This is a genomic window from Stenotrophomonas sp. STEN029, from assembly GCF_056760015.1.
The window spans coordinates 1-41,580 of record NZ_JBRREC010000037.1 but is presented as its reverse complement, the minus strand read 5'-3'; the positions used below and the strand labels follow the sequence as shown (position 1 = coordinate 41,580).

General features: G+C 64.2%; 30 protein-coding genes and 1 pseudogene. 14 read left to right on the top strand and 17 right to left on the bottom strand.

Annotated elements, in window-relative coordinates:
* Positions 1 to 72: 72 nt before the first annotated feature.
* Positions 73 to 452, bottom strand: a pseudogene (locus ACVOLI_RS10140) (GtrA family protein).
* 83 nt (positions 453 to 535) lie between these two features.
* Between ACVOLI_RS10140 and glmU the strand changes: the two are divergent.
* Positions 536 to 1,903, top strand: a complete 1,368-nt coding sequence (gene glmU, locus ACVOLI_RS10135; protein ID WP_481534509.1) for a bifunctional UDP-N-acetylglucosamine diphosphorylase/glucosamine-1-phosphate N-acetyltransferase GlmU — start codon at positions 536 to 538, stop codon at positions 1,901 to 1,903.
* Positions 1,904 to 1,994: 91 nt separating this feature from the next.
* Complete coding sequence (locus ACVOLI_RS10130; protein ID WP_481534511.1) at positions 1,995 to 2,405, top strand: GNAT family N-acetyltransferase; 411 nt, start codon at positions 1,995 to 1,997, stop codon at positions 2,403 to 2,405.
* 278 nt (positions 2,406 to 2,683) lie between these two features.
* Here the strand turns inward: ACVOLI_RS10130 and ACVOLI_RS10125 are convergent, their stop codons facing one another.
* The 11 genes from ACVOLI_RS10125 to ACVOLI_RS10075 all read right to left on the bottom strand — a co-directional run bounded on the left by ACVOLI_RS10125 (position 2,684) and on the right by ACVOLI_RS10075 (position 16,121).
* Positions 2,684 to 4,036: a sensor histidine kinase gene (locus tag ACVOLI_RS10125; protein ID WP_481534508.1), complete on the bottom strand. Its 1,353-nt coding sequence runs from the start codon at positions 4,034 to 4,036 to the stop codon at positions 2,684 to 2,686.
* A 10-nt stretch (positions 4,037 to 4,046) separates the two neighbouring features.
* Positions 4,047 to 5,384 (bottom strand): sigma-54-dependent transcriptional regulator, encoded by a 1,338-nt coding sequence (locus ACVOLI_RS10120; RefSeq protein WP_296247612.1) that lies wholly within the window; start codon positions 5,382 to 5,384, stop codon positions 4,047 to 4,049.
* A gap of 183 nt (positions 5,385 to 5,567) precedes the next feature.
* Positions 5,568 to 6,050: a nuclear transport factor 2 family protein gene (locus ACVOLI_RS10115; protein WP_481534507.1), complete on the bottom strand. Its 483-nt coding sequence runs from the start codon at positions 6,048 to 6,050 to the stop codon at positions 5,568 to 5,570.
* Between the two features lie 30 nt (positions 6,051 to 6,080).
* Entirely contained in the window at positions 6,081 to 7,298 is a 1,218-nt protein-coding gene (locus tag ACVOLI_RS10110) for an ABC transporter permease (RefSeq protein WP_481534506.1), read from the bottom strand.
* A 61-nt stretch (positions 7,299 to 7,359) separates the two neighbouring features.
* On the bottom strand, positions 7,360 to 8,670 hold the full coding sequence (locus ACVOLI_RS10105; RefSeq protein WP_481534505.1) for an ABC transporter permease: 1,311 nt from the start codon (positions 8,668 to 8,670) through the stop codon (positions 7,360 to 7,362).
* A gap of 22 nt (positions 8,671 to 8,692) precedes the next feature.
* Positions 8,693 to 9,916 carry an ABC transporter permease gene (locus ACVOLI_RS10100; RefSeq protein WP_296247626.1) on the bottom strand — a complete coding sequence of 408 codons (1,224 nt, stop codon included), beginning with the start codon at positions 9,914 to 9,916 and terminating at the stop codon, positions 8,693 to 8,695.
* Between the two features lie 122 nt (positions 9,917 to 10,038).
* On the bottom strand, positions 10,039 to 11,343 hold the full coding sequence (locus ACVOLI_RS10095) for an ABC transporter permease (protein ID WP_296247629.1): 1,305 nt from the start codon (positions 11,341 to 11,343) through the stop codon (positions 10,039 to 10,041).
* A gap of 17 nt (positions 11,344 to 11,360) precedes the next feature.
* Complete coding sequence (locus ACVOLI_RS10090) at positions 11,361 to 12,584, bottom strand: ABC transporter permease (protein ID WP_481534504.1); 1,224 nt, start codon at positions 12,582 to 12,584, stop codon at positions 11,361 to 11,363.
* Positions 12,585 to 12,587: 3 nt separating this feature from the next.
* Positions 12,588 to 13,913: an ABC transporter permease gene (locus ACVOLI_RS10085; RefSeq protein ID WP_481534510.1), complete on the bottom strand. Its 1,326-nt coding sequence runs from the start codon at positions 13,911 to 13,913 to the stop codon at positions 12,588 to 12,590.
* Between the two features lie 14 nt (positions 13,914 to 13,927).
* Positions 13,928 to 14,653, bottom strand: a complete 726-nt coding sequence (locus tag ACVOLI_RS10080; RefSeq protein ID WP_313173319.1) for an ABC transporter ATP-binding protein — start codon at positions 14,651 to 14,653, stop codon at positions 13,928 to 13,930.
* Positions 14,654 to 14,852: 199 nt separating this feature from the next.
* A complete protein-coding gene (locus ACVOLI_RS10075) occupies positions 14,853 to 16,121 on the bottom strand; it encodes an efflux RND transporter periplasmic adaptor subunit (RefSeq protein ID WP_481534503.1) in 1,269 nt (422 codons plus the stop codon).
* A gap of 215 nt (positions 16,122 to 16,336) precedes the next feature.
* Here ACVOLI_RS10075 and glmS point away from each other — a divergent pair, with 215 nt between their 5' ends.
* The 8 genes from glmS to ACVOLI_RS10035 all read left to right on the top strand — a co-directional run bounded on the left by glmS (position 16,337) and on the right by ACVOLI_RS10035 (position 29,759).
* Positions 16,337 to 18,169, top strand: a complete 1,833-nt coding sequence (glmS, locus tag ACVOLI_RS10070) for a glutamine--fructose-6-phosphate transaminase (isomerizing) (protein ID WP_481534502.1) — start codon at positions 16,337 to 16,339, stop codon at positions 18,167 to 18,169.
* 384 nt (positions 18,170 to 18,553) lie between these two features.
* Positions 18,554 to 19,072, top strand: coding sequence for an RNA polymerase sigma factor (locus ACVOLI_RS10065; RefSeq protein WP_296247644.1), 519 nt, complete (start codon positions 18,554 to 18,556; stop codon positions 19,070 to 19,072).
* Between the two features lie 40 nt (positions 19,073 to 19,112).
* Positions 19,113 to 20,249 carry a FecR family protein gene (locus tag ACVOLI_RS10060; protein ID WP_481534501.1) on the top strand — a complete coding sequence of 379 codons (1,137 nt, stop codon included), beginning with the start codon at positions 19,113 to 19,115 and terminating at the stop codon, positions 20,247 to 20,249.
* Between the two features lie 149 nt (positions 20,250 to 20,398).
* On the top strand, positions 20,399 to 23,563 hold the full coding sequence (locus tag ACVOLI_RS10055; RefSeq protein ID WP_481534500.1) for a TonB-dependent receptor: 3,165 nt from the start codon (positions 20,399 to 20,401) through the stop codon (positions 23,561 to 23,563).
* 78 nt (positions 23,564 to 23,641) lie between these two features.
* Complete coding sequence (locus ACVOLI_RS10050) at positions 23,642 to 24,901, top strand: redoxin domain-containing protein (protein ID WP_481534499.1); 1,260 nt, start codon at positions 23,642 to 23,644, stop codon at positions 24,899 to 24,901.
* The gene (locus ACVOLI_RS10045; protein ID WP_481534498.1) at positions 24,885 to 27,005 is read left to right on the top strand and encodes a protein-disulfide reductase DsbD family protein; all 2,121 of its coding nucleotides are present in this window, start codon (positions 24,885 to 24,887) and stop codon (positions 27,003 to 27,005) included. Before ACVOLI_RS10050 ends, ACVOLI_RS10045 begins: the two co-directional genes overlap by 17 nt.
* A gap of 55 nt (positions 27,006 to 27,060) precedes the next feature.
* Complete coding sequence (locus ACVOLI_RS10040) at positions 27,061 to 28,419, top strand: M16 family metallopeptidase (protein WP_481534497.1); 1,359 nt, start codon at positions 27,061 to 27,063, stop codon at positions 28,417 to 28,419.
* On the top strand, positions 28,416 to 29,759 hold the full coding sequence (locus ACVOLI_RS10035) for a M16 family metallopeptidase (RefSeq protein ID WP_481534496.1): 1,344 nt from the start codon (positions 28,416 to 28,418) through the stop codon (positions 29,757 to 29,759). Before ACVOLI_RS10040 ends, ACVOLI_RS10035 begins: the two co-directional genes overlap by 4 nt.
* Positions 29,760 to 29,994: 235 nt before the next feature.
* Here the strand turns inward: ACVOLI_RS10035 and gloA are convergent, their stop codons facing one another.
* Positions 29,995 to 30,522: a lactoylglutathione lyase gene (gene gloA / locus ACVOLI_RS10030; RefSeq protein ID WP_481534495.1), complete on the bottom strand. Its 528-nt coding sequence runs from the start codon at positions 30,520 to 30,522 to the stop codon at positions 29,995 to 29,997.
* A gap of 392 nt (positions 30,523 to 30,914) precedes the next feature.
* Between gloA and ACVOLI_RS10025 the strand changes: the two genes are divergently transcribed.
* The 4 genes from ACVOLI_RS10025 to ACVOLI_RS10010 all read left to right on the top strand — a co-directional run bounded on the left by ACVOLI_RS10025 (position 30,915) and on the right by ACVOLI_RS10010 (position 36,730).
* The gene (locus tag ACVOLI_RS10025) at positions 30,915 to 31,358 is read left to right on the top strand and encodes a CopL family metal-binding regulatory protein (RefSeq protein WP_481534494.1); all 444 of its coding nucleotides are present in this window, start codon (positions 30,915 to 30,917) and stop codon (positions 31,356 to 31,358) included.
* A 96-nt stretch (positions 31,359 to 31,454) separates the two neighbouring features.
* Positions 31,455 to 34,169: a TonB-dependent receptor gene (locus ACVOLI_RS10020; RefSeq protein ID WP_481534493.1), complete on the top strand. Its 2,715-nt coding sequence runs from the start codon at positions 31,455 to 31,457 to the stop codon at positions 34,167 to 34,169.
* 57 nt (positions 34,170 to 34,226) lie between these two features.
* On the top strand, positions 34,227 to 34,919 hold the full coding sequence (locus tag ACVOLI_RS10015) for a PepSY domain-containing protein (protein ID WP_481534492.1): 693 nt from the start codon (positions 34,227 to 34,229) through the stop codon (positions 34,917 to 34,919).
* Positions 34,916 to 36,730 carry a 2Fe-2S iron-sulfur cluster-binding protein gene (locus ACVOLI_RS10010; RefSeq protein ID WP_481534491.1) on the top strand — a complete coding sequence of 605 codons (1,815 nt, stop codon included), beginning with the start codon at positions 34,916 to 34,918 and terminating at the stop codon, positions 36,728 to 36,730. The genes ACVOLI_RS10015 and ACVOLI_RS10010 overlap by 4 nt, the downstream gene beginning before the upstream one ends.
* A gap of 247 nt (positions 36,731 to 36,977) precedes the next feature.
* On the opposite strand, the gene ACVOLI_RS10005 is transcribed toward ACVOLI_RS10010, so the two are convergent.
* The 4 genes from ACVOLI_RS10005 to ACVOLI_RS09990 all read right to left on the bottom strand — a co-directional run bounded on the left by ACVOLI_RS10005 (position 36,978) and on the right by ACVOLI_RS09990 (position 40,888).
* Positions 36,978 to 37,508: a DUF411 domain-containing protein gene (locus tag ACVOLI_RS10005; RefSeq protein WP_481534490.1), complete on the bottom strand. Its 531-nt coding sequence runs from the start codon at positions 37,506 to 37,508 to the stop codon at positions 36,978 to 36,980.
* Between the two features lie 59 nt (positions 37,509 to 37,567).
* Positions 37,568 to 37,867: an EF-hand domain-containing protein gene (locus ACVOLI_RS10000; RefSeq protein ID WP_481534489.1), complete on the bottom strand. Its 300-nt coding sequence runs from the start codon at positions 37,865 to 37,867 to the stop codon at positions 37,568 to 37,570.
* A gap of 61 nt (positions 37,868 to 37,928) precedes the next feature.
* Positions 37,929 to 39,086 carry a copper resistance protein B gene (locus tag ACVOLI_RS09995; protein WP_481534488.1) on the bottom strand — a complete coding sequence of 386 codons (1,158 nt, stop codon included), beginning with the start codon at positions 39,084 to 39,086 and terminating at the stop codon, positions 37,929 to 37,931.
* Complete coding sequence (locus ACVOLI_RS09990) at positions 39,083 to 40,888, bottom strand: copper resistance system multicopper oxidase (protein ID WP_481534487.1); 1,806 nt, start codon at positions 40,886 to 40,888, stop codon at positions 39,083 to 39,085. The genes ACVOLI_RS09995 and ACVOLI_RS09990 overlap by 4 nt, the downstream gene beginning before the upstream one ends.
* Between the last annotated feature and the right edge of the window lie 692 nt (positions 40,889 to 41,580).

The following is a 41,580-nucleotide window of genomic DNA, read 5'->3' as shown; positions in this document are numbered from 1 at the left end:
GCCGAGCCATGCTCGCAAGGGCATTACCACTAAAGCCCCTGCCGAGCATGGCTCGGCACTACAGCAGCCTGTTCAGCGATAGACCACATGGCGTAGCGCGAAGAAGGTCACCACCGCCAGCCCCAGCTCGACCACCGGCTTGGCCAGCCACGCATACTGCAGGCCAAGCGATTGCGCGACCCAGTCGATCAGTCCGGTACTGATCACGGTCATCAGCAGCCAAAACACCCAGAAGCGCGCAAAGCGTTTCCAGCCATGACGCTGTTCGCCTTGGATTGCAAACGTGTAACGGCCGTTGAGCCAGAAGCCAAACAACGCGCCACTGATCCGCCCCACCAGGTTGCTGGGCGCGACGGGTATGCCAAGCGCCGTCACGGCAACAAATACCCCCAGTCCAACGCCAACTGCGCCAGGCCGATGATGAACTGGGTGCCTTGGCGGAATAGGCTCATGGCTGTGGTGGGCTCTGGCGAATAGCCTGCAATGCTCGCCCCTTGCGCTTAGAATCCAGAGACTCTCGAAGGAAGTTCCACGCATGTCCCAGCCGCTGCACGTCATCATCCTCGCCGCCGGCGCCGGCAAACGCATGAAATCGCTGTTGCCCAAGGTGCTACAACCCATCGCCGGGCAGCCGATGTTGGCCCACGTGATTGCTGCTGCCCGCGAACTGCAGCCAGCCGGTATTCACGTGGTCTACGGCCATGGTGGCGAAGCCGTGCGTGCGGCCTTCGCCGATCAGCAGGACCTGCTGTGGGCCGAACAGCGTCAGCAACTGGGCACCGGCCATGCGGTGCAACAGGCCATGCCCAATGTGCCCGATACCGCGCAGGTGCTGGTGCTGTACGGCGATGTGCCACTGATGCGCGCGCAGACCTTGAGCGCACTGTTGAACAACGGCCCGCGCTTGGCAGTGCTGGTGGCCGAGCTGGATGACCCCAATGGTTACGGGCGTATCGTCCGTGATGCCGAGGGCAAGGTCGCAGCCATCGTCGAGCAGAAGGATGCCAGCGACGAACAGAAGCGTATCCGCACGGTAAACACCGGCATCATCACTGCCGAGTCCACCGCGCTGCGTCGCTGGCTCTCTAGCCTGTCCAACAGCAACGCGCAGGGCGAGTACTACCTGACCGACGTGTTCGCCTCGGCAGCCAACGAATATGCGCCGGCCGAGCTGGTGCTGGTAGCCGATGCCCAGGAGGCCGAAGGTGCGAACGATCCCTGGCAGCTCTCGCAGCTGGAACGGGCATGGCAGCTGCGTGCAGCCAAGGCGTTGTGCGAGCAGGGTGCGCGTCTGCTGGACCCGTCGCGCTTTGACCAGCGTGGCACGGTCAAGGTCGGGCGCGATGTGCAGATCGATGCCAACGTCATTCTGGAAGGCGAGGTCGAGCTGGGCGATGGCGTCAGCATCGGTGCCTTCGTGCGGCTCAAGGACGTCAAGCTCGGTGCTGGCACGGAGGTGCGCCCGCACTGTGACCTGGAAGGCGTGATCAGTGAAGGCGCGGCCCAGATTGGACCGTTCGCACGCCTGCGCCCGGGCACGGTGCTGGCCGATGGCGTGCACGTGGGCAACTTCGTGGAGACCAAGAAGGTCACGCTGGGCAAAGGCAGCAAGGCCAATCACCTCACCTATCTGGGTGATGCGGTTATTGGCAGCGGCACCAACATCGGCGCTGGCACCATCACCTGCAACTACGATGGCGTGAACAAGTTCCAGACCACGATTGGCGACAAGGTCTTCGTGGGCTCCAACAGCTCGCTGGTCGCGCCGGTGACGATCGAGGACGGTGCCACGATTGGTGCCGGCTCGGTGATTACCCGCAATGCACCGGAAGGCAAACTGACGCTGGCACGCACACGCCAGCAGACGCTTGAAGGCTGGACACGCCCTGTCAAAAAGTCCTGAGCCCAGGTTGGCGCAGCGCGATGAGCTCGCGCTGCTGCCGCGGATAGAAGCGCAGGCGGGTGAACGCCTGCGAGGGCATCCTGCTGCGAAGGTGTTTGCAGCGAGCCCAACCGAGCCAGCGTTGTTCGAACAGGCTTGGCAGCGTGGAATGTTGTGGGTCATCGTCAGTGAACAGCAACTGGCCGGCTATCTGATGGCAGGTGTGCTTGGTGCTGACTTCCATATCCAGCAGATGGACGTTGCACCGACGCATGGCCGCAAAGGCCTGGGCCGGGCCTTGCTGCGGCATGCATTGCAGCAGGCGAGGGCGTCCGGATATCACCGGATGGTGCTTACCACCTTGAGCGATGTGGCCTGGAATGCACCCTTTTATGCCAGCGAGGGTTTTCGCGAATGGCCGTCGCAGGACTGGAGTGCAGATATGCGCGAAGTAATGGCGGCCGAGGCAGCAGCTGGCTTTCCAATGGAGTTGCGGTTGGCGATGCAGCAAATCTTGTCGTAGCCGCAAAACGCTTCTTGTGGGAGCGGCGTAAGCCGCGAAGCCGGTGCAACATCAAAGGCGGTAACGCCAACCCCTCCCCAACCCTCCCCTTTGCTGCGCAAAAGGGAGGGGGCGTAGTGCCGAGGCATGCTCGGCAAGGCTTTCCCCGTGGCCCCACCGATTTGCAGGAGCGGCGTGAGCCGCGAAGCCAGGACAGTTTCAGATAACCGGTGGTGCGGGTGCTGATGCGGTATCAGCTTCGCGGCTGACGCCGCTCCCACAACCATGGCTACGCCCGCTTAGTCGTGTGGCAACAGGATCGCCACGCACAGGCCGCCGTCCTTGCGGTTCTGCAGGGAGATGCGACCGCCATGTGCCTCGATGATCTCGCGGGTCAAGGCCAGGCCAAGCCCGGTGCCATTGCGCTTGGTTGAATAGAACGGCATCAATGCGTTCTGCAGTACCGCTTCGTTCATGCCGGTGCCGCGATCCAATACCTCGATGCGCAGCCAGTTGGGCAGGCGCGCGATACGCACTTCCACCGAATCATCGGGTGCGCCATTGTCAGCACCGGCTTCGTGCGCATTCTTCAGCAGGTTCAGCAGGGCCTGCGAAAACTGCGATTGATCCAGGCGGCTGTACTGCTCGTCGACCATCGGCGCCATGCGGAAGCTGATCTGCTGCTGCAGGCCGTGCAGGAACTGGCTCCAGGCAACGGTCTGCAGCTGCGGCTGCGGCAGCTTGGCGAAGCGAGCATAGCCGCGGATGAAACCCTCCAGATGACGGGCGCGTTCTTCCACCGTGCCGAAGATATCTTCAAGGCGATCATGGCGGCCGCGTCGTACCAGTTCGGCGCCGGAATGCGCCAGCGAAGCAATCGGTGCCAGGGAGTTGTTGAGCTCGTGGCTGATCACGCGGATCACCTTCTTCCAGGTCTGTACTTCCTGACGGCGCAACTCGGCGGTGAGCAGGCGCAGCAGCAGCAACTCATGCGGGCGGCCATTCAAATGGAAGGCACGACGCGACAGGTGGTAGATCTGCTCGTCGTCATCATCGTCTTCGGCCGCATCCGGGTCACGCACGGCGAACAGGCTGTCGCCGCCGCGGGCGATGGCGTTGCGCAGTTCGATCGGCATGTTCTCCAGCAACTCGTGCATGCGCTGACCTTCAAGCTTCCAGCCACCATGCAACAGCTTGCGCGCAGCGGTGTTGGAGAAGGTCACACGCTGTACGCCATCGCCACCATCGGTAAGCAGCAACATCGCCACCGGGGTGTTCTGCACCATGGTGTCGAGCAGCAGCTCACGCTGCACCAGCGATTGCCGTTGTTCGCGCAGTACATCGCCCAGTTCGGCATGCGCCTGCACCAGCTGTGCGAACTCATCGTGACCGCGCCAATGCACGCCGAAGTTGAACTCGCCGTCGCGGTAGCTGCTGGTGGTGCCGGCCAGTGCCCGCAGCAGCGAACGGATCGGCGAGGTGGCGCGGCTCAACGCCCACCACATCGCAGCCAGCAGGAACACGGTGGAAACGCATACCACCACCCAGCCGCGGTCCATCCAGTAGGCCAGGAACCATGGCAAGGCCGCAGCAAGTGCCAGCACCGGCAGCAGGCGCAGGAACAGGGTGAAGGTGAAGGAGCGCGTTTTCACTGATGGCTGCTCATTCGCGCGGAATGCCGTGGCGGTCCATGCGGCGGTACAGTGCCTGCCGGCTCAAACCCAGCTCGGCGGCGGCCTGGGCGATGACGCCACCAGCGCGTTCCAGGGCGCTGACAATGTGCTCGCGGTCGGGTTCGTCTGCCGGTGCGGTGGGGCGTGCGGGCGCGCGTGGCAGGTTCAGGTCGGCGACTTCGATACGCGGGCCCTGCGCGAGCAGGGCGGCGCGCTGGATCACATTGCGCAGCTCGCGCACGTTGCCGGGCCAGTTGTGGCGTTGCAGCGCCTGCAAGGCCGGTGCCGACAGCGGTTTGCCATCGGCAAGGAAGTACTGCGCCAGCGGCAGGATGTCCTCGCGCCGTTCGGCCAGCGGCGGCAGGCTGAGCTCGACGGTATTGAGCCGGTAATACAGATCTTCGCGGAAGCTGCCCGCACGGATCATTGCCGGCAGGTCGGCATTGGTGGCGCTGACCACGCGCACCTTCACCTGCCGCTCGCGGTTGGAGCCCAGCCGCTCGAAGCGCCCGGTTTCCAGTACGCGCAGCAGTTTCATCTGCCCGGTCAGCGACAGGTTGCCGATTTCGTCCAGGAACAAGGTGCCGCCATCGGCCGCCTCGAACTTGCCTTCGCGGGCCTTGTTGGCACCGGTGTAAGCGCCGGCCTCGGTACCGAACAGTTCGGCTTCGATCAGTTCGGAGGGAATGGCGCCGCAGTTCAGCGCGACGAAAGGACCTTTCTTGTGCGCCGAGTTGGCCTGGATGATTTCGGCGATCTTTTCCTTGCCGGCGCCGTTGGGGCCGGTGATCAGCACCGGCAGTTCCGAGCGCGCGACCTGGCAGGCGAGGGCGATGATGCGCTCGCTGGACGGGTCGGCGAATACCAGCCCGCGCAGATCGTAGCGGTCATGCAGGGCCTGTTGCTGGCGCTGCTCGCGGGCACGGCGGCGGGCCAGCTCACGGCGCGCCTCGGCCAGTTCCAGCAGGTTGTTGACCGTGGTCAGCAGGCGGCCGTCATCCCAGGGCTTGGCCAGGTAGTCGGAGGCACCGGCCTTGACCAGTTCCACCGCGCTGTCCAGGTGCGTCCAGGCGGTCAGCAGGATCACCGGCAGGTCCGGATGCGCCTGGCGGATGCGCCGGAAAAGATCCTGGCCTTCCTCGCCGGAGGTGGTGTCGGCGGTGAAGTTCATGTCCTGCAGGACCAGATCGAATTCATGTTCGGCCAGCATCGCCAAGCCCTGCTCGGGCGAGGTGGCGTGACGGGTGTCGATGTCGTGCAGGGAGAACAGCACGTCCAGCGCGGTGGCCACGGCGGTGTTGTCGTCGATGATCAGGATCTGTGGCATCGGTTGTCGCAGAAGAAGATAAGGGGACGCGGTGCTGGCGCTGAAGTCAGCACATTACACGTTGCCGAATGTGTTGGCTGGGACGTGTGACAGTGCCATATCGAAGCCCGGCCACGCCACACGGTGAGCCGCTTGTAGTGCCGCCCTTTTGGGGGCGGTGCTGCCCTGCATCCAGTCTCTGGATCATGGAGTCGCGGCGCGGTGCCCGTAGCTCAGCACCCGCGTTGCCTGCCACTGACCATCACGCAGGCGCCAGATGATGACGAAGTCGGCCACGCCATCACAGTGTTCGCCCTTCAGATCGCAGAATTGGTGCTGGCCTTGTTCGATGGCGCCGAAGTCCTTGATCGGGAATACCTCCAGCGTGCCGGGTAGCAACTGCCGGGTGTAGTTGCCGCAGGCATGCTTGCGGGTGTTCGCCAGCATGGCATCGCGGCTCCAGGTGACACCGCCATTGTCGTGGTAGAACTCCACCGCGGCATCGAAATAGCCCGCATGCTTCTCGAACTGGGCTGGATCGCTGCAGTGGTTGAAGCTGTCGAACATGCCGTGGTCGAGTGCGGCGATGGTGTCGTGCAGGCTGGCATTGTCGGCGTCAGCGGCGTGCGCGGGGACCATCGGCAGCGAGCACAGCATCAGCAGCAGGTAGGTCAGCGTGGTTTTCATCGGGCGACTCCGGGAAACAGTGGAAGAGGATCAGGCGGCGCGTGTGGCGACCGCCGGTGGCACGGACGCTGCACGACGCGCGGGCCCAAGCACGGCGATCTGCCCCAGCAGCAGCAACAGCACCGCTGCCACCGGCAGATACATCAGCGGCAGGCGTGGCAGTTCGTACCGGCTCATCAGGAACATGTTCAGCGCATAGGCCAGGATCAGCCCAACGATGATGCCGGCACTGCTCAGCAGCAGGTTCTCGAGCTGGAAATTGCGCAGGATGTGCTTGCGGGTTGCACCCAGGGCGCGGCGGATGCCGATCTGGCGCGTGCGTTGCTGCACCCAGAAGCTGGCAAGGCCGACGATGCCGAAGGCGGTTACCGCCAGCAGCGCGATGCAGACCGCAAGCAACAGCCAGATCACCGAGCGATCACGGTGCTGGAAGGCGTCACGCATGCGTGACACGGTGCCCTGTTCCTCGATGATGCGGTTGGGGTCGGCCTTGTTCAACGCGGCGATGGCGGCCTTCAGCACGGCCTCGCGCTGCTCGGGGCTGGTACGCAGCGCATAGGCACCGTTGGAGACCCGAACCGGGAACACCATGCTGTCGAAGCGGCTGCTGAACTCGCCAGCTTCGCCGGGTGCCAGCAGGTCATCGATCACGCCCACGACCTGGGTCGGCTTGCTGCCCCAGACATAGATGTTGCTGCCCACCGCGTTGCCATCCGGGAACAGGGACCTGGCCAGCGAGTGGCTCAACAGCACGCTGGGTATGACAGGGTCGGCATCGCCACCTGCAAAAGCGCTGTTCTCCAGGTACTCGTCGGGCTTGAAGCTGCGGCCCTCGCGCAGTTGCAGGCCAAAGGTCGGCAGCAACTGGCCGTCGTCCATGTAATTGGTGGCATGTACCGTCGGGCGTGTCTGGTTCGGCTGCAGGCGTATGCCCGAGCCCCAGACGTTGCTGCCATACGGAATCTGGTTGATGCTGCTGACTGCCTTTACGCCGGGGACGGCGGCAAGCGCGGCCAGGTCCTGCTTGCGCAGCGCATCGTAGTTGACGTCCGGCAGCAGGCTGCTGGTGGCCAGGTAGACCAGCTCGTCCTCGGCCACGCCGCTTTTCAGCTGTATCTGTGCAACGCGGTTGCTGATGATGAAGACCGCGTTGCAGATGATGGCGCAGCTGATCGCGATCTCGAACACGACCAGCAGTGCGGCAATCTTCTGGCGGGCCAGCATCGACAGGGTGGGGCGGATGTCCAAGGGGGTTCTCCGTGGCGGCGGAAGCTGCCGTTGTTGACGGGGTGGATTCAATGCCACCGCGTCATTGGCTCTTGAGCTGTAGTGCGGGAGGAATCTGCATGGCCCGCCAAGCCGGCAGGAGGCCGGCGACCAGGCTCACGCCAACTGCCAGCACGAAGGTCATCCACAGGGTGGTGACATCCATCTGCGCCAGCTTTGCGTACTCGTCCGGTTGCTGGCGGATCAGCCACAGACCGATCGCCGCAAAACCCAGCCCCAGTACGCCGCCGGCCAGGCCGATGAAACCGGCTTCGGTCAGGCATTGTTTGAAGATGTCCGCGCGTGAAGCGCCCAGCGATCGGCGTACGCCGATCTCGCCGCTGCGGCGCAGGAACTTGGCCAGCAGCAGGCTGACCGTGTTGATCAGGCAGACCAGCAGGAAGCCGAAGGCCAGCCACATCTGCAGGCGCACGTCGTTGGGCACGATGCGGTTGAAGTCCAGCCATCCCATCACATCATGCAGGCGCACATTGGTAGGGCGTTCGAAGCGGCCGCTGGCACGCTGGGTATCGGAATAGTCGGCCAGGTACTTCAGGTAATCGCGTGCCTTCTCCGGTGTGTCCAGTTCCACCCAGTACTGCAGCCAGGCACAGGGCGCGGTGAGGCCGCGGTTGCCTTCGCCGTCATCGCTGCTGCCCCAGCAGTTCATGTTGCCCTGGGTATCGAGCCTCAGGGTGCGCGAGGTGGAGAACGGCAGCAGCACCTGTTCGTTGCCGCCATAACGCTGGCTGGTCAGGTCGCAGAAGCGCGGCGTGGGCTTCCAGTTGCCAAGCAACCCAACCACGCGGAACACGCCCTGTGGCAGGCGCAGCTCCTTGCCGATCACGTCCTCGCTGCCGTACAGCCGCTGCGCCAGCTTGCGGTCAATGACCGCCACCAGCGCACGGCTGTCATCCTCGGCCGCACTCCATGCGTTGCCTGCTGCCAGTGGCACCTCGAACATCTGGAAAAAATCCGCCGAGGTGTAGCGCGCCATCGCCCGGAACGGCTGTGCGGTGTTGCCTGCGGGCATCACCGTCACCGAGCCGGCCGTCATCACCGCCTGGCGGTCAGCGCGCTTCTGCCGCAACAACTCCTCGGCGTCATAGCGGGTCATCTGCTCCAGCGGGTCCGATTCCAGCGTGGCGTCCTTGCCCAGGCTGCGCGGTTCCAGCTGCGGGTAGAACAGCTGCTGGCTCTTGCGTGGAATCGGATCCCCTGACAAGACGAAGTACAGGCCAAGGGTGGTCATGGTCGCGCCGATGCCGACCGCGATGGTCAGCACCATCAAGGTGGTCAGCACCTTGTTGCGGCCGAAGCCGCGCCACGCCAATTGCAGGTAATAACCGAACATGTTCCGTCCTTGAACTGACGTATCAGGTGCTGCGTGTGGCTACTGCCGGTGGAATCGATGCTGCCTTGCGGGCCGGGCCGAACACTGCGATCTGGCCCAACAGCCACAGCAGTACCGCGCCCACCGGCAGGTACAGCAGCGGCAGGCGCGGCAGCTCGTAGCGACCCATCAGCCACTGGTTGAGCAGGTAGGCCAGCAACATGCCGACCACGATGCCGATACCGGCCAGCAGGAAGTTCTCGGTCTGGAAGTAGCGCAGGATCTGCGCGCGGGTGGCACCCAGCGCACGACGGATACCGATCTGCTTGGTGCGCTGCTGCACCCAGAAGCTGGCCAGGCCGATGATGCCCAGCGCGGTCACCAGCAACAGCAGGCCACTGACGATCAGCAGCAGGCCAATCATGTCGCGGTCATTGGCGAAGTTCTTGGCACGCTTCTCCTCAACGGTCTGCTTGGTCCAGACCAGGCGGTTGGGATCGTTCTTGTCCAGCGTCGCCAATGCCTGCTTCAACACCTCATCACGGCGTCCCTGCTCGGTGACGCGCAGGATGTAGCGGCCGCCATTGGAGAAGTTCATGCGGATCGGGAAGATGATCGAATACGTGCGGTTGTTGTTCTGCATGTTCGGCCGCAGCAGGGTCTGCGCCACGCCCACCACGGTCACCGGGATGTTCGCCATGTACAGGGTCTTGCCCACCGCATTGCCGTCCGGGAAGAACTGCTTGGCCATGGCTTCGGTGAGGATGGCCGGTGCTTTCAGCTTGCCCAGGTCTTCCACCTTCTCCAGTACATCGCTGCTCTGGTATTCATCGGCATTGAAATCGCGGCCGGCGACCAGCTTGACTCCCAGGGTCTTGAGCGCGTTCTCGCCGACCATGTACTGGGCGCCATTGATCGACTGCGCTTCGGGCTCCGCGGTGGCTGCCAGCGAGGTGTTCCAGGAGCCGCCCTGGAACGGCAGCTGGTTGACGATGGCCACGCTCTCGACGCCGGGGATGCCGCGCAGCGAGGCGATGTCCTCGGCAGTGCGGGCGTCGGCATCAACCTGCTCACCAATGCCGCTCAGGCCGATTTCGATCAGGTGGTTGTCATCGATGCCACTTGCCAGCTGCATGGCGTCGATGCGCTGCGACACGATGAACAATGCGTTGCAGATGATGGCGCAGCTCAGCGCGATCTCCAGCACGATCAGTGCGGCGGCTGTCTTGTGCCGCGACAGCGTGGAGAGGATGGGGCGGATTTCCATGAGGTTTCTCCGGGGAAGCGTGGAGCTGGGAATGGGGTTTGGTTGGGAGAGGCGAGGGCAACTGCCAAAGCACCCCTCCCCGGCGCTCCCCTGCGCGTTGCGCAAGGGAGGGGGTAATGGCGTTACTGGCTCTTGAGCTGCAATGCCGGGGTTACCTGCATGGCGCGCCAGGCAGGCAGGATGCCGGCGAGCATGCTGGCCAGCACCGCCAGGGCGAAGGTGACCAGCAGCATCGAGCCATCCAGGTGGGCGAGCGAGGCGTACTCGGCCGGCCGCTGGCGTACCGCCCACAGGCCAAACAAGGCGAATACCAGTCCGAGCAGGCCGCCGGCCAGGCCAATCGTGCCGGCCTCGATCAGGCACTGCTTGAAGATTTCGGCGCGGCTGGCGCCCAGTGCACGGCGCACGCCGATCTCACCGCTGCGACGCAGGAACTTGGCCAGCAGCAGGCCAACGGTATTGACCAGGCAGACCAGCAGGAAGCCGAAGGCCAGCCACATCTGCAGGCGCACGTCGCCCGGCACCGCATTGCGGTATTCCATCAGGTCCATGACATCACGCAGGCGGGTGTTGGCCGGGCGCTCGAAGCGGCCGGCAGCGCGCTGCTGCTCGGAGTAGTTGTCCAGGTAGGCCTTGAAGTCCTTGGCATCGCCGGGCGAGTTCAGCTCGACCCAGTACTGGATCCACGAGCACGGCACGTTCAGTGCGGTGGCGTCATTGACCAGCTCGCGGCCGAAGCAGTTCATGCTGCCATTGCGGCCCAGCTTGAGTTCCAGTGCGGTGCTGAAGGGCAGGTAGACATCCTCCTCGGAGTCGAACTTGCCCGAGTACAGGTCGTAGAACTTGGGAGCAGGCTTCCACTCCTTGAGCACGCCTACGATGCGCATGGCATTGCCTTCGACCAGTACTTCCTTGCCGACGCTGTTTTCGCCCTTGAACAACTTGTCATTGAGGGTGTCGCTGATCACCGCGACGCGGCTGCGGCCCTGGTCCTCGTCGCTGCTCCAGCCCTGGCCGAACGCGAACGGCGTATCGAACATCGGGAAGAAGTCGGCCGAGGTGTAACGCATGCTGATGCTGAAGGGCTTGAGTGCGTCGATGCGCGGATCGACGATGCCGCCGCCGCCGGTCATCATTGCCTGGCGCGGCGCCTTCTTCTGCCGCAGCAGTTCTTCGGAGTCGAAGCGCGTCATCTGCATCTCGGGCTCTTCGCCGGGCTTGTAGCCTTCCTTGGTGTAGGGATCCAGCTGCACATAGAACAGGCGATCGCTCTTGTGCGGGATCGGGTCGCCGGAGAGCACCTTGAACACCGTCAAGGTGGTCATCGCCGCACCGATGCCGAGCGCGATGGCCAACACCATCAGTGCGGTCAGGATCTTGTTGCGGCCGAAGCTGCGCAGCGCAAGTTTGAAGTAATAACTGAACATGGACGATCCTTGGCAGCTCAGGCGCTGCGGGTGGCGACGATGGGCGGGATGGAAGCGGCGCGCAGGGCAGGGCCGATGACGGCGGCCTGGCCCAGCAAGCACAGCAGTACGGCACCCAGCGGCAGGTAATACAGCGGCAGCCGGGGGATTTCGAAGTAATGCATCAACAACTGGTTGCCGGTGTAGGCCAGCAGCATGCCGAGCACGATGCCGGCGCTGGTCAGCAGCAGGTTCTCGGTCTGGAAGTAGCTGATGATCTGGCGGCGGGTCGCACCCAATGCGCGGCGCACGCCGATCTGCTTGGTGCGTTGCTGCACCCAGAAGCTGGCCAGGCCGATGATGCCCAGCGCGGTGACCAGCAGCATCACCAGGCAGATGCCCAGCAACAGGCGGGTCATGCTGCGGTCCTGCTGGAAGTAGACCTCGCGCAGCTGCTGCAGTGTCTTGCTGTAGTCGGCGGAGATGATTGCCTCCGGCGTGACCTTGGGCGCGGCGGCGACGGCGTCGCTGACGATGCGTTGCAGGTCACGCGGGTTGGCGCGGATCACATAGGTGCCGGCCTGCGCATCGGTGGTCACCGGTACGATCACCGACCACTCCATGCCGGCCAGTCCATTCTCGCTGCGGCCCGGGTCCGGGCGCGAGAAGTGCGCCAGCACGCCGGCCACGGTGAGCTGGTAGTCGCCCATCCACAGCTGCTTGCCCAGCGGGTCCTGGCCCGGCCACAGATGTTTGGCAAACGCCTGGGTGATCCAGACCTGGGCGTGCGTCGGCAGGAAGTTCTCCACCGGCTGGTAGTCGGCGTCGCTGAACATGCGGCCCTGCACCGGCTTCAACTGCAAGGCATCGATGGCACCTGCGTCCATCGTGTAGAAATGCGGCACGCCACCATGGTGCTTGCCTTCCGGATCCAGCGAGACGCCGGCGGTGCCGGCGCGCTGGCCGAACGGCACGGCATTGAGGACGCCTACCGCCTGCACGCCGGCCTGGCCACGAAGCTGCTGCAACCAGCGGCTGTTCACGTCCACCTCTTTGCAGGCGTCACAGTCGAGCAGGCTGAGTGTCGCGATGGAGGCCTCGTCGACGCCGCTGTTCATGCCGATCAGCTCCATCCGCGATGCGGCAAGGAACAGGGCATTGCACAGCACGGCGCAGGCCAGTGCGATTTCCAGCACGATCAGGCTGGCGGCGATGCGGTGCCGCGACAACGTGCTGATGATGGGTTTGATGTCCAGGGTCATCGCTTACAGCGCCTTGATCTGCAGGGCCGGATCGATGCGGGCGGCGCGCAGCGCCGGCAGCAGTCCAGCGAGGACGGTGGTGACCACCGCGGTGGCGAACGTGAGGCCAAGCATGCTCATGTCCAGCTGCACCATGTCGGCATAGGCCAGTGGTTGCTGGCGGATGCTCCACAAGCCGACCAGGGTGAACAGCAGTCCCAGTACCGCACCGCCAACGCCAATCAGCGCCGCCTCGATCAGGCACTGCTGGAACACCATCGCACGGGTTGCACCGAGGGCGCGCAGCACACCGATCTCGCCGGTGCGACGCAGGAACTTGGCCAGCAGCAGGCCGATGGTGTTGAACAGGCAGATCACCAGGAAGGCCAGTGCCATCCACGCCTGCAGCTTGACGTCACGCGGCACCACGCCGTTGTAGTCCATCCACTCCATCAGGCTGCGCAGGCGCGTCAGCTCGGGCTGGCTGATCCGGCCCAGCTGCTGTTGCTGCTGCACATAGCCCTGCAGGTGTTGCTGGTAGGCCGCAACCTTTGCTGCACTGTCCAGCTGCACCCATAGCTGCAGCCACACGCAATCGGTGTTTTCCAGATAGCCGGGTTTCTCGGGCAACTTGTTGCAGGTGAACTGGCGGAAGTTGCCGGCGTTGATCTGCAGGCCGGTGAAGAACGGCACCATCACGTCTTCAACCTGCCGGTAATAGTCGGCGGTGTCGCCCTGCGCGAAGCGGCCGCCAGCCACGGTGTAGAACAGGGGCGATGGGCGCCACGGCGCGAGCACGCCGATGATGCGTACCTCGCTGTCGCGGATGCGCAGCATCTTGCCGGTGCTGTCCTTGCCGTCGAACAGGCGCTGGTTCAACTCCGAGGAGATCACCGCCACGCGGGCGCGGCGCTGGTCATCCTCGGCCGACCAACCGGCGCCGTAGGCCATCGGCACCTGGAACATCGGGAAGAAATCGGCGGTGGTGGACAGCAACGTGGTCATCATCGCCGGCTCTTGGCTACCGGGAGCGGATAACTTGACGGGGCTGTCCACCACCAAAGCCTTGCGATCGGCTGGACCGTCACGCCACAGGTCCGTCGCCGAGGTGTAGTCGAGCATGTCCAATGGCTCGCGCCGCGCCCGCTCGCCGCGCGTCGATGCATCCACCTGCGGGTAATAGATCTGCCCACTGCGCCCGGGCAGAGGATCGCCCGAGAGCAGGTGCTTCACCGTCAGTGTGGTCATCGACGCGCCAATGCCCATCGCAATCGACAGCACCATCAGTGCGGTCAGCACGGGGGTGCGGCGCAGGCTGCGCAGGCCTTGGCGGAGGTGGTAGGCGAACAGCGACATGCGCGGGATCAGCCCTGGTTGTCGGCAACGGCGGCGATGCGGGCGGCGTGTGCCAGCACCGGCTCGCGGATCAGGTCGGTGGCCTGGCCATCGACGATGTGCACGTTGCGCTGGGCGCGTGCAGCCAGTTCCGGATCATGGGTGACCATGACGATGGTGGTGCCCTGGCTGTTGATCTCTTCCAGCAGCTCCATGACGCCACGTGCCATCTGCGTATCCAGGTTGCCGGTCGGTTCGTCTGCCAGCAGCAGGCGCGGGCTGCCAGCCAGGGCGCGGGCGATTGCCGCGCGCTGCTGCTGGCCGCCGGACAGTTCAGCCGGATAGTGCTTCATGCGCGAGCCCAGGCCGACGTCGGTCAATGCCTTCTCGATGCGCTGCTTGCGCTCGGCCGAGGGCATGCCGCGGTAGCGCAGCGGCACATCGACGTTGTCGAACAGGTTGAGGTCGGGGATCAGGTTGAAGCCCTGGAAGATGAAGCCGATCTTCTGGTTGCGCAGGCGCGAGCGGGCGTCGTCGCCGAGGTGGCTGACGTCCTGGCCATCAAGCAGGTACTGGCCGCTGGTGAAGGTTTCCAGCAGGCCGGCGATGTTGAGGAAGGTGGTCTTGCCCGAGCCCGAGGGGCCGGTGACCGCGACGAATTCGCCTTCGCGCACATGCAGGTCCAGCGAGCGCAGCGCATGGGTTTCGACCTGCTCGGTACGAAAGACCTTGGAGACGGATTGCATATGGAGCATGGGTATTCCTTTCAGCGACGGGGAATGTGGAAGGTGGAGCGGGAGCGGGGTGCAGGGATTGCGTTTGAATGGGTGTAGCCAGGTCCGGAGATGGGGGCGGGAATTCGAGGGTGGCAGCGTGGACGACAGGGCTCACGACAACCCGGACGCCTGCAGCTGTTTCCCATCACGATTCCCGAATCCCCATTCCCGGCCCCTATCAATTGATCGACACGCGTTCGATGTCACCGAACAGATCCGCGCCGGAGACAACGATCTTTTCGCCCGGCTGCAGGCCGGAGACGATCTCGACTTCGCCCAGGCTGCTGACGCCGGTCTGGATCGGACGACGCACCGCGGTGCCGCCGCTGACGACATAGGCGTAGCGACCACCGGACTGCTCGACGAACGGGCCGCGCTCGACCTTGAGCACGTTGTTGCGGGTGTCCAGCAGGATGCGTGCGCTCATGCGCTGGCTCTGGCGCAGGCCCGGCGGCTGCTTGTCGGAGAAGCGCAGGCGGGCGACGACTTCGCCGTTGACCACTTCCGGCGACACCGCGGCGATCTCGCCGGGGAATGGCTGGCCGGAGCCGCTGGTCAGCTGCGCCGGCATGCCGATGGCCAGGTCACGGGCGAAGCTCTCCGGCACCTTGATTTCGATCTCGAAGCGCGACAGATCGACCACGCCCAGGATCGGGGCGTTGGCGGCCACCTGGGTGTGCTGGGTGGCCTGCACCTGGCCAACCTGGCCATCGAAGGGAGCGCGCAGGGTCAGTGCGTCGACCTGACGCTTCACTTCAGCCACCACCGCTTCCTGACGATCCGCCATCAAGCGCTTGTTGCGGGCATCCAGGCTTGCACCCTGGCTTTGCAGGCTGGCGTCCTGCTGGGCGTGCTGCAGCTCGATCTGGGCTTTCTTCAGTTCGTCCTGGGCCTTGGCCAGGTCGACCTGCGGTACCGCGCCGCCATCGAAGCCGCGCTGGTAGCGTTGCAGGTCGCGCTCGGCAGCGGTGCGCACCAGGCCGGCCTGGTCGGACAGCTTGGCGCCGGTGGCGCGGGCCAGGGTGGCATCCAGCGCGGCGCGGCTGGCTTCGGCCTCCAGGCCGGCCAGGGTTGCCTGTTCCTGGGCCAGCTTGCTGCGCAGTTCGGGGCTGTCGATAACCGCCAGCTCCTGGCCCTGCTTGACCACGTCACCAGCGACCACCTTCAGGGTCACGGTGCCGGCGGAGATGGCATACAGCACGGGGCTGTTGGCGGCGATGACGCGGCCGTCGGCAGCGATGTCGCGGACCAGGTCGCCGCGCTTGACCTCGGCAATGCGCAGGCGGTCACCGTCGAAGGAGCGGCTGGCGCCCAGCCAGTTGCTGACGACGTAACCGATGCCTGCCACCACCACTGCGGTGATCACTGCAGGCCACATGTAACGCCGCCACACGGGTTGCGGGCGCTGGGTACTTACCTGGTCCTGGGCGGAGGTGTCGCGGATCATCGTCGGCTTCGCTGCTGGGTTTGTTATCCATCAAGCAGATCGCGTGCCAACTCCAAGTAATTGAATTTGTTTGAAAAGCATTCAGGGATGTGAGTGTCCGGGTGTCCGCGGACGCTCGTGCGGACAGTGTCCGCAGGCCGATGTCCCGGCATGTCCGCTGGTTGTCTGATCCAGCTGGCTTAGAATGTCCGTTCGTAATCACCAATGGATAGGCTATGTGCGGCATTGTGGGAGCGATCGCTGATCGCGATGTGGTTCCGGTACTGATTGAAGGACTCAAGCGGCTGGAATACCGCGGCTACGATTCTTCTGGAATAGCGGTGCTCGATGCAGAGCACATTCGGCGCGTGCGTCGCACTGGTCGTGTTGCTGAAATGGAAGGCGCGGCCATCGCCGAGCAGTTCCATTCGGTGATGGGTATCGGCCATACCCGCTGGGCCACTCACGGTGGCGTCACCGAGTCCAATGCCCATCCACATATCAGCCAGGGCGTGGCGTTGGTGCATAACGGCATCATCGAGAATCACGAAGAGCAGCGCGAGAAGCTGCTGGCGCTGGGTTATGTGTTCGAGTCGCAGACCGATACCGAGGTCATTGCCCACCTGATCCACCATCACCTCAAGGCTGACCAAGACGATCTGCTCAGCGCGCTGCAGCGCACGGTCAAGGAATTGACCGGTGCCTACGCGTTGGCGGTGATCAGTAAGAACGAGCCCGAGCGCATGGTGGTGGCACGGATGGGCTGCCCGCTGCTGATCGGCCTTGGCGATGGCGAGAATTTCGTCGCCTCGGACGTATCGGCCATCCTGCAGGCCACCCGCCGGGTGATGTTCCTGGAAGAAGGCGACACCGCCGAGCTGACCCGCCAGGGCGTGCGTGTATTCGATGCCAGCAATGCACCGGCGCAACGCGAACAGCGCATGTCGGATGTGTCGCTGGCTTCGCTGGAGCTGGGCCCGTACCGCCACTTCATGCAGAAGGAAATCCACGAGCAACCGCGTGCGCTGGCTGACACCGTCGAGGCTGCAATTGATGCCGGCGGGTTCCCTGCAACCCTGTTCGGCCAGAACGCCGAAGCGGTGTTCAAGGATATCGAAGGCGTGCAGATCCTGGCCTGCGGCACCAGCTACTACGCTGGCCTGACCGCACGTTATTGGATCGAAGCGATCGCCGGGCTGCCGTGCAGCGTGGAAATCGCCAGCGAATACCGCTACCGCGCCGCCTATGCCAATCCCAAGCACCTGATCGTCACCATCTCCCAGTCCGGCGAAACGCTGGACACGATGGAAGCGCTGAAGTACGCCAAGTCGCTGGGTCACAAGCACACGCTGTCGATCTGCAACGTGCCGGAAAGCGCGATTCCGCGAGCCAGCGAACTGGTCTGCTACACCCGTGCCGGTGCCGAGATCGGCGTGGCCTCGACCAAGGCCTTCACCACCCAGCTGGCTGCGCTGTTCCAGCTGACCGTGGTGCTGGGCAAGCTGCACGGCAAGGTCGATGCCGAGCAGGAGAGTGGCTATCTGGAGCAGCTGCGGCATCTGCCGGGCAGCGTGCAACACGCCTTGAACCTGGAGCCGCAGATCATCGCCTGGGCCGAGCGTTTCGCCGGCAAGTCGAACGCGTTGTTCCTCGGGCGCGGCCTGCATTACCCGATCGCGCTGGAAGGCGCGCTCAAGCTCAAGGAAATCTCCTACATCCACGCCGAGGCCTACCCGGCCGGCGAGCTCAAGCACGGTCCGCTGGCGCTGGTCGACGCGGAAATGCCGGTGGTGGTGATCGCTCCCAACGACAGCCTGCTGGAGAAGGTGAAATCCAACATGCAGGAAGTGCGCGCACGTGGCGGTGAGCTGTTCGTGTTCACCGACCAGGACAGCAACTTCAATGCCTCCGAGGGCGTGCATGTGATCCGTACCCCGCGCCATGCCGGCGTGCTCAGCGCCATCGTCCACACCATCCCGGTGCAGATGCTGGCCTACCACACCGCCCTGGCACGCGGCACCGACGTGGACAAGCCGCGCAACCTGGCCAAGAGCGTTACCGTGGAGTAACGCAGGTGTCACGGGAGCGTAACCGGGACTACGGATAATCTCCGCCAGCAGCCCGGTCCTCTCTCCCCCGACGTTGCTCGAAGCCCGGCCCAGCGCCGGGCTTTTGCTTTGCGCAAGCAGCCGGTCCGGGCCGCCGGTGGCCTTGGAAAGCTGTCCATGGAGTTCGGACGTCTGGGCACAGTGCGAAGGTGGTGCAGCGACGGGCTAAGCTGCTCGCCCTTGTGATCGCGAGCTGAACCAGTTGTTTTCCAGGAGTACCCAAATCGCCCCTTGCCACGCACTGCATGGTCAAGGGGGGCACTGTGTCCGTCGCCCCTGCCATTGGGAGCGGGTAATGAGGGTGCGGAAAAGCCACGACCGGCAAGGTCCGGGCGGGAGACGATGATGGAGCCGGCCGCACAGGACCAGCCCGGGCGCGATTTCGCTGCCCGCGCGGTCCACGACTACAGCGCCGAGCTGCACCGCTACCTGCGCCGGCGGGTGGCCGAGGCGCAGGACCTGGGCGACCTGGTGCAGGAGGTCTACCTGCGTCTGCTGCGCGTGCAGAACATCGAGACGGTGCGCAACCCGCTGGCCTACATCTACGGCATCGCCGCGCATGTGGCCAGCGAGTTCAACATGCGCCAGCGCCAGGGCCGGCTGCTGTACGACTCGACCGTGGTCGATGCGGTATCCGAGAACCCGGGGCAGGCGGCTTTCAGCGAAGGTGGTGGCTTCTTCGAGCGGCAGGTCGGCGATGCGCTGGCGCAGCTGCCGGCCAACCGGCTGGCGGTGCTGCTGCTGGAGCGGCGCGAGGGCCTGAGCCACGCGCAGATCGCGCAGAAGCTGGGGCTGAGCGTGCATACGGTGAAGAAATACAGTGTCGAAGCGCTGGCGCATGTACGCGCGAGCTTGGAACGATGAACAGGATGTGGACCCTGCGACAGGCAGGGCGGGTGAAACCATGAATATCTATCGCACATCGCCGCAACAGAGCCGGGAGCGCGCCGCACGCGAGGCCGCCGAGTGGCTGCACGTCATGGGCGAGACGCCCAGCGATGCCGACCGGGCCGGCTTTGCGGCCTGGGTGGCGCGCTCGCCGCTGCACCTGGAAGAGCTGCTGATGGCGCAGTTGGTGCAGCGCGAGCTGGCCACAAGCGGCGCGTTGCAGGCCTTCGACCTGGACGCGGTGCTGGCACAGGCCCAGGCCATGGACAACGTGGTGCCGCTGCACGATGCGCCCAGCGCTGTAACGGGGGCAAGGCTGCTGGAACGTAAACCTGCCGCACGTGGGCGCCGTCGCTGGCTGGGTTGGGCGCTGGCAGCGGGCGTTGCCGCCTGTGCGTTGCTGGCGGGCAGCTGGACCCTGCTGCAGCCGGAAGTGCCGGTCCACCAGTACGCCAGCGCGGTCGGCGAGCAGCGCAGCATTGCCCTGGCCGACGGCTCGATGGTCACGCTGGCACCGGCTTCGTACATCGCCGTGCGCTTCAGCGCGGGTGTGCGTGACATCGAGTTGCGTGATGGCGAGGCCACTTTCGACGTGGCACATGACAGCAGCCGCCCGTTCCGCGTGCATGCCGGCGACAACACCGTGCAGGCGGTGGGCACGCGCTTCACCGTCAACCGGCTGCCTTCGGGCACGCTGGTCGCGGTCAGCGAGGGCAAGGTCAAGGTGACGGCCAACAGCAATTGGCTGGAATCGCTGTGGCGCGACGATGCGTCCACACTGGAAGCGGGCAAGGCCAAGGTTGAATCGCTGGGCCGTCCTGCGGCATTGTCAGCCGGTGAACAGGCTCGCATACCGCAGGGCCAGCAGGCCATGCTGCGGATGCCGCTGGAGGTGTCGAACGAACCGGTCGATGGCAAGCGCCGCCTGAACTTCCGCAACGATACGCTCGCCGACATCGTCAGTGAGTTCAATCGCTACAACCCACGACCGATCGTGGTGACGGATCCGCTGATCCGCGAGCAGCGCTACAGCGGTGTCTTCCATGCCGATGATGCCGATTCCTTCCTGCAGTTCCTGGAATGCTGCTCGCAGTTGCAGGTCAGCAGGCAGGCCGACCGCAACGTGATCGCTGCCCGCGGCAGTCGTCAGTAAGCGGCAGTGCAGGAATCCACAAAAATATTTCTGGGCTTGAGTACCCTTTTCCCGCACTTGGACACACGGATGTAACAAGAGGCTGGTTCCGCGCAAGGCGGCTCCGGTTGCTCGGTAACCATTCGATGTCTTTCGGGGGCGAATTATCCATGGGGTCCAGCACTATTCTTCATAAACACGCGCTGGTGAAGGCGGTGGCGCTAGCGCTGCTGGTCGGCACCAGCAATGTGGCGGTGGCACAGTCAGCACCTGCCGCGGCTGCAGCGGCCGATGCTGCGGTGTTCACGTTTGATATTCCTGCGCAATCACTGGCGTCGGCACTTGAGCTTTTTGCAGAGCAGTCTGGCCTGCAGGTGGTCTACGCCGGCAATGCAGGCAGCGGCGTGCAGAGCGGCGCAGTCAGCGGCCAGGTGGGCGCGGCGACGGCCCTGCAACAGCTGCTTGCACCCACTGCTTACATGCATGAGTTCATCAACGCGAAAACGGTCGCCATCCGCCCACGCAGCAGTGCAGGCGACGTGGTTGAACAGGACGGAGGTAGCGCTGAAACGCTGGAGACGATCAATGTCACCGGTACCTACCTGAAGAACATCGATCCGGCCTCGCCGCTGATCGTGATCGATTCACAGCTGATTGAAAGCCGCGGTTATGCCTCGATCGAAGACGTGTTGCGCAACCTGCCGCAGAACTTCTCCAACCGCACCAGCGCTTCGCGCGCGCTGGGCGAGAAGGAGTTTGGCAGTTCCTATGGCGATGGCGTGTCCGGGCTGGGTTCCTCCGGTGCCAACCTGCGTGGCTTGGGCAGCCGCTCCACGCTGATCCTGGTCGATGGCCGCCGCCGCAGCGGCTCGGCACAGGCGCAGGGCGCTTATACCGATATTTCCTCGATCCCGGTGTCGCAGATCGAGCGCATCGAAGTACTCAGCGACGGCGCCAGCGCCATCTATGGCTCCGATGCCGTGGCCGGCGTGATCAACATCGTATTGAAGAAGTCTTACGACGGTACTACCGCGCAGCTTCGTCACGAGAACTCCAGCACCGGCGCCGACGTGTCGCGGCTGGACCTGGCCCGCACCTTTGGCTATGGCAGTGGCCACGTTACTGCTGCCGTCGGGCTTGAGCGCACGCTGCCTGCCGATGTCACCAGCCTGATCCATGTTGGCCCGAATGGCCGCGGCGACTTCAGCGACCGTGGCGGCGTCAACGGCCGTACCCGCAACAAGGGCCAGCCCGGCGTGGTCTATGACTCCTTGGATTTCGGCATCGATTACCATTTCATGGGCGAGGCGCTCGGCGTGATTCCCGGCGGCCAGGATGGCACCGCGCTGGATCCGGACAGCCTGCTCGCCTATGACCCGGCCACCGCACCGTCGACCTATGAGCGCAGCCGCATCGGTCCCAAGGTCGACAATCGCTATGTCCGCATCAGTGGCGTGCACGATCTTGGCGAAACCACCCAGCTGAACTACGGCATCAGCCATGTGCGCCAGGTCAACAAGGAGAATTGGCGGCCGACGTTGTTCGACTTCAGCATCTTCGAGGACGGTTACAACACCTACGTTCCCGAGAGCAATCCGTACAACAACTTCGGTAGCGACGTACTGGTGGGGTATTCCTTCGAACGTGAATTCGAAGGCATGAACCTGAGCGAAGACCAGAAGCAGACCAACAGCGACGCGCATGTCGGCATCAACGGCAAGCTGCCCTTTGCCAAGGGCTGGGATTACGAGGCGACGTACAGCATCGGCCGCGAGAAGGGCACCACCACCGCCTTGATGGACCTGACCGGCTCGATGGGCGCCGATGGCTATGCGCGCACGCTGGAAGTGCTCAATGGCTTGAACGTGTTTGGCGACGGCAGCAACGATGCCATCGTCGCGCGCAACCGCGAGCTGCTGCAGAGCCTGGTCGAGCGCCATGTCTATCGCTTCCAGTCGCGTGCCAATACCGTCGACCTGCTGACCCGCGGCGAGCTGTCCCAGCTACCCGCGGGCAAGATCGAAGCGGCATTTGGTGCACAGCACCGCGAGCAGCGCTACAACTACGAGAGCAATCTCGGCGAGCGCCTGAACTCAGAAAGCACCGGCAAATCCGAGGCGCTGTTCACCGAAATCGGCATCCCGCTGTTGAAGGATCAGCCGCTGGCCAAGCTGCTCAGCCTGACCGTTGCCGCCCGCTACGAGCGCTTCGACCAGCGTGGCGACAGCGCGCTGCGTGATTGGTCGGCCGGGCTCGGAGAACTCGGTGGCTTTGATGTCGAGCAGCTGACCGGTGTCAACAATGACGGCACCGGTGGCATCACCGGCAGCGATAGCGTGGTGTCACGCAGCTTCAGCCGCACCAGTCCGCTGGCGCGGCTGGCCTGGAAGCCGAGCGATCAGCTGCGCCTGCGCGCCACCTGGGGCGAGTCCTTCCTGGTACCGCAGGCCCAGCAGCAGTTCGGCCAGCTGATCATGGACGACTACACCGCACGCGTGCTGTTCAATGGCGGCCAGCTACCGGATGGGGTCACCCAGATCGTCGCGCTCAGTGGTCCCAATGCGAACCTGAAGCCGCAGGTGGCCAGCGTGGTGACCTATGGCTTCGACTGGGTACCGGGTTTCGCCGCCGGCCTGCAGCTGTCGGCTACCTATAACCGCACCACCTTCGACAACTACATCGGTGATCCGCTGTCCGGGCTGACCTATTCGGAGATCTTCAAGGACATCAGCAAGATGCCCGAAGGGACCTTCACTCTGGGCGAGAACGGGGTGATGCTGTGGGACAACCGCGCGATCAACTTCCTCGGTCGTCGTTCGCGCAGCATCGATACCACCGCCAGTTACTACTTCGGTAATGACTGGGGTGACTGGCGCATCGAGCTTAATGCCGTGCGCACGCTGGAACTCACCTCGCGTTCGCTGGCGTCGATGCCGACGCTGAGCTATGCGGACAGTGAGCTGGGGCCGAGCAAGTGGGCCGGTGACCTGTTCGTCGGCTGGGAAGGCAACGCGTGGTTCGCGTCGCTGGGCAGCCATTACAGCGCTGCGCACCGCGTGCTGTATCCGTTGTCGGCCACCGCCACCGATTACAACGATTTCATCCCCAATGAAAATCCGCGTACGCGTTCGGCGTCCTACACAACCTTCGATGCCCAGGTCGGCTATCGCAAGCACCAGCGCGATGGATGGTTGGGTGGCGTTACCGCGCGCATGGGCGTGCAGAACATGTTCGATCGCGACTATCCCTTCGTCGACAACCTGTCCGGCTTCGTCTCCAACCGCGTGAACATCCGCGGCCGCGTGCTCTATCTGGACATCAAGAAAGAGTTCTGACGCCAGGCAGTTGCTCCGTCACAACGCGGTGCGCCGTTCCCTCGTCGGCGGCGCGCCGCATCCATTGCAAGGAAATCCATGAAGTCCACCGCCAACACCCTGCGCGCCTGCCTGCTGGCCAGCGCGGTCGTCGCTGCACTCGGCCTCACTGCATGCAGCCCATCGCAAACCCCGCCTGCCAACCCGGCCGAGGACGCCGCCGCCATGCCTGCAGGCAGCGGTGCATACAGCATTCGCGGCACGCTGCCGGGGTTGGCCGATGGCACCGAACTCAAACTGCTGGTGCCGTCGGCGGCGACCGACCCAATGCATGTCGAACCGGTGGCCACGGCAACCGTGCAGGATGGCGCCTTCGTGCTCAGCGGTGAGGTCAAGCAGGCCGTACCGGCGGTGCTGATGGTGGGCAATCAAGGCTCGGTGAAACTGGTGCTGGAGCCCGGCGAGCTGCGTATTGAAGCCGGCGAACTGGGCCCGGTGGCCAAGGGCGGCAGCCTGACCGAGCGTGTCTACGGCTATCTGCGGGATCCCGCCTATGTGGCGGCCTACAAGGCCAACCGCGAAGCCAACCGCAAGGCCTTCGACGGCGTGGATGAGAACGACGAAGCGGCGATGAAGGCCGCACGTGAATCGGTTGCTGCACCGTTTGCTGCCTTGACCAAGGTCAGGAACGACTACGACGCGGTCATCCTCGACGGTGCAGAGCCTGCGCTGCTCAAGCTGCTGGTGCTGAGCGAGAACTACGATTGGAAGCGCTACGACGTGGCCCGCCGCGCGCAGTTGTTGGCCAGCTACAAGCAGGAGCTCGGCGCGCATCCCTTGATCGTGCAGATGGAGCAGGCCGCCGCCGACTATGCCAAGACCCAACAGTTGGCCGAGAAGTTCGGTCCGGGCAAGCCCTATGCCGACATCGAGGCCGTCGGTGTGGACGGAAAGGTGGTCAAGCTGTCCGAGGTGCTGGCACGCAACAAGCTGGTCCTGCTCGATTTCTGGGCGTCCTGGTGCGGGCCGTGCCGGGGCGAGTTCCCGCATCTGCTGAAGGTCTACCGCGAGTTCCATGCACACGGCTTCGAGATCTACGCCGTGTCACTGGATGAAGACAAGGAAGACTGGACCAAGGCCATGCAGGAAGAGGGCGGCAGCAACGACCTGCCGTGGATCAACCTGCAGGCACCGGGCTTTGAGGACAAGGCCGCGCAGACCTATGGCGTGGTGCAGCTGCCGCAGAACTACCTGATCGCCGGTGACGGCACCATCGTCGGCGTCGGCATGCGCGAGTGGGACGTCGAGCGCGCAGTGCGCGCACAGATCAAGAAGGTTGAAGATGCGCCTGCACGTTGATGTCATCCGCCGCGTCGCGCTGAGCGCATTGCTGCTGCTCGGCGTACTGCTGCCTGGCAGCGTGCTGGCGCAGGTGCAGGCCGAGCTCGTCGCTGCGCAACACTCGGTGCAGCCGGGTCAGTCGCTGCAGCTTGCCCTGCGCATGCAGCACGATCTGCACTGGCACAGCTTCTGGAAGAACGCTGGCACCGGCTTGCCGACCAAGCTGATGTGGGAGCTGCCGCCGGGTTGGACCGCCGAGGCGATCCAGTGGCCGACGCCGATCCTTGTGCGCGACCGCGAAGGCAACATCACCGGCCACGGTTACGAAGGCCTGTCGTACCTGCCTGTGCGGCTGATCGCTCCGTCTGACCTGAAGCCCGGCAGTGTGGTCGAGTTGAAGGCACAGGCGCGTTGGCTGATGTGCGAGACCGTGTGCATCCCGGGCAAGGCAGCGGTGAGCCTGAGCGTGCCGGTCAGTGCCGACCTGCCACAGCCTGATGTCGATGTGCAGGCGGCGTTGGCGGCCTTGCCGATGCCAGGTTCCAGCGAAGGCTGGCAACTGGCGGCGACCCGCGAGCAGGGTGACCTGACCCTGCGCGTGGCCGCACCGGCAGATATCGCCGAATTGCATTTCTTCCCGGCTGACGAATTCGTTTCCTACAAGGTGCCGCAGACCATCGGCAATCGCGGTGCACGCGCCTTGCTGAAGTTGCCACTGGATCCCGCCGAGAGCATGCCGGCCGATGCAGCGCTGCGCGGTGTGCTGGCCTATAACGACGCGCAAGGCATCTATCGCGGTGTCAGCATCGAGCTGCCGTTCGTGGCCGAGGCCGAGGCGACTGCCTTGGTCAGCACGGCCGACCTTGGGGCTGCACCGGCTTCAGGTGCAGGCAATGATGGTGCACAGCTGTCGCTGTTGGTGCTGCTGTTCGCAGTGCTCGGCGGGCTCATCCTCAACCTGATGCCCTGCGTGTTCCCGGTGCTTGGCCTGAAGGTGGTTGGCTTCATCGAGCAGGCTGGCAATGACAGGCGCAAGGTCAGCCTGCATGCGCTGTCGTTCACCGCCGGTGTGCTGCTCTCGTTCTGGGCGTTGGCGGGCATGCTGGCGGTGCTGCGTGAAAGCGGACAGCAACTGGGCTGGGGCTTCCAGCTGCAATCGGCACCGTTCGTGTTCGTGCTGACGCTGGTGATGCTGGCCTTCGCGATGAACCTCAGTGGCGTGTTCGAAGTTGGCATGCGCGCCACCAGCGTCGGCTCAGGCCTGCAGATGCGGAGTGGTGTGGCCGGCAGCTTCTTCAGCGGCATGCTCGCCACCGTGGTGGCAACGCCGTGCAGTGCGCCGTTCCTGGCACCGGCCTTGGGCGCAGCGTTGGCCCTGCCAACCGCGCAGTCGTTCCTGGTGTTCACCGCCATCGCGCTGGGGCTGGCGCTGCCCTACCTGCTGTTGTCGGTATTCCCGTCGCTGGTCAAACTGTTGCCGCGCCCCGGCGCGTGGATGGAAACCTTCAAACAGCTGATGGCCTTCCCGCTGTATGCCACCGTCGGCTACCTGCTGTGGGTGCTTGCGGGGCAATTGCACGAAGCGGCCCTGCTCAATGCCTTGTTGGCGCTGTCACTGTTGGGCTTCGGTGTGTGGCTGTATGGCCGTGGCACCCGTCCCGGTGCACGCGGCGGCTGCGCCAGATTCAGTGTGGTTGCCGGCGTGCTGGTGCTGGCAGGGGCGGTGCTGTTCGGTTGGCCGCGTGCTCCAGCGCCGGAAGCCCTGCAATGGGAAGCCTGGAGCAGCGAGCGCGTGCAGCAGCTGCAGGCCGAGGGCCGCCCGATCTATGTCGACTTCACCGCGCGTTGGTGTGCTACCTGCCAGGTCAACAAGAAGGTGGTGTTCGCCGCGGCACGGGTGAACGACTACTTCCGCGACAACGAGGTGGTCGCGCTGAAGGCTGACTGGACCAACGCCGATCCACTGATCACCGCCGAGCTGGAACGTTGGAACCGCAGCGCGGTGCCGTTCAACCTGGCCTATCCGGCCGGTGGCGGCCCGCCCCGCGAACTGCCCGAGGTACTCACGCCGGAGATCGTGCTCTCCGCGCTGGACAACGTTACCCCACCAGGACGGGATTGAACTCCCGCCCCGACTTTCCCCGCGCCTCCGGGCGCATCTAGAGAGAACGCAACGCATGATTTCGCAACGCCTGTTGTGCGCCGGCCTTGCGCTGGGCTTGATGGCAGCTGCTGCTGCCTCGGCCGAGCCGGTCAAGGTCAATGGCTTCACCTACGTAAAATCCGCCGATGGCATCGACGAGTACCGGCTCGACGCCAATGGTTTGAGCGTCCTGCTGCTGCCCAACCACGCCGCACCGGTGGTGACCTTCCAGATGACCTATCGGGTCGGTTCGCGCAACGAGGTGACCGGCACCACCGGTGGCACCCACCTGCTCGAGCACCTGATGTTCATGGGCAGCACCAACTTCGACGGCGCTAACAACGTCGACACCTACCTGGACCGCGTCGGTGCCGGCTTCAACGCCACCACCTCGCTGGACCGCACCAACTACTACGCCACGCTGCCGCCGGCCGCGCTGGACGGTTACATCGCCATCGAAGCCGATCGCATGCGGGGTCTGCTGCTGCGTGAGAAGGATCGCCAGAGCGAAATGACGGTGGTGCGCAACGAATACGAGCGCAACGAAAACAATCCCAACGGCGCCTTGATGAAGCTGATGTGGGCGACCGCCTTCAGCGCGCATCCGTACCACCATCCGGTGATCGGCTGGCGCAGCGATATCGAGAAGGTGTCCATCGAGAAGCTGCGCGCGTTCTACGACACCTTCTACTGGCCGAACAACGCCACTGTCACCGTGGTTGGCGATATCGACAGTGCCAAGGTGCTGGCCAGCATTGGTGAGAAGTTCGGCAAGGTGCCGCGCTCGCCGCATGCCATTCCCGAGGTCTACACCACCGAGCCGGAGCAGCAGGGCGAGCGTCGGGTGACGCTGCGTCGTGCTGGTGAAACCGGCACGGTGATGATGGCGTACAAGGCCCCGGCGGGCCTGGACAAGGACATTCCGGCACTGAACGTGCTGGAGCTGGTGTTGCAGGGCGGCCGCAGCGCTCGCCTGCAGCGTGCGTTGGTGGACACCAGCAAGGCGGTGGCGGTATCGGGTGGCATGTACCAGCAGCGCGATCCCAGCCTGTTCATGCTGAGCGTGGCGTTGGCCCCGGACAGCAAGCACGAAGAGATCGAGAAGATCGTCCGCGAGGAGATCGCCAAGGTTGCCCGCGATGGCGTCAGCGTCGAGGAGATCAAACGCGTGCTTGGTCCGTACCGTGCCGAGGAAGCCTACCGCCGCGATGGCACCGACCAGGCCGCCGATGCGCTCAACGAGTTCATCGCGATGGGCGATTGGACCCTGTATTCCAGCGCCTTGAAGGATCTTGAGAAGGTCACCCCGGCCGACGTGCAGCGCGTCGCCGGCAAGTATTTCACCGCAGAGCAGAGCACGGTTGGCTGGTTCGTGCCGGAGAGCAGCAAGTGAACAACGCAAAACGCATTCGACTGATTCCGTTGGCACTGGCTGCACTGTCCAGCCTTGCCGCATTCGCCGCACAGGCCGGCGTCGCCGACACCGCCGTGCACGCCAAGGCCGCCGGCATCGACCTGATCGTCTACCCGATGGGGGTCAAGGACGTGGTCACCTTCACCGGCTCGATGCCGCTGGGTGACGCCTTCCTCGCCGCCAAGGGCGACAACCCGGCAGTGCCGACGCTGACCGCGATGCTGCTGGAAGCCGGCACCACCCGCCGCGACAAGTTCGCCATCTCCGATGCGCTGGACGGCATCGGTGCACAGCTGTCCTTCAGCCCCAGCGCCGCGCGCATCGGCATCTACGGCAAGAGCCTGAAGCAGGACCTGCCGACCGTGCTCGACCTGCTGGCCGAACAGCTGCGCCAGCCGGCCTTTACCGCCGAGGAACTGGCCAAGGCCAAGGTGCAGTTGGAAGCGGCACTGCGCCAGGCCAGCGACACCCCCGGCGCGATGGCGCGTGAAACCCTGATGCTGAGCATCTTCCCGGCCGCCAGCATCAACGCACCAGCACCGCGCGAAGCCATGCTCAAGGCGGTGCCGCAGGTCACGCTGGAGCAGATCAAGGCCTTCCACGCCAAGTACTACGGCCCGGCGCACATGACCCTGGTGTTTGCCGGTGACGTCGATGCCAAGGCGATTGAAACCGCGGTTGCACACGGCTTCAACGGCTGGAGCGGCGGCGTGTACTATCTGCGCGACGCACCGGCACGGCTGCCGGCCAAGGCCGCCGAGCACAGCATCGCGATGAAGGACAAGGCCAGCGTCAGCGTGTTCCTGGGCCAGGCCACAGGCCTGCGCTACACCGATGCCGACTACCTGCCGATGACGGTGGGTGTGGACGTGCTCGGCTCGGGCTTCACCGGCCGGTTGATGGCAGCGGTGCGGGCGAAGGAAGGCCTGACCTACGGCATCGGCGGCAACCTGCTGGGCAGCGACTACATGGACGGCGGCCTGGGCATCAGCACCACCTTCGCACCGGAGCTGATGGACAAGGGCATCGCCAGCACCCGCCGCGAACTGCAGCGCTGGTGGAAGGACGGCATCACTGCCGACGAGCTGGAGGCACGCAAGCAGGCGATGGTCGGCAGCTACCAGGTCGGCCTGGGCAACACCGACGGCATGTCGGCGGCGATCATCGGCACGGTTGAGCGCGGTGTGGGCCTGGCCTGGCTGGACAACTACCCGCAGGCGATCCAGTCGGTGACGCTGGAGCAGGTCAACGGCGTGATCCGCAAGTACGTGGACCCGCAGAAGATGGTGCTGGTCAAGGCCGGTACCTTCAGCAAGTAAGTCGATCTCTGCCAAGTGGTTCGACACCAACAAACGCCGGCTTATGCCGGCGTTTGTTGTTCATTACGATGCAACCTGTGTTCCCGTAGCCCAGGTAAGCGAAGCGCACCCGGGATTGGCGCACAGCTTCGTAGCCCGGGTAAGCGAAGCGCACCCGGGGAAACTATCGGAAATGAGCTCGCTGCCGCGCCCAGCGGACGCGGGCAACCGCTGATCTGCACGGCGCATTGTTGATTCAAGCACGCACGCTGTTGGAAATGATCTCAACCCAATAGCCGTCCGGGTCCTTGATGAAGGCCAGGCTCTTCATGCGGCCATCGCTCAGGCGCTTCTGGAACGGCACGCCCAGCTCCTCGAAACGCGCACAGGCCGCTTCCAGTTCCGGCACCGACACGCAGATGTGGCCGAAGCCGCGCGGGTCGCTGTTGCCGTCGTGGTAGACCGGGCCTTCCTGGTTCTCGGTGCCGTGGTTGTGGGTGAGTTCCAGCACACCGGGAATACCGGCCATCCACAAGCGGCGCTCGGCATCGTCCTGCGGCACCTGTACACCGGCCGGCACATAGGCCAGGAAGTACAGGCTGAACTGTGCTTCGGCGAAATCACGCTGGTCGATCAGCTGGAAGCCGAGCACGCGCGTATAGAAATCCAGCGAGGCGCGGATGTCCTTGACCCGTAGCATCGTATGGTTGAACACGAAGCCATTGGTTTCGGCTGGCACCCGGGCGGCGACGCCGGGCTGTTGGGCAAGGGTTTGAAGGCTCATGAAATCTGTCCTGTTGCGATGAATGGGGGAGGGCGCGGATGCAACTGCGGCAGCGCAATGCTCATGCAAAAAGTTGCATTTGAAATCGCCACCCCTGCTTGCATGCGTCGATAGAAAAAATCATCAACGGCATACCTGCAGTGGCTAGGCGACTGCGCGCGCGCTGGCTATGCTGCGTCGCAGGATAGTCGTTGTTCCCCTCGTTTTGATGAAGCGCGCATGCATTGCCTGATGTGCGCTGGGAGTGACGCTGGCGCAAGGGCTGCGCGGATTGTTGGCAGGGGATGCCGCCACGGACGGAGCCACGGCGTGACCAGCGGCGGTTGACAAGGTTTCGCTGCTCGCGTTATTCATTGTATGTATATACAAATAACGGAATTGTCTGGAACTTCATGTCCTACCGTATGTGCCTGCCGTTGCTGCTGATGCTGGTGCTCGCCGTCGAAGGCGTGCTCGGGGCATGGGCGAGCACGCGCATGGTGCTGCATGCGGATGGGGTTCCATCGGTCGCGGGGATTACCCGCGCGGCCAGTGCAGGCTGTGACCCGGTGCGAAGTGACCCGGTTCGAAGTGATCTGGTGAATCGCACGTCGGCTGCAACTGCTGGCGGTGGCCACGACGAGCACACCGGCAAGTCGACCTCCAACCATGCTGATGACTGCAGCTGCGCCGACAGCGTGGGCTGCGAATGCCTGTGTGTGTTCACCATCTATCCCCCCGCGACGGCGCTGTTGTTCGCCGGTGCGCATCCACCGGTATCGGCCGATACGCCATTGCCGACGCTGGTATTGCCGGCGGGCAGGCTGTCCCGCGTCTTCCGACCTCCCATCGCCTGAGCGGTTGTTCTCGCGTCACCACGACGTAGTAGTGAACCGTGCTCGCACCCGCGACCGCGGCTATCGCCCCGAGACAGAATCCCAGCGAGAGAGAACATGTATTTGAAGCCCCAAGCCTTGGCTGCGGCCATCGGCACGCTGTTGTGTGCCACCGCCGTCCACACCGCCAATGCGCAGGACGCGCAACCCCCGAATGAAGCCGCCCGCACGCTGGACGCCGTGCAGGTCACCGGCAGCCACATCAAGCGCGCGCAGTTGTCGGGCGTGGGCCCGGTCAGCGTGATCGACGCGCAGGCCATTGAACGCTCCGGCGCTACGTCGGTGGACACGCTGTTGCAGCGCCTGCCGGCCTCGGCCGGTTTTGCAGGTAGCCAGAGCAATGCCTACTGGGCCGAGAACGGCTACGGCACCACCCAGGTGAACCTGCGCGGCCTCGGCATAAACCGCACCCTGGTGCTGCTCAACGGTCGCCGCATCGTCAATGGCGGCACCGGCGCAAACAGTTCGGTCGATCTGAACATGATCCCGGTAGCGCTGATCGAGCGCGTGGAAGTGCTCAAGGACGGTGCTTCGGCCATCTACGGCGCCGATGCGGTGGCGGGCGTGGTCAACATCATCACCAAACAAGGGTTCGATGGCGCCGAGGCGGCGGTGCGTTACGGCCAGACCACGCGTGGCGATGGCGACGAAACTGCTGTCGACCTGGCCTGGGGCGTCACCAGTGATCGTGGCTCGCTGATGGCCGGCATCAACTACGCCGAAGGCGGCACCGTCAACATGGCCTCGCGCGCGCCTTGTGGCCTGGCTGAGGTGGACGGAAAACTGGTGTGCTCAGGGAGTTCGACCACGGTGGGTGGCCGTGCGCTGCTGGCCGATGGCAGCCGCGTCAACTTCAACCAGGTGCTGGGCGGCAACGGCGATTTCTACGAGCCGTACTCGGCCGCCAAGCACAACTACAACGGCAACCCTACGCTCAACGCGGTCAATCCGATCAAGCGCATCAGCATCAGCGTGTTCGGTGACAGCCAGCTCAGCGAGAACACCACCGTTTTCACGGAGCTGATGTACACCAACCGCCAATCCGATCAGCTGGCCGCGCCGGGCGGACTCGGCGTGTATCGGCCGATCAACATCGCCGCCAATCACCCGACCAACCCGACCGGACAGGACCTGCTGCTGCAGCGTCGTCGTCTGGAAGAAGCCGGCCCGCGCCATTTCTCGCAGGAGGTGAATACCTTCCGTGGTCTGGTCGGAGTGAAGGGCCAGTTCGGCACTGGTTGGGACTGGTCGGCGGCCTTGAACTGGGGCCGCAACACGGGCGTTGATGGTTCGGACAACGTCGCCAATCTTGATCGTGTCGAGCAGACCTTGAACCGCAGCGTCTGCAGCCCGGTGCCGGGCGCAGCGATTCCCTGCGGCGACTATCTCGGCTATGGCGATCTGAGTCGCGAAGTGCTCGACTACATCCTCTACACCTCGCGCGATACCGGCGGCAACGAACAGAAGAGTTTCACTGCCAATCTGAGCGGGCAGATCTTCGAGCTGCCTGCAGGTTGGGTAGGCTTCGCTGCCGGCGTGGAAGTGCGCAAGGAACGCGGGTGGCGCAATCCCGATCCGTTGACCGTGCTCGGCATCGGCAACACCAACCAGCAGGATCCGATTGCCGGTGAATACACCGCCAAGGAAGTCTTTGCAGAGCTGGCCATCCCGCTGCTGCAGGACAATGTCATCGCTGATTCGCTGTATCTGAATCTGGCCGGGCGTGCCTCGGACTACGATCTGTTCGGCCGCGATTACAACTACAAGGCCGGGCTGGACTGGCAGATCAATCCCTCGCTGAAAGTTCGCAGCACCTATGCCACTGCATTCCGCATCCCGAACATCCCGGAACTGTTTGGCGGCGTGGCCGAAGGCAACCTGACCACCACCGATCCGTGCAGCAACTGGTCGGCGCTGCCGTCTGGTTCCACCGTGCGTGCCAACTGCCAGGCCTATGGCGTGCCGGCTGGCTATGTACAGCCGGGTAATACCATCCTCACCACCTCGGGCGGAAACTCGGCGCTGGAGCCGGAAGACGCCACCTCGTTCACCGCTGGCGTGGTGTGGACGCCGGAGTTCCTGTCCGGGCTGACCTTGACGCTGGATTACTACAATATCCGCATCAAGCACGCGATCCAGCGCATCGATGGTTCCACCAAGCTGGCCATCTGCTACAACACGCCGGGGCTGGCGCATCCGTTCTGCGATGCCAGCAACTTCACTCGCAATCCGCGCACCGGCGAAGTCGACTTCCTGTCCTCGCAGCCGGTCAATGCCGCCAACGAGCATGTCACCGGTTACGACTTCGGCGCGCTGTATGATTTCAAGGCAGCCGGCTTGGATGCCAGCGTCAGTGCCGATGTGTCCTACCTGCAGCGCTATGACGTGCGGCCGTACGACGGTGCCGACCTGATCGAGTACGCCGGCAAGATCACCGGCGGGCGCGGCAGCTATGCCAAGTGGCGTGGCCTGGTCTCGGTCAATGCCTCGCGCGATCAATGGTCGGGTACCTGGAGCACGCAGTACATCGGTCGCGCCGATGACATCAATGCAGCCCGCGGTGACATCGGTGACCACGCGCCGTCGGTGTTCTATCACAACCTGCAGCTCAAGTACGCGGTGAGCAAGGCGCTGGATGTATCACTGGGCCTGGACAATGTCTTCGACAAGAAGCCGCCGTTCATCCAGAGCTACACCGATGCCAACACCGATACGATGACCTACGACCTGCTGGGTCGCCGCTGGTACGCACGCATCGGCTACCGCTGGTGATTGGATGCGCCCCGTCGCAGCTGCGGCGGGGCGCGTCATTGAACGAGGACGATGTTGATGAAACCCGCATTCTGGGCACGCCGTGCCCACAAATGGATCGGCCTGGTGATCGGCGTGCAGGCACTGCTGTGGATGCTCAGCGGCGTCTACATGACCGTGGTGCCGCTGGACGTGATCCATGGCGACCACCTGGCCCACGTACATGGCACACCGCTTCCGGCGCAGGCCGCGCGCGTTGGCGCCGATGTGCTGGCTACGCGCTATCCACAGATGGAGTCGTTTCGGCTCAAGCATGTGCTGGACCGCGAGGTCTATGAGATCCGCCAGGGCAAACAGAAGTACCTGGTGGATGCCGCCAGCGGCGAACGCCTGGCACCGATGGACCGTGAGCAGGCAATAGCGCTGGCGCAGTCGCTGTACCAGGGGGAAGGCGAAGTTGAGCGGGTGGAGTGGATCACCCGTGCGCCATCAGAAGTGAAGACCCGGCCGGTGCCGATGTGGGCCGTGCATTTCAGCGGGCGCGGTGACAGCACGCTGTACCTGTCACCGGACAGCGGTGAGCTGTTGGCACGCCGGCATGACCTGTGGCGTGTGTTCGATTTCGTGTGGATGTTGCACATCATGGATTACGAGAACCGCACCGACGTCAACAACACCTTGTTGCGCGTGGCCTCGATCATTGGCCTGGGTTTCGCCCTCAGCGGCATCTGGCTGCTGTTCTACAGCTTCGGCAAGCGGAGGAGCGCATGACGCCCTGGATGCGGACCCTGCACAAGTGGGTAGGCCTGATCGTCGGCCTGCAGTTCGTGGTTTGGTTGGGCAGCGGCCTGATGATGAGCCTGCTCGACCCCGACAAGATCGAAGGCAGTGCCCAGCAGGCAGCAGCAGTTGCCAACCCTGCGTGGCCGGCCGCAACGGTGTCGCCAACTGTGGCGCTGGCTGCAGCCAAGGGTGAGGCGGCAACGCTGGACAGTGGCTGGTTGCTGCAACAGCCGGTGTACCGCCTGCAATCGCCGCAAGGCACCGAGGTCATCGATGCCCGCGACGGCAAGCGCATCAGCATCGATGCGGCGGTCGCGGCAAAAGTCGCACAAGCGGCCTATGCCGGTGACGGTGTTGCCGCAGCGCCGCAGTATCTGGAGAAGACGCTGGAAACCCGGGCCAACCCGGACCCGGTGTGGCGCGTGGACTTCAGCGATGCGCAGGACACCAGCATCTATGTGTCCGCGCAGAGCGGCCAGGTGATGGAGCACCGCAACGCGACCTGGCGGCTGTTCGATATCTTCTGGATGTTGCACATCATGGATTACAGCAGCCGGGTCGATTTCAACAACCCGCTGGTGGTGGGCATGGGTATCGGCGGCCTGTGGTTGGCGCTGACCGGCGTGTGGTTGTTGATTGCCAGCTTCCACCTGCAGGAGTTCATACCGCGGCGCTGGCGTTCGCGCCGGCAGCTGATGGTCTACGCGCCGGGTGGCGCGCATCTGCGCACGGTTGAGGTTGCCAGTGGCGACAGCGTTTATGTGGCACTGGCGCGTGAAGGCATCAATCTTCCCTCCAACTGCGGTGGTGGACAAAGCTGTGGTCTATGCGAAGTCCGTGTGCGTACCGGTGCCGGCAAGGCAACCGCTGCCGATCGCGCGCATGTACCCGAAGCAAAGCGCAAGGTTGGCTGCCGGCTGGCCTGCAACCTGCAGGTAGATGAAGACGTCGAGATCGAGGTTGCCGGCGGTGCCAGCCTGTGGGCCGAGCACTGGGCCATCGTCGAGAGAGTTGTGGCGGTGACGCCGTTCCTGCGCGAGATCCATCTGCGCCCGGAGCAGACCGCGGATGCGCAGTTCCAGCCCGGCTGCTACCTGCAGCTGCACGTGCCCGAGTACGAGTTGCCGCGCAGTGCGGTGTGGTACCCGGACGAGCATGACGAGGATTGGAAGGGGCTGTCCTTGCCTGCGACCTTACAGAACAAGACCGCGGTGCGGCGCTCGTACTCGCTGGCGACACCGGTATCGAACGCGGACGGCGGCCTGGTGCTGCTGGTGCGCTTCAGCCCCGGCTGGCAGGAGAACCGCAAGCATCCGCCGGGCAAGGGCTCGACCTACGCCTATACGTTGCGTGAGGGTGACCGTGTTCGCTACAGCGGCCCGTTTGGTGATTTCGCACTGAGCGGCAGCGAGCGCGAGAAGATCTTCATTGGTGCTGGTGCGGGCATGGCGCCGCTACGTGCACTTATCCAGCAGCGCTTGGATGAAGGTGGTGGTGAACGTATGCATTACTGGTACGGCGCCCGTGGCGAGCGTGATTGTCCCTATGTCGAGCAGATGCAGGAGTTGGCGCGTGAGCATGCCAACTTCAGCTGGCATCCGGTGTGGTCGGGGCAGGGGACGGATGCACGGCGTGTGCATGATGCGATCCATGAAGACCTGTTGAAGCAGCATCCGGATCTGGCGGGTTGCGAGTTCTATCTGTGTGGACCACCGGCGATGTTGGCGGCGACCAGGCAGCTGTTGCGCAAGCTGGGTGTTGCGGATGAGCGGGTTGCGTTTGATGACTTCAAGATCTGAGTGAGCTTGAGCTTGGCTGTTGCGGCAGCAGATGTCGGAGGTCTGCAGCTGTTGCTGTTGCTGCTGCTGTTGCTTTTGCTTTTGCTTTTGCTTCGGCTCTGGCTTTGGCTCTGGACATTCCCTTCTCCCGCTTGCGGGAGAAGGTGCCCGGAGGGCGGATGAGGGGAAGTTTTTGACTTTGCTTAGCTAGGAGCTTCCCCTCACCCCAACCCCTCTCCCGTAAACGGGAGAGGGGCTTCAGCGCAGATCACTCGTGCTTCGAGAACTCGCTCAACGAACCATCATTGCCGAGCAATGCAACCGTGAACGCCTGGCGATAACCATCCGGCGATTCCATGCCTGGCGTACCCACCGGCATGCCCGGCAGCACCAGGCCACGTGCCTGCGGGCGCTCGGCCAGCAGCTTCTTGATGTCTTCCACCGGGACATGGCCTTCCACCACATAGCCGTCGATCTCGGAGGTGTGGCAGGACATCATGCCGTCGCCGATTCCCAGCCGCTGCTTCACCGCCATCATGTCGCTGGTGTCATTGATCTGTACCGGGAAGCCTGCGGCCTGCATATGCTCGGCCCAGCCACCACAGCAGCCACAGTTCGGGTCCTTGTGCACAACCACCAACGGCAAGGCCTTGGTAACCGGCGCAGCTTCAGCAGCCTTCGCAGGTGCCGCAGCAACCGCAGTGCTAGTAGCCGACGGACTGGCATTGCAGGCACTGATCAACAAGGTGCCGGCAGCCAGCACCAACAGCGAGAACATGGGTTTTGAACGCGTTTTCATGATCTTGATTCCTTGGACAGTTTGCCGCACAGGCCGGAGGCCAGTGCGGCAGTGGGGCGTCACAGCATCGATAGGCCGCGCTCGAATTCCTTGGCGTCGAGCTTGCCATCACGGTTGCCATCGCTCATGCCGAAGTGCGGCAGCAGCGGGTGACCGCTGGGCAGCTCCTCGCGGCTGATGAAGCCATCCTTGTTGGCATCGAAACGCTTGAACGTCGCCGCTGCATCAGCCTGCGGTGCCTTTGCAGCCGGTTTTGCAGCCGGTGCGTGGTGCTCATGGCCGGCATGCTGGGCCTGCGCGATGGAAACGGATGCAAGGGAGATCGCGCCTACCAGTGCGGCCTGGAGAAAGAAATTCATCGAGTGTATTCCTTGTAGGGAGAGTGGTGATGGCGTCGGCATGCGACGCCATCACTACGAATCAGAACCAGAAGCGCACGCCGGCAACCCAGCGCGATTCGCTCACGCCTTCGCCGGCATCACGGTGCAGGTCGGCGGTATTGCCGAATGCGCGTTCGTGCACGAAGCCCACATACGGTGCGAACTTGCGGGTGAACTCGTAGCGCAGGCGCAGGCCTGCTTCCACGCTGCTCAGACCCTTGCCCACACCGCGGCGCGGATCGTCATCGGCAACGATGCTGGCTTCCACCACCGGTTGCAGGATCAGCCGGTTGGTCAGCAGCACGTCGTACTCGACCTCGAAGGCCAACTCGGCCTTGCGCGGTCCGCCGATGTAGGCCATCGCCGAGACTTCGAACTTGTACGGAGACATGCCCTGCAGGCCGAAGGCTGCGCGGGTCAGATCCGGGGATTCGCGGCTGTTGTCATGCCGCGCACCGGCCACCACGTCCCACCACGGCGAGATCGAATGCCCGTACAGCGCATCCACCGACCAGTCGCCGAGCGCGTTCTCGCTGCGCTCGCCCTCACTGCGGATCCATAGGCGGTTGATGTCGTTGCCAAACCAGGAGTCGATGCCCCAGGCCTGGCCGCTGCCGTGGGCGTTGTCCCAGGCTTCCAGGTGATCGAATAGCACCAGGCTGTGGAACGACGGTGCGTGCTCCATCGCATGCGGCTTCAATACCGGGAAGGCATCGTCGAAGTCCTGCTTGGTCGGTGTCGGGATCGGTTCGCGCGGCGCATCGCTGGCGCTGCTGCCCTGCATGTTGTGACCAGCATGCGGATCGGCAGGCATTGCATGCCCCGCGTGCGGGTCAGCTGCCGCGCCGTGGCTGGAATGATCTTCCGCCTTGGGCATTGCATGGTCGGCATGCGGATCGGCGGGCATGGCATGGCCGACGTGCGGATCAGCTGCCGCGCCGTGGCTGGAATGATCCTCCGCCTTGGGCATGGCATGGCCTGCATGTGGATCAGCAGCCTTGGCCTTGCCGCCATGACCACGGTGCGCAGCATGCGGATCGGCCGGCTTGGTCTTGGGCATATTGTGCCCAGCATGCGGATCAACTGCCGGCTTTGCTTCAGCGGCATGCCCGGCGTGGCCCGCATGCGGGTCCTGCGCGAAGGCGCTGCCGCTGGCGGCCAGGGCGATGAACAACAACGAGTGAGAGAAGGTCTTCATGCGTCGATCCTCACTTCGCGCATCATGCCCGCTTCCATGTGGTACAGCAGATGGCAGTGGAAGGCCCAACGGCCCAGCGCATCCGCGCGCACGCGGTAACTGCGGCGTGTGCCGGGCGGCATGTCGATGGTGTGCTTGCGCAACTGGAACTCGCCGTCGGCGTTCTCCAGGTCACTCCATACGCCGTGCAGGTGGATCGGATGCTGCATCATCGTGTCGTTGACCAGCACGATGCGCATGCGCTCGCCGTAGTTCAACTTGATGGGCTCGGCACCGGCAAACGGAATGCCGTCGAAGTTCCAGGCGAACTTTTCCATGTGGCCGGTGAGATGCAGTTCGATCTCGCGGCCGGGCTCACGCCCATCCGGGTCCTCGAACAAGGAACGCATCGCGCCATAGGTCAGCACCTTGCGGCCGTTGTCACGCAGGCCGATGCCGGGGTCGTCGAGCTTGGGCTCGGTGGCCGCGGTCTGCATGTCGATCAGCGGGTTACCGGCTTCGCTGGGCTTGTGCTTGGGCGACTTGTCGGAGCCGCCATGGGCGCCGTGGCCCATCGCCGCACCGCAGCCGCCTTCCATGCCCTTGGCCCCCATATTGGCGCCGCAACCACCTTCCATGCCGGCACCGTGGTCGCCATGGCTGCCCATGTCGTGGCCCATGTCGCTCATGGTCAGCAGCGGGCGCGGATCGATCTGCGGAATCGGCGCCTGCAGGCCCTGCCGCGTTGCCAGCGTGCCGCAGGCGTAGCCGGTGCGGCCCATGTCCTGCGCAAACAGGGTGAAGGCATCCTGGCCGGTCGGTTCGACGATCACGTCGAAGGTCTCGGCCGGGGCAATGCGGAACTCGTCGATGCTGACCGGATGGATGTACTGGCCATCAGCGGCGACCACGGTCATCTTCAGGCCGGGGATGCGCACATCGAAGTAGGTCATCGCCGAGCCGTTGATGAAACGCAGCAACACCTTTTCGCCACTGCGGAACAGGCCGGTCCAGTTGCCGGCCGGCGCGGTTCCGTTCATCAGGTAGGTGTAGGTGTGGGCGTTGATGTCGGACAGATCGGAGGGCGTCATCCGCATCCGGCCCCACATGCCGCGGTCACTGAGCGTCTCGCGCAGGCCATCCTTGCGCGCGTCGCGCATGAAGTCACCGACCGTGCGCTGGTAGGTGTTGTCATGCATCGGCATTTTCTTCATGCGCCGGAACAGCGCATCCGGATCCATGTCGGTCCAGTCCGAGAGCATGACCACGTGCTCGCGGTCGAAGTGATACGGCGGCGGTGCCAGCGGATCGACGATCATCGCGCCGTACAGGCCCGCCTGTTCCTGGAACATCGAGTGGCTGTGGTACCAGTAGGTACCGGACTGCTTGAGCTGGAACCGGTACTGGTAGGCCTCACCGGGTGCGATGCCGTTGAAGCTCAGCCCCGGTACGCCGTCCATGTTGGCCGGCAGCAGGATGCCGTGCCAATGGATGGAGGTCATTTCATCGGTGAGCGTGTTGGCCACACGCAGGTTGACCGTGTCGCCCTCACGCAGGCGCAGGATCGGCGCCGGTAACGAGCCATTGACGGTGATGGCGGGGCGGGTACGGCCAGTGAAGTTGACCGCCGAGCGGCCAATCGCAAGGCTCAGCTCGGTGCCGCGCAGCTCAACCGGCGGCACCGCCATGGCACTGCCGGCGGCGAAGGCCTGCGGAATACGCGCCAGGCCGGCACCGGCAACCACGCCGCCAATCGCCAGGCCCTGCACGAAGCGACGTCGCGACAGTACCGAGCGCGAATCGGAAAGGAAATCAGAAGACATGTGGAACTCCCGGTCACACAGCCGCATCACGATGCGTTGCTGCATGTCCTGAACAGATCAAGGGTGCACCAGGGCGATCGCCTTGGCACAGATATCTGCGTACGCCAGAAGGCGCGGGAATCAGGCGATGGGAGGGCGGTTGAGCTGGCCCGGGGCCACATCGTCGCGAGAGGGGAGTGCTGTCATTGGCGCCAAGGCATGGCGCATCGGTGCAAGCCTTGTCATCGTGACGCTGGGCAGCATGTTGCAATGCTGCTGGCAGTCGCAGTGGTCACCGCTTGCGCAGGGTGTACTGGCCTGTTCGTCCTGGCAGCAATCATGTGCAAAACCGGGGTCAGAGTGTTATTTCGGCCCGTAATCGCACTCTGACCCCGGTTTTGCCTCCGCCATCGTCTGCATCGGAATAGCCATCGCCGTAGCAGACCACACCGAACCGACCGCACCAGCGATCAGGGTCAGGCATAGCAGCAGGGGCAGCAGGATGCGCGGCACGGGGTTCAGGCTTGGAAGCGAGGCTGAACGATAGCATCCCAACGTACGGACTGGGCTGAACGGCAAAACCGGGGTGGGGGGGGGGGGGTGGGTGTGGGACCCCCCCACGACCCCCCCGGGGCGGGGAGAGCCCGCGCGGCGGGGGGGGGGGGAGGTTTGTCCGCGGAGGGCCAGCGCCCCCCCCCCCCCCCCCACCCCCG

Excerpts from the sequence above, each read along its gene's own strand:
- glmU (WP_481534509.1), top strand. The coding sequence starts at position 536 with ATGTCCCAGCCGCTGCACGTCATCATCCTCGCCGCCGGCGCCGGCAAA.
- ACVOLI_RS10090 (WP_481534504.1), bottom strand. The coding sequence starts at position 12,584 with ATGACCCTGGACATCAAACCCATCATCAGCACGTTGTCGCGGCACCGC.
- ACVOLI_RS10075 (WP_481534503.1), bottom strand. The coding sequence starts at position 16,121 with ATGATCCGCGACACCTCCGCCCAGGACCAGGTAAGTACCCAGCGCCCG.
- ACVOLI_RS10055 (WP_481534500.1), top strand. The coding sequence starts at position 20,399 with ATGGGGTCCAGCACTATTCTTCATAAACACGCGCTGGTGAAGGCGGTG.
- ACVOLI_RS09995 (WP_481534488.1), bottom strand. The coding sequence starts at position 39,086 with ATGAAGACCTTCTCTCACTCGTTGTTGTTCATCGCCCTGGCCGCCAGC.
- ACVOLI_RS10095 (WP_296247629.1), bottom strand. The coding sequence starts at position 11,343 with ATGTTCAGTTATTACTTCAAACTTGCGCTGCGCAGCTTCGGCCGCAAC.
- ACVOLI_RS10020 (WP_481534493.1), top strand. The coding sequence starts at position 31,455 with ATGTATTTGAAGCCCCAAGCCTTGGCTGCGGCCATCGGCACGCTGTTG.
- ACVOLI_RS10105 (WP_481534505.1), bottom strand. The coding sequence starts at position 8,670 with ATGTTCGGTTATTACCTGCAATTGGCGTGGCGCGGCTTCGGCCGCAAC.
- ACVOLI_RS10060 (WP_481534501.1), top strand. The coding sequence starts at position 19,113 with ATGAATATCTATCGCACATCGCCGCAACAGAGCCGGGAGCGCGCCGCA.
- ACVOLI_RS10000 (WP_481534489.1), bottom strand. The coding sequence starts at position 37,867 with ATGAATTTCTTTCTCCAGGCCGCACTGGTAGGCGCGATCTCCCTTGCA.
- ACVOLI_RS10100 (WP_296247626.1), bottom strand. The coding sequence starts at position 9,916 with ATGGAAATCCGCCCCATCCTCTCCACGCTGTCGCGGCACAAGACAGCC.
- ACVOLI_RS10025 (WP_481534494.1), top strand. The coding sequence starts at position 30,915 with ATGTCCTACCGTATGTGCCTGCCGTTGCTGCTGATGCTGGTGCTCGCC.
- ACVOLI_RS10040 (WP_481534497.1), top strand. The coding sequence starts at position 27,061 with ATGATTTCGCAACGCCTGTTGTGCGCCGGCCTTGCGCTGGGCTTGATG.
- ACVOLI_RS10080 (WP_313173319.1), bottom strand. The coding sequence starts at position 14,653 with ATGCTCCATATGCAATCCGTCTCCAAGGTCTTTCGTACCGAGCAGGTC.
- ACVOLI_RS09990 (WP_481534487.1), bottom strand. The coding sequence starts at position 40,888 with ATGTCTTCTGATTTCCTTTCCGATTCGCGCTCGGTACTGTCGCGACGT.
- gloA (WP_481534495.1), bottom strand. The coding sequence starts at position 30,522 with ATGAGCCTTCAAACCCTTGCCCAACAGCCCGGCGTCGCCGCCCGGGTG.
- glmS (WP_481534502.1), top strand. The coding sequence starts at position 16,337 with ATGTGCGGCATTGTGGGAGCGATCGCTGATCGCGATGTGGTTCCGGTA.
- ACVOLI_RS10065 (WP_296247644.1), top strand. The coding sequence starts at position 18,554 with ATGGAGCCGGCCGCACAGGACCAGCCCGGGCGCGATTTCGCTGCCCGC.
- ACVOLI_RS10005 (WP_481534490.1), bottom strand. The coding sequence starts at position 37,508 with ATGAAAACGCGTTCAAAACCCATGTTCTCGCTGTTGGTGCTGGCTGCC.
- ACVOLI_RS10015 (WP_481534492.1), top strand. The coding sequence starts at position 34,227 with ATGAAACCCGCATTCTGGGCACGCCGTGCCCACAAATGGATCGGCCTG.
- ACVOLI_RS10050 (WP_481534499.1), top strand. The coding sequence starts at position 23,642 with ATGAAGTCCACCGCCAACACCCTGCGCGCCTGCCTGCTGGCCAGCGCG.
- ACVOLI_RS10115 (WP_481534507.1), bottom strand. The coding sequence starts at position 6,050 with ATGAAAACCACGCTGACCTACCTGCTGCTGATGCTGTGCTCGCTGCCG.
- ACVOLI_RS10045 (WP_481534498.1), top strand. The coding sequence starts at position 24,885 with ATGCGCCTGCACGTTGATGTCATCCGCCGCGTCGCGCTGAGCGCATTG.
- ACVOLI_RS10010 (WP_481534491.1), top strand. The coding sequence starts at position 34,916 with ATGACGCCCTGGATGCGGACCCTGCACAAGTGGGTAGGCCTGATCGTC.
- ACVOLI_RS10120 (WP_296247612.1), bottom strand. The coding sequence starts at position 5,384 with ATGCCACAGATCCTGATCATCGACGACAACACCGCCGTGGCCACCGCG.